The following is a 57,150-nucleotide window of genomic DNA, read 5'->3' on the forward strand; positions in this document are numbered from 1 at the left end:
CATCGACATTGCTTTTCGACGCCCACCTGTACGGCCTCATCATGTTCACCCTCGGCGCACCGTGTGTCCTCTATGCCATGTACTGCTTCTACGAGGCTGTCCTCCACTGGGCGCCCTACGGCCCTGGTTGGTGGGGCTCTACCTTCCCCGTGGGCACCCTGTGCTTGGGTGCTTGGGACGAAGGCTGGCACACACTTTCCTTGGCGCTCCTCGTGCTCTTGCTCCTCCACTGGGGTGTCTGCGCGGTGCGCTTCGGGGCGTGGCGGCTGAAACGAGTGTGATTGCGGGGATCTCAAACACGAGTACGTTGGACAGTGTTCCCAACAGCAAAGGAGTTTTCCCCATGCGAGCAGTTCGCTATTACGGCCAAAAGGACATCCGCGTCGAAGAAATCGAGGCACCAACCGCAGGTCCGGGCGAAGTACTCATTGATATCGCCTGGTGCGGTATTTGTGGTACTGACCTCCACGAATACCTTGAAGGCCCGATCTTCATTCCAGCCAAAGGCCACCCGCACCCTGTCACGGGGGAGGAAATGCCCATCACCTTAGGCCACGAATTCTCCGGCGTCGTGTCTGCACTTGGTGAGGGCGTGGATGACCTTGAGGTTGGTCAGCACGTTGTTGTTGAGCCATACGTTCTGCCTGAAGATGTGGACCCGAAGCAGCCCGGTCCGTACAACCTCCACCCGGATGTGAACTTCATTGGGCTCGCCGGCCACGGTGGTGGCCTGGCTGAGCAAATTTCTGTGCAACGCCGCTGGGTTCACCCAATCTCCAACGACGTCCCCCTCGACGAAGCTGCACTGATCGAACCACTGTCCGTCACCCACCACGCATTCGTCGCATCTGAAGCGAAGGAAGGCGACGTTGCCCTGATCGGTGGCGCCGGCCCCATTGGTGTTCTCACCGCTGCTGTGGCGAAGGCATATGGGCTCACCGTTGTCGTCTCTGAGCTTTCGGAACTACGCCGCCAGAAGGCACTTGACGCTGGCGTTGCCGATTACGCAATCGACCCAAGCGCAACCGACCTGAAGGAAGAAATCCTGAAAATCACCGATGGTAAGGGCGCTGACGTCGCATTCGAATGCACCTCCGTCAACGTTGTGCTCGACCAGCTCATCGACTGCCTGAAGCTCAAAGGCACCCTGGTGGTTGAGTCCATCTGGTCCAAGAAGGCCGAGCTGGACATCCACGCATTGGTGATGAAGGAGCTCACCATCCGCGGCATCATCGGCTACGCCCACGACCACCCAAAGACCATTGAACTGGTCGAGTCCGGCAAGGTTGATCTCAAGCCATTCATCACCGGAAAAATCGGCTTCGACGGCGTTGTCGATGAGGGCTTCGATACCCTCATCAACCGGAACGAAACCGCCGTGAAGATTCTGGTGTCCCCGGAGCTCTAGGAACCAAGAGTCCCGCTAGCAAGTAAGTGGCAAACTGCTCCCCAATCGCTGAGTTAATGAAAGCCAGCGAATGGGGAGAGACTCATCCCGGGCAAGTCTCTATAGTTCTTACAAAAACGGGCTTTCGTATGAACAAGGAGACTTAAGATGACTACAGGCGCGCAAAAGGAACCACCACGGGACTGTTACGGGTGGCGAACCACAGCCGTCGGCAAGCGGTAACGCCCTGCTCTGGCCCGTGCAACCGCACCGCTACCGCCTCATCGCGGCACGTGCCTGCCCCTGGGCACATCGTGCTGTCATCGTTCGACGCCTAATGGGACTGGAGCATGTGATCTCCCTCGGTCTGGTCGGCCCCACCCACGACAAACGCTCCTAGACATTCGACCTGGACCCGAATGGCGTCGACCCCGTCCTGCAGATCCCCCGCCTGCAAGATGCGTACTTCAAGCGCTTTCCGGACTACCCACGCGGCATCACCGTGCCAGCCTTGGTGGAAGAAGCAACCGGCAAGGTGGTCACCAATGATTTCAATTCCATCGTCCGTGACCTCCAAACCGAGTGGACCGACTACCACCGCGCTGGCGCACCCAACCTGTTGCCATCGGAAGATCAGCTGGAGGAGATGGAGAAGATCAACGACTTCCTCTTCCGCAAGTTCAACAACGGCGTGTATCGCGCCGGCTTCTCCACCTCCCAGGACACCTACGAAGAAGCCTATGCCGACGTGTTTGAGGTCCTCGATTGGCTCGAAGACCGCCTAGCCAGCCGCCGCTTCATCATGGGTGAACACATCACGGAGACCGACATCCGCGCCTACACCACCCTCATCCGCTTCGACGCCGTCTACCACGGCCACTTCAAAACCAACCGGAACAAGATCAGCGAAATGCCGAATGTGTACGGCTACCTACGCGAGCTCTTCCAAACTCCCGGTTTCGGTGACACCACTGACTTTGTGGAGATCAAGCAGCACTATTACATCGTGCACCGCGAGATCAACCCCACACAGATCGTCCCCGTCGGCCCCGACCTTTCCGGCGTCGCCCAACCCCACCGCCGCGACCACCTACCGGGTGCCCCCGTCGCCGCGGGCACCACCCTGCCCGGCCCACTGCCCGAGTCCGAGCGACTGAAGAACCCCACGGACTTCCAGCAGGAACTCTTCGGACTGGGCTAAGTCCTCTTAATCATCCCCTGGGATTACAGGTCGATGCAGCGGCGGCTTAGCCCCTAACGCGGTTGAACGCTCGGGTTAAGGGGTTAAGGCTCAAAACGAAGACGGCCGCCGCCATCGAAACGGTCGCTACCCGCCAGCCAACCAGTGTTGGCGCGCTGACCTTCACCGTGGAGTCCGGGATCATGTTCATCCGGCTTCCCTCCGGACGTCGCCTGGCTTATGTGAAACCCAAGCTGGGTGAGAACAGGTTCGGTGGTACTAGCATCACCCACGAGGGCATCAGGACGGGGCGCAAGTGGGGCCTGTTGAAAACCTGCGGTAGGAAACTCACCGAGAACATCGTCCAAGCCATCGCCCGCGACATCCTCATTGAAACTACGGCGGCCTCTGTAGACGAGATCTGCGTGCTCATGGCCACCGTGCCCGACTGGGCCGAGGGGCTGCCCCTGGAACCGATGGGTTCGAGTGCTCTTACTACATGAAGATGTGACAGCTGTCCTGTCCGCTACCGGGACTCTTGGATCCCGTGTTAGACTAGTGCCAGCTCATCAACCAGGTGTTGAAGGAGTATCTGGAGCCGTTCAATCAATGGGCGGCTCTTGCTTTTCGGCGACAACCAATCCGTTTCCGCTTGTTCGTTTCGTTTTGGAATACTCATGCCCGCAGTATGGCACAGGCCCACTTCGTACGTAATGTTGCACTTGTTCCGATGTGGAACACGTGTTACAGTTACGAGCATGACGACGCTACGAACTTCGATGACCGCCAATGAAGCTGTTGGTGCGAAAATCGACCAACTCATGTTTAGGTCGCGGACCAGCCGTAAAGATTTGGCAGATGCTCTCGGCATTACCGGAGCAGCTGTTAGTAAGAAAATCTATGGGCAAAATAGGTGGGCTCTCGAGGAGCTGTTTGATGCTGCCGACTTCTTCGGTGTTGAGGTCACGGACCTTCTCCCCCGTCGTGTTTCTCCCCTAGAAACAGGAAAAGCCCCCTCCGAAGAGGGGGCTGATCCGAAGTTGGTAGCGGGGGCAGGATTCGAACCTACGACCTCTGGGTTATGAGCCCAGCGAGCTACCGAGCTGCTCCACCCCGCGACGGGTGAGATATTCATTTCACCTGCTGCCGTAATCGGCAACGTGGACTACTATACGTCCACCGCCGCGGTGCGCCAAATCCGCTGGCTAAGGCGGAGAAGCCTTTGGCTTTAGCGGGTCAGGTCTTGGTACTCCTTTACCGCGCGGTCCAGCTGGTCAAGTGCGCGGCCGTATTCCTCGAAGGAACCGTCGCGTGCAGTCTCAAGCTGACGCAGTGCGTTGTTGAGGTTGTTCATTGCCTCGTCGACGTTCTCTGCCCCACCGGTAGGCTGCTCAGCCGGCTGCTCCCCGCTCTCATTCTCTGGAGCGGAAGGCTTATCGGCCTGAGCGTTCTCGTCCACAACCTCGATCTCCTGCACGGCAGCCGAGTTGATGCCAACCTGGCTCAAGGCCTGGGAGATGGTCGGCGCGTAGCCAACCTGGCCACGGTAGAACACCAGCACGCGCAGCAACTTCGGGAACGCAGACTCTTGGTCCTTACGCTGCGAGTAGATCGGCTCCACGTAAAGGATCTCGCCACCACCCACCGGCAAGGTAAGCAGGTTACCGTTCTTCAGGTCGTTGGAGCCCTCCCATAAGGTGCGGTCACGCGCCACCTGGTCAGAAGACATCAGCGCATCCTGAGCCTGCTTCGGGCCTTGCGTTTGCGTGTTCGTTGGCAAGACTCGCACCGTGATACGCCCGTAGTTCTCCGGGTCAGAAGACACCGACATGTGCGCGGACAGGAACTCACGGTTCAGACCGCGGTACGGCGTGATCAGCTGGAAGGACGGTTCGCCCGTCTCCGGATCAGATGCCACGATGTAGTACGGCGGCTGGTCCAGCTGGTCGCGGCCTTCCGGCGCGGTCGGGTCATTAGGTACGGACCAGAACGCATCGTTGTTAAAGAACACGCCCGGGTCATCCACGTGGTAGCGCGCCAAGAGCAGACGCTGCACCTTGAACAGATCCTCCGGGTAACGCAGGTGACCGCGCAGCGTGTCAGAAATTTCACTTGCCGACTTCACCGTATCCGGGAATACGCCCATCCATGCCTTCAGCACCGGGTCAGACTCGTCGAATGCATAGAGGTCCACGGTGCCGTCGTAGGCATCCACAGTTGCCTTGACGGAATTGCGGATGTAGCCCAAGTCATTATTAATCACACGCTGCGTGGTGCCGTCTGGGTTCAGCGCATCCACCGTCGCACCAGTCAGCGAGGTACGGGAAGAATACGGCAGTCGGCTGAGCGTGGTGTAGCCGTCCACGATCCACTTCACGCGGCCATCAATAACTGCCGGGTAGGTCTTGGAATCCGTGGTCAACCACGGCGCAACCTTCTCCACACGCTGGCGCGGGTCACGGTCATACAGAATCTTGGACTGGCCGCCAACGCGGTCAGACAACAGCAGGTTCAGCTCCTGGTACTTCACCGCATATGCGACGCGGTTGATCCAGTTACCAACGCCCACGCCGCCCTCACCGGTGTAGGTGTAAGTGGTGGTGTCCGTGTCATACTCCACTGGGCCCTGGCCGTTGTCACCCACAATGGCGTAATCCAAGCCGTCCTGGGCAGAAGCGATCACCGGGCCGTAGTAAATACGTGGCTCATCTACGCGGATACCCAGCTCCTCAGCCTCGTCGTTTTCACGAGCCTTCTCATTGGTCTGCAAATCAGACACCGTGAAGATGGGCAGGCCGCCACGGGTGGAACCTGCGTCCTGCGCAGCCTCATCAACCGTGTTCGCCTGCGCGGCAATAAAGCCGTTGCCGTGGGTGTAAACGGTGTGGCGGTTAATCCAGTCACGCTGGTTCTCCGACAGCGAGTTCGGGTTCAACTCACGCGCGGCAACAACAAAGTCGCGCATCTCGCCGTCCATCTCATAACGGTCCATCGCCAGCTGCTCCGGGAAGCCGTAGAAGTTGCGCAGCTGCTGGTTCTGAGTAAACGTCGGCGAAATGATGTCTGGGTCAAGCAGACGGATGTTAGAAATCGTTGCCGCATCACTTGCCACCTCAGCGTTCGAGGTGGTGGACTGGCCCCAGTTCTCCTCGTACGTCACCGTCTCATCGGTGAGACCGTATGCGAAACGAGTGGCCTCAATGTTGCGACCGATGTACTCATACTCCTTGGCCTGGCGGTTCGGCTTCACGCTGAACTGCTCAAGTAATGCAGGCCATACGTTGCCCACAACCAAGGAGCTGACCAGCATCAGCACGGTGCCCAGCACCGGAATGCGCAGATCCTTGTACACAACGGAAGCGAAAAACGCCAGGGCAACCAGCACCGCAATAATGGTCAAGATGATCTTCGCCGGCAGCATCGCGTTGACAGAGGTGTAGGACGCACCCGTGAAAATATCGTTGCGTGCGTACAGCAGCTGGTAGCGCTCAAGCCAGTAGCTTGCGGCCTTCAGCAACATCCACAATCCGGCGGTCACCGCCAGCTGGATGCGCGCAGCCTTGGACACACCACCGTTTGCGCCGGTGAGGTTGCTGGCAATGCGGATACCGCCCAATAAGTAGTGGGCCACAGCAGCGATCAAGAACGCCACAACAAGCAGCATGGACAAAATGTCCACCAGTGCGGTCACTGCCGGCAGCTGGAATGCGTAGAAGCCAAGATCACGCCCAAACTGCGCGTCATTAACCCCGAAGCTCTCACTGTTCAGTGCCAAAAGCAGTGTGCGCCACAGACCCTGGCCAGCAAGACCCGCAAACAGTGCGACAACCAGCGGCACCCACAGCAGGATGGAGCGGATCCCCTGCTCCAGCTGTGCGCGGTACTTCGCGTTCGGCGCAAATGGGTCACTGTCCAGACCAGGCCGGCCCTTCCACGCAATACGCGCAGCGAAGAAAGCTATCGCCCCGCCAATGGCAGCGAAGAGGACAAAGAGGATCACCCTGGCCAGGACCATCTTGTTGAACACGGAGCGGAAGTCCAGTTCACCGAACCATAAAAAATCGGTGTAGAGGCCCACCAGCATTGGTAGGACAATGAGGATGACGCCAAGAATGCTAACCGCGGTCCATAACCCCCGGTTCGGCTTACTGGCACTTGGTCTTGGCGGGTTGACGCGGGTAGCCAATCCTTCTCCTTTTATCGCGGCTGCAAACTTCTAAGTAGGCTTCTAGCCTAAATAGTCCAACGCACAAACCGGTAGAAGGGTTCCCAAGGCATGCAACAGCAGGCACTGAACAAGGCAATGATGGAGGCCGTTGAGTTCGTCCACGCGGAAGGATGGGACGCGCCCCCAACGCTGTTCGGCCTGGTACCTAGTGAACTTTTGGTTGATCAGCTGGAAGAACTCGACCGTGCTGATAACTCGCCGTTGACGCTTGTTGTGCAAACCCTGCCGGATCACATCCAGCCAGGTTCTGAGGAACTCGCCGACTACGTTGCGCGCGTTGCCTGGCCTCATGAGGTTGAAGGGGTGATCTTGGCCCAGGAGATCATCTTCCGCGATTCTTCCTCCGAGGATCCCTCGCCTCGCCCGGCACGTCTGTTTTCGGGGGCTCTGCGTGATAACGATATTGTGCAAACGCTCCTCCAGCTTCGCCCCACCGAGGAGGAGTTGGAGGCAGGCGGATTATTCGCGCAAGACAAGATTGAATTGCGTGGTGGGCCGGACGTAGCACCGACCGTGATTGCCGCGTTGCAGTATAGCCTGACGCATGACCCAGATGAGCTGGTATAAAATGACCTCTAAAATGAATTCTGTGCTGAAACGACACCTGACCATTCCCGCTACCGCAGCTGTTCTGGCATTGACGCTGAGCGCCTGCGGCAACGACACTGAAGAGCCGGAGCCTGCTCCTACCACGAGTGCTACGACGTCCACGGCCACTACCTCAGAAACCACTCCAGAATCCACGTCAGAAACCGCATCTGCGAGCACAACTGTTTCGACGTCGGCTAAGGAGAAGACGTCCACAAGCAGCAGCACTGCAACCAGTCCCACCTCCACCTCAAAGGAGAAAAAGGAAGGCGACACCACCCTGGATGAGGTTGCGGAGCACTTTGCAACCTTGGCGCCGGCGTCGTTTTTCGCCCAGCTGGATGAGTGCACCGAAGGCGGCTTCGACGGTGCGTATAACTGCAGCGGCCGTGAAATTGGCCAGTTCCAGTTCTTTGACTCTGAGTCGAAGGCCGCTTCCACCACCCAGCTGCTGACGCAGTTGCGCTCTTCACGTGTGGTGGAGGACGAAAATGACCGCATTGTTGGCTGGTCGGTACTGGCTAACTCCGCGATTATCACCGTGGTGGACAACAACACCGGCCAGGTGATGCAGCAGCTGATCTCCACCGACGATGTGGATCCCCGCACCCTCATCTACGAACTTGGCCTTGCCGAGCAGACCGGGGAAGTCTCCACGCCTGGCACGACTTCTGCAACCAAGTCGGAAGAGGCTGAAGCGGCTGAAGGCTAGTCAGCCTTACAGGTAAGCACGTCGTGGCCCGCGGCAAAATCATCAAGCGCCTTCACCGCGTCGTCAAGCGTCGCTACCTTGGCCACCACCATTTCGCCGGAATCAACGCGGTTCACCTCAGCACAGTTACCCGCTGGAGCTAGGAACACCTCCACGCCCGCGTCGCGCGCGCCGGCAAGCTTGTGGGAAATACCGCCGATCGGGCCCACTTGGCCTTCCTCATTGATCGTGCCGGTACCCGCAACGGTGCGCCCGTGCGTCAACTCGCCCGGAGAAAGCTTGTCAATCACCGCAAGCGCAAAGATCATGCCGGCGCTGGGGCCACCAACGTCGTTGAGGTTGTAGGTCACTGCCACGCCGTCGCCCGGTTCAGAGGTCATCAAAATCCCCAGCATGGCCACGTCTTTCTCATGCGGGTTTTCACCCAACGTGACATCTACGGTGTGCTCTTCGGCGCCAGCTCCTTCACCGCGCATCACGGTTACCGCAACATCGTCGCCAGGCTTGAGCGCACGCACCAGCTCCTGGACCTCGCCCGGCTTGGTTACGGCCTGGCCGTTGATGGCAGTAATGGTGTCTTCGGCCTCCAACTTGCCGTGGGCTGCGGCACCGTCGACCACCTCATGGATAACCACGCGAGTGGGCCTGCCCAAGTAATTCATCGCCGCAACCGTGGCGGAGGCCTCAGAGGCCACAAACGCCCGAGTGTTGTACTCCTTGACTTCCTCCGGGCTTAAATCACGCGGCATGACCTGCTCTACGGGCACAATCGTGTCATCCGTAGTAATCCACCGGTTCAGGATTTGCAGCAGCGTCATGTTCGTACGCACAGACACCGTGGTCATGTTTAAGGTGCCGGAGGTTGGGTCGGTCTCGGCACCGTCGATACGCACGACAGGCTCCCCTGCAACCTCCCCGAGCGTGTCAAACATCGGGCCCGGGCCCTGGGCGGCAAACGGCACGGTCAAAGAAATGTCGGTGCCGGGGATGTGGTCAACCGTTAATAAACCCATCAGCACCGCAACCGGCACCGCACCCCATGCGATGGCGGCGCGGCGAGTATTGCGCGGATCCGGCGATTCGGGCTTACGCGCAGGCGGCTGCTGAGAAGGCTCCGGCGAGGGATGTACAACAGTTGTCACGGCCGATAAGCATAGACCAAAGCCGAAGCTAGAAAATTTTTCTGCATATGACCTGCGTCGTAACAACGTGTGGCACATGCCGGTAGTGTGGGCGGGTATGAGTAACGGATTTGGTTTCTCCTTCCCCAACGACAACAACGGTGATGACCACAATGGTGATAACCGCAACGGGGACAACGACCGCGGCGCAGGCGGCGGCAACTCCGACCCGTTCGCATCATTCGGCTTTAGTTTCCAACCCGGCGCAGGCTTCGGCGGTGCCGGCGGCGCTGGCGGTTTAGGCGACATTTTGAACCAGTTCGGCCAGATGCTCTCCGGCATGGGCAGCTCCATGAACGCCCAGAACGACGCCGATGCAGTGAACTTTGAGCTGGCAGGCCGCATGGCGCGCCAGCGCCTGGGCAACGCCAAGGACGCGTCTGCGGGTGATGCGAAGGCGGTAGAGGAATCCGTCAAGCTTGCAGATCTCTGGCTGGATGGGGCCACCACCCTTCCCGCCTCCGGCGCACAGGCGCAGGCGTGGAACGCGCAAACCTGGATTGCAGAGACCATGCCGATGTGGAAGCGCCTGGTCAACCCGGTGGCCGACCACATGAACCGCGCCCAACTGGCAACCATGCCGGACGAGGTCCGCGAAATGATGGGGCCGATGTCTGCCATGATGCGCCAGATGAACTCCATGCAGATGGGCATGAAGCTGGGCCACGCACTCGGTGACTTGGCGCAGCAGGCGCTCACCGGCACCGACTTCGGCCTGCCGGTTGCTCCCAGCAACGTCGCGGCAATCTTGCCGGGCAACGTGAGCGAGATTGCCAAGGGTCTTGAGGTACCTGGCCAGGAGGTCATTGTCTACATCGCCGCACGTGAGGCAGCGCGCCAGCGCCTGTTCAAGCACGTGCCGTGGCTGGTAGAGCGCATCGTGTCCGCCGTTGAGGAGTACGCCGCAGGCCTGGAGATTGACACTTCCCACCTTGAAGAGGTCGCACGTGGGCTGAACTTGGAGTCTGGTGACCCGCAGTCCATCCAGGAAGCACTGCAGAACCTTGAGGGCGAAGACCTGGCGCCGCGTGTGGGCTCGCGCAACGCCGCGGCCACCTCGCGCCTAGAGACCCTGCTGGCCCTGGTTGAGGGCTGGGTGGACGTTGTGGTCAACGAGGCCCTGGAGGGTCGTATCCCATCCGCTCCGCAGCTTGCAGAGGCCTGGGCGCGCCGCCGCGCAACCGGCGGTTCTGCGGAGCAGGCGTTTGCCAACGTTGTGGGTATTGAGCTGGCTGCCCCGAAGGTCCGTGAGGCTGCTGAGCTGTGGCGCCGTGCGGAAAATGCGGTTGGTGTTCAGCGCCGTGACGCTGTGTGGGACCACCCGGACTTCCTGCCCACCGCCGAGCACCTGGACAACCCGGCTGCGTTCATCGACATGCTTCTGGACGATCAACCGGACACCGACTTCGACGCCGAGTTTGCCAAGATGGAAGAAGAACTGCGCAAACAGGGATCCGAGGATCCGGAAAAGGGCGAGGAGGACTAGACGAAGCGCTGCAGCGCTTCCAAGTAGCCTTTCGCCCGCTCGGCGTGCGGCGCACGATCTGCCCACGCCCAGAACTCTTCCGTGTGCCCGCTGATGAAGGTGTGCGTGAGTTCGTGGATGATGACGGCGTCGATGACGTACGTTGGGGCGCTTATAAGCCTGCTGCTCAACCGGATATCCCCCGTGGACACGGTGCAGGAGCCCCAGCGCGTGGTCTGATTATCCACCCACCTAATGGAGCCGATCCGCGCGCGACCATCCAGGACCTGTTGGTTGAGTTCTTCCGCCCGGCGCGCCAACTGCTCATCCGAGCGCGGGTTGCGGGCGGATTTTCGCTGGAGTTTTGCCAGCATCTCTGCAACAACCTCGGACTCTTGCGCCTTGCTCATGCGTGCCGGGATGCGGATGACCGCCACCCCGTTTTCCATCCGGGCTTGCACCGTGCGGGTGCGTTTGGCGGAGCGAATCACGGTGTACGGGATGTCTGCCATGACTTCGCATTGTAGGATGGTGCGAAATACACATCGGGGGGTGTCTTTCATGGTGTCAACGAGCCAGCGTGTTGGCAGGTTTTCAAATGTGCGGCTTGCGCCGGGGGTTAGTGTGTTTCTACGTGCGCAAAACCTCATCCAGTTCGGGCTGGACGCCACGCGCACGGGTGTGATTGAAACACCCTTTGCCAAGGAGCTTTCCTTGCTTATCGACGCTGCGGTCACCCCCACCCCACTGCACCACCTGACGCGTGCGTTTACGGCCTATGTGGGCGCGAATGCTGCGGAGAGCATGGTGGCGGATCTGGTGTCCTTTCGTATTTTGGTACCGGCAGATCCGGTGCCGGTGATCCTGCTGGGCAACTCGCCGCTGGCGAAGCAGCTATCGCGGGTGCTGCGCGGGTGTGGTGTTGAGGTGCGCTCGCCGATGCGCAACACCACCGAGCAGCGGTTTGTGGGGCGGGCGGATCCGTGGGTGCCGGTGGTTGCCGTGGACAAGCTGGCAGAAGCTGAGGCGGTAGCGCGGATGACCAAGCGCCGCGTGGGTGCCACCGTGCCGGTGAACCTGGTGGACTCGCAGGTGTTTGTCGGCCCCTTGTTTGACGGCGAGGGCTCGGCCTGTCTTGCGTGTACCGCCCGGCACTTTTCGGATGTGGACGACGGGTGGGCCATTGCATTACGGCACTTCCCCACCGGACCACACTCCCCCGACCATGTTGTCTTAAGCGCTGGCGCTGCGGCCGCTGCGGCCTATATCCGCCGCGTGGCAGGTGTTGCGCAGCCCCCTGGTGTTTCCATGGCTGCGCCGGTGGCTGGTGAGCTGCACGTGGTTGACCCTTTTGCCACAACGTTTTTGAAGCGCAAAACGGTGCTGCCGCACCCGCGGTGTGAAGTGTGCGGTTAGGGTTTGACCCAATTCTGTTCCGCGAAGGCAAGCGCTGCCTCGATGTTCTTTTTGCGCAGGCCGTTTTCCAGTTCTGGCTTTGGAATGCCGGTGTCCACGCGGTAGCCCACCACGCCCCAGCCGTTGTTGAGGTTCAGCTCAACAATGGCCCGGTACCCAACTCCCGCAAGCTTGCGACCGCGGATTTGCAGCCAGTTCGAATCCGGCAAACGGAACTCCTCAGTCACGGCCTCTGTCAGCGTGCCGTCCGGCTGCAGGATGAGCACCGGGGCTGTGTAGTAGTGATCATCCGAGCCCTCGCTGAAGCGCACGACGCGCTTGTGCATCAACTCCCCAATGAGCGCTGGCCGGTACTCAACCCACCCGTTTTCCCACGCGGTACGCAGCCGCGTTGTTCGCCCCAAGTTTCCTCGCAGGACCAAAATCCCGACAACGATGAACACCACCGCAGCTGCGCCGTTGATCAGGCTGGCAATGGGAATCCCGTCGATGGTGCCCTCCGCACCGGGGAACAAAATGGTGATAAACAGCGTGTGCACCACAGCGAAAAACAACGCCATCACACCCATGGCGGTGAGGATGCCACCCACCAGCATCATGCTGAAACTCGATCGGCCAATGGGTGGCCCGGAGCTGTTGATGGCCTCGCGCATGCCGCTGCGATCCATATGCGTATTGCGCTGCTGATCGTTTTCCTTCATGGACTTCGGCGCTAGGGCCTCTGCGCTTTCAGACGAAAACTTCAACGGCGTTCGCGGCAGTGGCACTGGCAGCGACGGCGGCATTGGCGGTGGGGCGTGCGTCATGGCCGCCAGCATAAAAGGTTCTAGCTGTACTCGCTTAAGATCTCCAACACCTGAGGCCCGTACGCCTCCACCTTGACAGGGCCCACACCTGGCACATCCAGCAGGCTGGACACGTCCTGCGGCATGGCTTCTGCGATGGCAATCAACGTGGCGTCTGAAAACACCATGTAGGCCGGGTGGCCGGCTTCACGCGAGACGTCTAAACGCCAGCTCTTTAGCGTGGCGAAGAGGTCTTCGTTGTAGGAAGGTTCGCAGTCCACGTGGCGCCCCAACGCCTTATCCGCCGGGGTGTCCAAGAAGTTGTTGCACACCCGGCAACGACGGTTGCGCTTCAGCCGCTGCGGGGAGCGCTCCACCTCAAGCTCAGGCACAAGACCGTCCAAGAAGCGTGAGCGGGTGCGTGACTTCCTTCCGCCCTCCTGACGCGAGAGGGACCACGACATGTGCAGGTGCTCACGCGCACGCGTAATGCCCACGTAGAACAGCCGGCGTTCCTCTTCAATCTGCTCATCGCCCGCCTTAATCGCGTGAGAGATAGGCAACGTGTTTTCCACCAAGCCGACGAGGAAGACCGCGTCCCACTCCAGGCCCTTCGCGGCGTGCAGGCTGGCAAGGGTCACACCATCCACCGCCGGTGGCTGCTTCGCCTCGGCGCGCTGGCGCAAAGAGCGCAGCACACCCGCTAGGTCATCGGCCTCCTTAGAGTTCACAATCTCTTCAATCAGGTCCACCAGCGCACGCAGTGCTTGCCAACGCTCACGCGCCTGCGCACCCTCCGGCTCCTTCGGGGTCAGACCAAGCGGGGCGAACGCTGCACGCGCCACCTGCACCGGGTCATCAGGCAGGTCGCTGCGGTTTGCGGCGCGCGCCAACTGGTGGATGGCCTCGCGCACCTCACCGCGGTTGAAGAAGCCCTCACCGCCACGGACCTGGTACAAAATGCCCGCGTCTGCCAGTGCCGCTTCAAAGGCCGCGGACTGAGAGTTGATGCGATACAGCACGGCGATTTCGCGCGCCGGCACGCCGCTATCCAGCAGGCGGCGGATTGCCGCGGCTACCTCGCGGGCCTCCGTCGGCTCATCATCAAACGCCGAATACGTCGGCTCAGGACCAGGCTCGCGCATACCAATCAGCTCAAGACGAGTACCCGCTGCGCGTCCTGTGGCCTTGCCAATCACCGTGTTCGCCAGATCCGTGATCTGCGGGGTGGAACGGTAGTCACGCTGGAGTTTGACCACCGTGGCGTGCTCATAGGTGCGCGAAAAATTCAACAGAAAATCTGGGGTCGCGCCGGTAAAAGAGTAGATGGTCTGGTTGGCATCGCCCACCACCGTCAGATCATCGCGCTGGCCCAGCCAACCCTCCAGCACACGCTGCTGCAACGGGGTCACGTCCTGGTACTCATCCACCACAAAAGACTGGTACTGGGCGCGGAACTGCTCCGCCACCGCAGGCGCGTTCTCTAGCGCTGCGGCGACGTGCAACAGCAGGTCATCGAAATCCAACAGCATGCCCTCAGGGCTGGTCTTCTGCTCCTCATAGTGGCGATACACATCCGCCACCTTCTGCGCCTCCGTCGGCGCCGTGCGGCCCAACGTGCCAATGCGCTGGACATAATCCTCATGCCCAATCACATTCGCCTTGGCCCACTCGATCTCCCCCATCAGGTCGCGCACCATGTCCTTGCCGGTCTCCAACCCCACAGCTCGCGCCGCGCGCGCCACCAGCGGGTACTTGTTATCCAGCACCTTCCACGGAAGATCACCCGCGATCTGCGGCCAGAAATACGCCAGCTGCCGCAGTGCCGCGGAGTGAAAGGTTCGCGCCTGCACCCCGCCAATACCCATTTGGCGCAGGCGGTCACGCATCTCACCTGCCGCGCGTTGTGTAAACGTCACCGCCAGTACACGCTGCGGGCTGACCATGCCCTGGTCAATCAGGTTGGCAATACGGTAGGTAATCGTTCGTGTCTTACCCGTGCCCGCACCCGCCAAGATGCACACCGGACCACGCGGGGCGGTTGCCGCAACCCGCTGGTCTGCATCCAACAAGCTCAAATCAATAGCCACTAGAAATCACTTCCCCCAACGTCCCGAAACACAACATCGTTAAACACCACATCGTCAAAACCTTTGTCCACCCAACGTGTGATCAACTTGAGCGAAATGCTGCCCTGCGGCGGCAACGGCAGGTCCATAACCTCCTGCCTACTCGCCCACACCATGCGGCGTAGCTCCCCATCTGTCTCACCTGGCGTTGCTGTCTCATCAACCCGACTGACAAACCCCAACATCAGCGCCCCGGACAGCGGCCACGGCTGGGAGCCCACATACGCCAGGCTGCTTACCGTGTAGCCGGTCTCTTCACGCACCTCGCGCGCCCAGGCTGCCTCAATCGTCTCACCCGGATCCACGTAACCGGCAACGCTGGTGAAGTAACCAGGGCGGCGGACGTTTTCCACCATCAGGATCTTTTGATCATCCGCACTGGTGACAATGCCGATCACACTCGGGTCAATCCGCGGAAACACCACGTTTCCCTGTTCACTTTCCGCCTGCGTGCCATCCGCATCCCAGGTCAACGGCGTGCCATCTGTGGGGTGCACGCGCATGCGCTCCTGGGCGTTGAGCAAGGCGATTGCGCGAGCAATCAGCGGGTCTTCGGCGTGCGTGCGCGCATCACCGCTTACCTCGATATGGTGCCCAAGCTCGTTAAGCTCGCTTACCGCAATGCCATGGACGCGCATAGCAACCACGTCCTTGGAAAGCCGGATCGTGGGACCTGTGGGTAGGGCGCTGGGGAGGGTCAACGCGGCGTCGACAAGCAGAAAAGCCCTGCTGTCATCCACCAACAAGTACTTAGTCATCAGCCTGCTCAACAGGCTTGGTCATACGCACGTACAAAATGCGATCGCCCGGCTCCACCGCCTCCGCCTCAGGCGCATCAATGCGGTACAGCTCACCCGAGCGCACCACGCCAAGCACAATGTCAGCCAAGTGACGCGGGTTCGCCCCTACCTCATCATCCGCTGTCGGACGCTCAGCCACCGCAAAACCCTCATCCGGGCTCAGCAGATCCTCCATCATCTCCACCACCGGCGGAGTCACCGTAGCCAAACCAAGCAAACGACCCGTGGTTTCCGCAGAAACCACCACGGAATCCGCACCCGACTGCATCAACAAATGCTGGTTCTCACTCTCACGGGCACTAGCCACGATCATCGCGCTCGGCGCAAGCTCACGCACCGACAACGTCACCAACACCGCCGTGTCATCCGAACTCGGCGCGACCACCACGGAACGCGCACGGCTCACACCAGCGATCCGCAGCACACCCGACTTCGTCGCATCCCCATGCACCGTAACCAGGCCGCGGTTTTCCGCCTGCGACAAACTCACCGCATCCGTATCCACCACCACAATGCTGGACGGAGCGGCACCACCTGCCAGCAGCGCATCAATCGCCGAACGCCCCTTCGTGCCGTAGCCAATGACAATGGTGTGATTGCGCACGGATTGCCTCCACTGTTGAATCTGAAGCGTCTTGCGGGAATCTTCCGTCAGCACCGACAGGGTGGTACCAACCAGAAGCATAAGAAACGCCACCCTCGCCGGGGTGATCAAGAAAATGTTAACCAGACGCGCCCCCTGCGTCACCGGCGTGATGTCACCATAACCAGTGGTAGACAGCGACACCGCCGAGTAATACAGCGCGTCAATGTACGTTAATTCCTCGGAATAACCATCCTTGTCGATGTAGACCAGCGTTGCCACCACCACCATGAGCAGCATCGCGTACGCAAAACGACGCGCGATAAGGGACCACGGTGTGATCGGGGTAGAGCGCGGAATGGTGATGATCTCAGTGAGTGTATGCACCGGCATATCACTGACATCAATGCCCGAACGGAAGCGATCGCTCCACGCGCTCATATACGGCCGCCTCACTTGCGCCTCCCTTCCACTGTGCTCATTACGGTGCTCATTCCGGTGCTCATCCTGGTGCTTGCGTTGCTGGTTGTTTCACCGCAAGACACTGTAGTCCACTCCACAAGTCCGCTCCTAGGCTTCCTCAGGAGCAATCAGTGCTGCCAACTCGTCTGCACCCGGAAGATCGCGCGGGGCAAAGTCCTCGCCGGTGCGCACATAGAAGAACATCGCTCGCACCGGTTTGTCGTCCCCAGCTATACGACGCCACGCTTCCCTATACACCGCCAACTGCAGCTTCGCCGCCTCCATATCCGCGTGCGTGGGCTTCATACCAGTCTTCCAGTCCACGACGGTCCACCCCTCATCGTCTTCAAAGATGGCATCGATTCGCCCGCGCACCACCACGTTGCCAAGCGCAAGCTCAAACGCACGCTCCACAAACGCCGGGGTGCGGCCAGCCCAGTGGCTCTGCTCAAAGGAGCTCTTGAGTTGCTCAAGCACCGCGGCATCGACGTCTTCTTGCTCGCTTCCCGGCAGCTCATTTTCATCCAGCAGCGGGCGCGCACCGAAGAACTCTTCCAGCCACTCGTGGAATGCCGTGCCGCGCTTGGCGTACGTGTTCGGCTTAAACGGCACCGGCCTGCGCGCACGCCGGGCGAACTGGGCGGCGTCAGCGCGAAGCGCCACCACGTCAGATGCGGTGAGTTCACCGGGCAGCACCACCGGGACCTCGGCGCGCTGCAGCGCTTCGTGTTCTTCAATCAGGGCGCTAACGTCGCGCTCCCACTGTTCATACCGGGGATCTGCGTCGCTGGCTTCCGGCATTGCTTCGCGTGCGCTTGCCACCGCTTCGCCTGCCGCGATGATCTCCGGCGAAGGCACGAAGTCTGGCCACAGGCCCACGCGTTGCTCGCTGTTGGCGTCCTGTACAGCACGGGTGTCATCGCTTTCATCGGATCCGTCCCACCAGGTGACCACGCATTGCTCATCTACCTGCTCACGCATCTGAGCAAAGTGCTCATACGGCGCGATGTCCCGAGTGGTACCCGGCGCGGTGCGTGACGCAGTGACGTACAGATTGCGGGCCGATCGGGTCACGGCGACATAAAACAGTCGCGCTGATTCTTCTGCTTCACGCCCACGGACAAACTTCACCCACTGTTTCGCGGCCTTCTCAAACTGCGAGCGAGTATCCACCTCTGCAAACTCCGGGGTGATTTCAGTATCTGCAAACGTATCGTCCTGCAGCAGTTTGATCTGCCCTAAAAACGTGCCGGCTTTTGCCCCGTAGGTGCCTGCATCCGCGTGGAGCACTGCCACAGTGTCCCATTCCAGGCCTTTCGCCTTGTGCGCGGTGAGCAGCTGCACACGGTCGGTTTGCACGCTCACGTTGCCGGGCTCAAGACCATCTTCTAGCGAACGCGCCAGGTCAAAGTAGTCCAGCAGGCCGTCCGGACTGGATCCTGGGTACTTGGCCACCTCATCTAGCAAGCGATCCAAGTGAGCGGCACGGGTGACGCTGTCGCGGGCAAGAACCTCGGTGCGGATGTTAAAGACACTCATGATGTCTGCAAACAAGTCCGCCAAACGCTTGCCCAAGCTGTGTGTGCGCAGCCAGCGCAGTTTCGCGCTGAGGTCTTTCAGGCGTGCAAGGCCCTTGTCCGAGTAGCGTTCCGGCTCGCCCAGATCCGCCACCGCATCTGCCAACCCCGCGCAGCGCTCAGAACGGGCGTTGACTTCGGCAGCACGATCCACGAGGTCTTCCAGTTCGCGCTGCAGGCGCTCCTGCGCGCTCATCTCGCCAGCGGGTACTTCGGCACGCTCAGCGTTATCGGGATCTTGCCCACGTTCCCGGGCGCGAAGATTCTCGGCGCGTGCAGCAAGCGCCTGAAGATCCGCCAGGCCAAGGCCTACGGCGCGCCCGCCGAGTACCCGCAGCGCGGCCGCCGAGTCCCCTGGGCGTACCAGCATGGTGGCTATAGCCACGGTGTCTGCTACCTCCGGCACCGCCAGCAGGCCTGCCACACCCACGATTTCATAGGGCACGCCACGGGCTTCCAGTGCCTCTGCAATGGCCGCGGTGTGGCGGTTTTTACGCACCAACACGGCAGTCTTGAACGCTTCGCCTGTTTCTTGCGATGTCTCCCACAGCCGCTGCAGCTCATCAGCAACAAACGTGATCTCTTCATCCTGGGTGTTGAAGTAGCCCAGCTGCACCCGGCCGGCATCAGCACCCTCGCGCGGCTGCAACGGCTCAACGGCGCGATCTTGGCCTGTGCCCAAAATCTCGTCGGATACACCGTTGGCTAACTCCAACACCTCAGGTGGATTACGCCACGAGGTGGTCAGCTGCTTCTTCGGCGCCGGTGAACCGTCCGCCTGTGGGAAGTCTGACACAAACGCCGCTAAGTTCGCCGCGGTTGCGCCGCGCCAAGTGTAGATAGCCTGCATAGGATCACCCACCGCGGTCACGGTCAGCCCCGGATCCTGGTTTTTACCAAACAGGCTGGTCAGAAGAACACGTTGGGCGTGTGACGTGTCCTGATATTCATCCAGCATGACCACCTTGAAACGGCGACGCTGACTCTCCCCCACCTGTGCGTGATCACGCGCCATGGCTGCTGCCACAGACATCTGCTCATTAAACGTGACCACCCCGCGACGGCGTAGTTCCGCCTGCAGCTCAGCAGCCAGCGGCAGGTATGCCGCACGCTCCTGCTGGATGGCACGCCACTTGGTCATATCCGCCGAGTATTCACCTTTGGTGCGCTTGCTGCCGGTGAGCTCTTCAGTTTCTTTCAAGAAAATCGACGCGTTTTCCGCAACGTCTTTGGGGTCCGCCAGCTCATTGCCCATGGAGGTGACTAGCCCCAACAGGTTTTCCACAACGGAATTAATCTTGCGGTTCGAGCCGTCTTCAGCCAGCAGTCGGCCGGAGTAGTTCGCCACCACGTCTGTGGCCACGGCGTGCAGCTCTGCGTCTGTAATCAGGCGTGCATCCGGCTCCACCGGCACCAAAAGGCCATACTCCCGGATCAGGTCACCGGCGTATGCGTCATACGTGGACACCGTCGGCGCGATTACCTCAAGTGCTTCACCCAACTCACCGGTAGGGTCTAGTCGCGCAACCAGCGCGCTATCTGCAGCCAGGGTGGCCAGCCGGTCACGGATACGCTTGTCCAGCTCGCGTGCCGCCTTACGGGTAAACGTCAGGCCCAGTACTTGGTCGGGGCGCACAAACCCGTTGGCTACCAGCCACACCACGCGCGCAGCCATGGTCTCCGTCTTACCGGCACCCGCACCGGCGACTACGAGCAGGGGACCTAGGTCCGCGCCAATCACATCCGCCTGCTGAGGCGTTGGTGGAAACTTCTGCTTCAGCGCTGCTGACAGTGTCTTTGGCGGCATCACAGTTTTTTGGGGCATCGCATTAGACATCTGCAATCACCATTCCTTCCGGCTGCACCGGGCACAGTGAGCGCACCTGGCAGTACTCACACCCCGATCCAGTTGTAGCTGTCAGTGTTGGGCCCGCCATCGCCTCCGGCAGCGGGCGAATAAGCTGCGCAAACTCCCCTAGCTCCTCGGGCGATTTCGCTGACTGTTCACGGGTACCAACGGCTTTTGTTGTAGACCCTGGGTAGACCAGCACAGCACTGCCAATCTGCATACCATCACCGCGGGCATCCCGGATCTCTTCGCCGCGCAGCTCACCGTTACTCAGCGCCAGCTGGTACGCCAGCAGTTGTTTGTTGTCATCCGTTTCCTTTTGTGTGGGCATGTTCGAACCACTCTTCAGGTCCACAATGCGAACCAGCCCGCCTTCGTCTGCCTCAAGCCGGTCTACTCGTCCGCGAATTCGCAGCCCGGTTTCCATATCCACGGTCACATCCACTCCAGCCTCCACAGCCAGCAGCTCATGACGCGCTTGCGCAGCCACCACCCACGTATCAATACGATCCAAAAGCCGAGCAAAATCCGCCAGGTCACGTTCGTTTTTCCACGAAGGCCCGTCCTGCATTTCTTCCCTCGCCGCCATCACCGCCGCACGCGCTTTGGCTGCTTCCATACCGCGGCCCAGCGCCTCAAAATACGCGTGCGCAAGGGAGCCGTGAATCATGTTCATCGTCTCGTCCAGCCCCACCATGCGCTCAAGTACCTCGCGCATTGGGCATTCCAGGAGTTTCTCAATCCGCGAAGGCGACAGCGCCGTTCGTTGCTGCAGGGCTTCGCTTGTAGACGCCCCGCGCAACCCCCACCACTGCCCCTCACCGGCCCCACTGACACCAGCGTTATCAAGGCGCGCTAGCTGCCGCGCTGCCTGCGTACGAGCAACCGCGTCACACTCCGGGTCAGTCAACACACGCCGAAGCTGCGCAATGACTTCGTCTTTGGCCAGCACCTTAACCGTATCTGCGTCAGCCTCAACGGCTTGCACGTTGAAGCTGGTGCAGAACTCTTCAATAAAGCGCGAGGGGGTAACTACCTCATCGCTGTCCTGGTCATCCACTGCGGTAACCAAGAGGTGTTTCGTGGCACGCGTGGTGGCCACGTGGAACAGACGCCGCTCTTCCACCAAGCGCTCCGAGGCGTGCGAGACCGGCACCGCCGGATCCACCCCAGCATCAAGCAAATCAATCAAATCCTCTTGGCGGAACATGGTTCCGGTCTCCCCCAGCGAGGGCCAGGAATGCTCGTGCACGCCCGCCACAATCACCCGGCCAAACTCCCGGCCTGCCGCCCCGTGGGCGGTAATCACATGCACTGCGTCGGGTTTTGCGGTACGCCGATCACGCACACCGGTAGGCAGTTCCTGCTGCGCGATGTATTCAATGAAGGACCCAACACCTGCGGTTGGGCGCCGTTCCGTAAAGTCACCCGCAGCGTCAAACAACGCCATCGCCGCATCCAGGTCACGGTCTGCCTGCGAACCGGTTGCGCCACCGCGCAACGCCGCCGCCATCAGGCGATCCGACAAGCCCGTTGCCGCCCAGACTGCCCACAGCACTTCCTCCACGCTGCCGTTGGCCGCAAGTGCCTCACGGCCGGCCTCCAACACGGAGCGCATACGCGCCAAGATCGCTACCTCACGATCCGTAAGCACGCCCTCAAAGTCCGGCAGTTCCTCATCCGTAGCCAGCAGGCAGTGCAGCACCACCTCCGCATTTTCCTCTGGGGCAAAACGCCGTAAACCCCGCAGCAGTCTGCGCAGCGTCACCGGATCCGCACCACCGACCGGACCCAGCAAAAGATCGCGCCACTGCGTAGCTTGAAGCTCGCTTCCCAACGCCTCCAACCCAAGCAGGAGGGATACAACAATGCGTTGCTCCGCTAACACCACATCCGTGGGATCCAGCATCACCGGCACGCCTGCCGCCAGCATGCTTCGGCGAATCGGCTCAATCATCGGCGTGGAGCGCACCACCACAGCCATCGAAGAAAACGGCTCACCGTGTTCAAAGTGGGCACGCCGAATCGTATCCACCAGCGTTGCGTGGTGCGTTTGTTCCTCCGGCGCAATCACCACCTGGCGCTGCGGCGAACGACGCGTCGCACCCAAGTCAATCACCTGGTGATCTAATCCGCCCATGTTGGCAAAAAAGCGTGGGGACGCACCGCGGAACCTAAAGACTGCCTGCTCCACATCACCACCAACCACACCAAGCGTGGCGCGCTGCAACAGGTGCGAAACCAACTGCGCGGAAGCCGGGGCGAGATGCTGCGCATCATCCACAATCACCGCATCCCACGTCTCTGTAATCTCGCCCGCATTCATGCCTGCCAGTACCTCAGCCACCAGCTCAGAAGCCGAGTAGCGCAACGCACCCGTCAGACGCATCACCTGCTGGTATTCACGCAAGAAATCACCTGCAGCAGACCAGATCGCAATGTTGTGTTCCTCACCCAAACGACGCAGATCATCTGGGCCCAAACCACGCTCGACGGCGCGCAACAAAAAGTCACGCAGCTGCCGAGCAAAGCCCACCATAGGCAGCGCGGGGCGCAGCTCCTGCGGCCACGTGCCCGTGCCGTCTTCGGAGTTACCAATCAAAAGCTGGCGGATCATCGCATCCTGCTCAGCGCCAGAAATCAGCCGGATCTCCTTATCCGTCTGCTGGCGAAGCAGCGCAAACGCCAACGAGTGCACCGAACGTACCAAAGGCTCATCCACCACAAAGCCTGTGGCGGCAAGACGCTCCGACAGCTCCGCACGAAGACGTGCACCGGACTCCTTTGAAGAGGAGATCACCAACACCCGCCCGCGGGCCACGGCCTGAACAGCAGTGTCTACAAGAAAACTAGAAACACCTGCACCTGCGTCTCCCGTGACCTTCCACAAGCCAGCGCTGGGCAGATCAACAGGCCACGTACGTGGCGTGGTGTCAGTCGGGCGCGATACAAGGTAAGCGCGAGGTGTAACCGGTGAGCTCATAGCCACCATCGTTACACACTAGGGGCACACGATTTGCCCAACCCTTCGAAAATCAGGACCTATGTTCGATAGTGGCGTTGTGAGCTTGCGAAACTCCCACGCCTTTGCAAGCAACTGACGCAGGTTTGGAATGTGCGCCCAACGGTCAATCACACGCGCATCCACCGCATTCGCAATCAGTCCATCAACCATCACAATCGCAGCCGTGTACCCACGCGGGCGCAGCTCAGCCGACGGCGTCAACGCTGCAACCGCCGGTGGCGCGTAACCGTCAAACAAGCAGCGGCGCAGCAAATCCAAGTCCGCCACAACGTACTCGCCGCCATAGTCCTGCTCATCACCCGCCCAAACCGCGCGGTCAATCTCACGCCAAGAACCCTCCACGGGTTCGGCGGTGGGTGCGGGGGTGGTGGACAACGCAGCGTCGATAAGCAGGGAAGCCCCAACAACCTCATCAACGCGCGCGGCGGGCTGGCCCTCAACAAACTCTGAAGCCACGAAGCCGCCAACAACAAAGCGGCCATCAGTTGCCCGCACAGAGCGCGAAAACCGCACACCCAAGCTCGATTCCGCCCGTTCACGGAGCTTGGCGGACCACACAGCGGCATCCTGCGCCGGGGCAACCACAACCCGGCCAAAACGCACGCCACCATCCCACACCTCAGATGTAGCTTCGCCCACCTCACCATCAAGCTGGAAGGCGCGCAACACGTGCTCGGGAATACGCATCAGGCCCTCCCTCACAGCACCGCCGGGCGCGGATACGGCCATGGGTTATACCGACACGTATCGTCATTGTCTTCGTAGACCTCACCCGGGTCAAAGCTACGGAGCTGCGCATTGTTCAGGCTCAGCGTCTGCTGCATCATGACCGGCGCCAACGCACCATCCGCCGGGCACTGCTCATGGTGCGCAAAGCCCAGCGCATGGCCAACCTCATGGTTAATCACGTACTGGCGGTACGAACCAAGATCACCCTGGAACGGAGCTGCGCCACGCACCCAGCGCGACTCATTAATCACCACGGTGTCCTCGCCCGTAATGCGGGTTCGGCAGCTGGTTTCCAAACCAAGCTCACCACCACACAACTCACGCGTGGTGTTCACAGAAGCTAAGCGGATACGCAGCGTCGGGTTATCCTCCGGCGCAACGTGCTCAAGCCTAAAACGCGGGTCATTGGTCCAGCTCCGCGGGTCAAGCAAGGTGGCATCTACCATCGCAGACACCGCATCCGGTCCTCCATAGAGCGAAGTGTCAATGCCCTCTTCAACCTCAACCACGTAGCGCACTGTCAACTCCTCACCAATGCCGCCAGCGGCACCCGGCTGGCCAATGACAAAGAAGTTGCCAGTACCCGACTCCGTATATGGCCCACCCGGCGGCAAGTGATTGACATCCAGCACGGCCTCCGGCCTCTCCGCCGGCTCGCGGTGCGGCCAGTCGCCGTGTTTTTCGGCGCCGTGCTCCCCCTGCTCTCCACCGTCTTGCGCTGCACCGTCTTGCGCTGCAACCTCATCAGTACCTGCAGCGGTTACCACACCAGCATCTGGGTTCTGCACCATGTTGATCAGCACAAACACCGTGATCACAGACAGCACAGGGATGGCGTACGCGCGCCAGCCGTACTCGCGGGCAAAACGCACCCACCAGCCCTCAGTTACCTTGTAGGCATCTACCTTGTAGGCATCCGGAAGCTCATGGCGCGCATGACGCCGGCCACCTTTTTTCGGCTCAGGCTCCCATTCGTCGAGTTCATCAAAAATGAAGTCGTCAAAATCGTCCCAGGCGTCATCATTATTCGTGTCGCCCTCGTGGGTTCCTCGCTGGTGCCGTGTGGTCATATGCAGTTAATTTAGCGCATGAACCCCACGGAATGAGTTGCCGCCGAGCCCCGCTCGACGTACGCAATGCGATCCGTACGAATCAGGTAGCTACGCCCCTTCTCATCCTCCACCGTGATAGTCGGCGTGCCAGCCTCAATAGCGCTCTGAATCTTCGCAACAACCTCCTCGCTACCTTCCGGCAGGCGGATGGTCAGTTCACGAGAAATGTCTGCAAGACCAATCTTGATATCCATATCGGCCATTGTAACGGCCAGCTACACACCGCCTGTCTGCTGCCACGATCGCGGGCTAGACTGAAGCGCGTGGCTACAGACGCGTCTTACCAAAACAGTCCTGTCAAACAACCACCCACCTTTACGGATCTAGGGGTGGCCGCCGAAATTATTGACGCACTGGCAGAGCTGGGCATCACCTCCTCTTTCTCCATCCAGGAGCTGGCAATCCCCATTGCCCTCGACGGCCGTGACATCATCGGCCAGGCCCGCACCGGCATGGGCAAGACGTACGGATTTGGCATCCCGCTGCTGGACCGGGTCTTTGACGACGCTGACGTGGCCGAACTCGACGGCACCCCCCGTGCCCTAGTTGTAGTGCCTACCCGCGAGCTTGCCGTGCAGGTAGGCGAAGACCTGGAGCGCGTCGCGAAATACACGCCGGTGCGTCTAGCCACGATCTACGGTGGGCGTCCCTATGAGGAACAGATTGAGGCGCTGCAACGCGGCGTTGACGTGATCGTGGGTACCCCGGGCCGCCTGATTGACCTGCATCAGCGTGGAGATCTGCGCTTGGACAAGGTGGCGATTCTGGTGCTGGATGAAGCGGACGAGATGCTGGACATGGGCTTTTTGCCTGACATTGAAAAGCTCTGGGCTGCGGTACCCGCCAACCTGCAGACCATGCTGTTTTCAGCCACCATGCCAGGCCCGATTCTGGCGTTAGCGCGTTCCAAAATGAACAATCCGCTGCACATTCGCGCTGAGGCGGAAGACGCTTCTGCAACCCACGCCAGCACCAACCAAGTGGTGTTTTTCTCCCACCGAATGGACAAGCCCGAAGTTGTCGCCCGCATCCTGCAGGCCAATGGCCGCGGCCGTACCATCATCTTTGCCCGCACCAAGCGCAGTGCGGCCGAGGTAGCCGAAGATCTGGCAAAGCGCGGCTTTTCGGCAGGGGCCGTCCACGGGGACCTGGGACAATCTGCTCGCCAACGTTCCTTGGACGCGTTTCGTGCAGGCGATGTGGACATCCTGGTGGCAACTGACGTGGCGGCCCGCGGCATTGACGTTGATGACGTCACCCACGTGATCAACTATCAAACCCCGGATGACCCAATGACCTACGTCCACCGCATTGGTCGCACCGGTCGCGCGGGTAACTCTGGCACCGCGGTGACCTTGGTTGGTTTTGATGAGGCACACAAGTGGGAGCTGATCAACACCGAGCTAGACCTTGATAACCCCACCCCGCCGGAGTGGTTTTCCACCTCACCAGAGCTTGCGCAGGCGCTGGATATTCCGGACTCAGCTTCGGGCACGGTGGGGGCTCCGCGTAAAGTGCACGGGGCACGCCCAGCGCGACTGGATCGCAGCGCTCACATTCGATCCCGTTCCGGGGCCCGTTCCCGAACCAATTCTGGTTCCCGTTCCCGCTCCCGAGGAGGCCGACGCCGGTGACAAAGCCACTACGCCGCACACGCGGCGATGTAATCGCTACTGCGGTTTTTTCCGCGATTGCTGTGGTGCTGCTTGCCATCGCGTATTTCACAGCCCCGATCCGTGCGGCTGACTTGCAGTCAGCGCCGGAGGAACTGGAAAACGAGGGCCGTTTAGCCACCGCTCCTGCCAAGCTTGAGGAGCTGTTCCGGTTGCCGGATCACTCCCCTGAACTGCAGCCGGTTGTGGTTAATGGGTTGATCATTACGTATTACAACGGCACGGTGACCGCAACAACGCCTTCAGGCGATACGGCGTGGACGTACCACCGTCCGAATCACCTGTGCGCGCTTGGTCAGGCGTGGGGCAAGGTCGTTGCCGCCTACAAGGACAATGCTGGCTGCGGCGACGTGGTGGCAATTGAGGCTTTGACTGGCAAGTACGCCGGCACACGCTCCGCTATCGCGCCAACGGATATGACTTCCGTTGTGTCGAATGACCGCGTTGGTTACGTCAGCTCCACGCGTGCGGAGCTGTGGCGTTCAGACATGGTGCGCACAGTGGAGTACGGCGCAGTTGAGGCCCCCCAGGAGCCGGATATGCAGCCGAATCAGTGCCAGATCACCTCGGCGTTGACCCGGACGGAGCTGTTTGCGGTGACAGAGATTTGTACCGACGGCGCGTTTTTGCGGTTGCAGAACGCTACTCCGGAGGATTCCCGCAAGCCGGAGATCTACTCCAGCCAGGAGATTGGGGAGGATGCCTACTTGGTTGCTATTTCGCAGGACGCAGCGGCGGTGTATGACCCGGATACCCATGAGATCCGCTCCTACGACAAGGAGGGCAACCAACTCAGTGCGTCAACGGTGCCAGCGCTTGAGGCCCCCCTGACTATCGACGGCAGCACGCACATCCTGCCCGTCGCCGACCTGCCGCACCACATGACCTATTTTGAAGACGATTACCTGGTGCTGATGGAGCCGGCGAAGTTGACCGCCACCGGCGTGTTCCAGGGCGCGTTGGGCACCGGTTTCGCTGCTGGTGACCGCCTGCTGTACGCCTCCTCTGGCGGGGTTGCCGTGGTGGATTGGGACAGCAACAAGGTCGAAGACATCATCCCCGTTGACCGCGGTGATTACGCCGGCCCAGTCTTCATTGACTCTGCTGGAGCAACGGTGGTGGAAAAGCGCGGCGATGAGATCGTGGTGCTGGCCGCGAGCTAGTTTGCTTATCGACGCTCCGTTTTCTCCACATACCGCTCCTCCAGCATCTGCCGTGTCGTTGGATGCCACAGGCTTGCCAATACAAACACCGCTGTAACCAGGGTGGCCACGGCCATGCCCGGCACGCCTCCGCGGAACATGTAGATGGCCACACCCACCAGGATGCATTCCACGAGCATCAGCGCGCCCATGGCGCGCGGGGTGCCGCGCAGCGTAGAGATAGCTATCCACACGATGTAGCCAAACACGATGGTCAGAAACAGCGCGGTGCCGAGGTTGACGTAGTTGGCGGCGGCGGTCTCTGACTCTAGGACGCTCTGGTGGTCATCGAACTGATCAATCAGCAGCGTGATGATGTAGCCAAACACGGCAACGCATTGCACAAGTGCTACTACCGCGCCGTAACGCAAAAAAGGGGCAACAGGTCTATTCACAGCCATGCAGTGTATCCCTCTTGGTATCCCTCTTGCGTACCCCGCTTGTAGCTCAACACCGGTCGATTTGACCCGCAGTACCATTGTGTGCCGCCAACAGGAACTCCGTTTCCCCACTTCACAGCATTGACAGCAATGAGATGACTCACAAAATTGGGGTTAGGACCTAAGCATAAATGACGCCATAAATATGACTTCTGTCACATTTTTACAGTTACCTCTAGCGAGAAGTTAGCAATCATGTCATTATTCTCAAGTAGCAAAGACAACGGGCTGATTACACAGCCCTTAACCCTCAGCCACCACAGGGTTAACGCCAGGTTAAGCCGGTAGACGGGTCTCGGATCCTCCGAGTAACACCGCCCGGAGCCCTGGAATCAAACTTCGTTTGCAACATCCCAAGTAATTGGGGTTGAAGTGGTGCGCACTAAATGAAGTACAACGACGACACGAATTGGAGTTTTCATCATGGATTGGCGCCACGAAGCAATCTGCCGCGACGAGGATCCGGAGCTGTTCTTCCCGGTTGGTAACTCTGGCCCGGCTCTGTCCCAGATCGCCGAAGCAAAGATGGTTTGCAACCGCTGCCCGGTCACCTCTCAGTGCCTGAAGTGGGCCCTTGAGACTGGCCAGGACGCTGGCGTGTGGGGCGGCCTGAGCGAGGAGGAGCGCCGTGCGCTCAAGCGTCGCAACAAGGCTCGTGCCCGCAAGCGCGCAGCTGTAGCTGTTTAAGGCTGTGTCAATTTCTTTCCCCTCCATACAAGGCGATACAGTTACACCTGAATTTCCCGTATTGACACATAAGGAGGCCCCACATGAGCAAGCGTGGTCGTAAGCGCAAGGACCGTCGCAAGAAGGGCGCAAACCACGGCAAGCGCCCCAACTCTTAAGTTGACGCCTGCGTAACGCACAACACCGCCCCGCTCCCCTGGTTTCAAAAGGGATGCGGGGCGGTGTTCGTTTCTGGCCGGATTACCCGACACCTACATGCAGCTACCTACATGCAGCTATTCGCCGTTTTTTATCGATGGTAGCCGGGTGTAACCAGCTACAAACGCGCCTGGGAGTAGGCGGGGCCGGAGCCACCGCAAACGCGTACTAGTAGCGCACCTCGGTCACGCTCACCGTGGTAATAGACGTAATAATGCGCTGGCGCAGCGGTTCGGGCGCTTGGGCGTGCCCGCAGCATTCACGAAGCCGGCCGCGCACTGCCTGCTCGGATTCGAGGCGACTGAAGCACTCAGGGCAGGACTCAATGGTCGCACGGATTTCGTCGGCACGAGCGCGAGGTGTCGAAGGATCAAAAAGCTCACACAGAAGCGATGTCAGACGTGCGTCGCTGCAATCACCGCAGGTGCTGTTGCTGTCGGTAGCCATTTACTTGTCCTCCAGTCCGATGCCTTGCTCGTGTGCTACATCCTTCAACATCTCACGCAGCTGTTTTCTTCCACGGTGGAGACGGCTCATCACAGTTCCCAGTGGGATTTCCATCACTTCGGCGATTTCCTTATACGCCAAGCCTTCAATGTCGGCGTAGTAGACCACCATCCGGTAATCCTCATTCAACGAGTTCAAGGCGTCCGAGATCCGGGAGTTCGGCATCATTTTCAGCGCCTCCACCTCGGCAGATTCCAGGCCTGTGGAGTCGTGGGAGGAAGAGGTGTAGAGCTGCGAATCCGTGACGTCTTCGGCGGAGGTCTCCAGCGGGCGGCGCTTCATTTTGCGGTAGTTGTTGATGTACGTGTTCGCCATGATGCGGTACAGCCACGCCTTGAGGTTGGTGCCCGGTTTGAAGCTGTCGAAGGCGTTGTAGGCCTTCAAGTAGGTTTCCTGCACCAGGTCTTCGGCGTCTTGGGGGTTGCGCGTCATGCGTAGCGCGCCGCCGTAAAGCTGGTCCAACAGCGGCATCGCTTCTTCAGTGAAGCGGGCATTGAGATCAGTCGCAAGCTCGGTTTCGGGCATAGTGGCTATTGTAGGGCCCTTGGCAAACTGTGTTTCCACCCAGGCGCGCACATGGCGTTACGCTTAGGCCATGGCTGAGAAAACCCGGGCGCTGACCGCATTGAAAAACACCCCGCATGAGGTGCTCACCTACTCCCCTAGCCAGGATCATTTCGGTGAGCACTCGGTGCATGAGCTGAACTTGGATCCGAAGGCGACGTTAAAAACGCTCGTGATCCACCACGATCGGGACATGGCTATTTGCTGCGTGCCGGTCGCCGGGCACTTGTCGCTTAAATCCGCTGCGAAGGCGCTGGGGTGGAAACGCGCGGAAATGGCAGATCCGGCGAAGGCGCAGCGCGCCACCGGGTACGTGGTTGGGGGTATCTCACCACTTGGCACGCTGCAGAAACTGCCCACCCTTATAGACGCCTCTGTGGCCGATCTGCCTACCATCACCGTCTCCGCCGGCCAGCGGGGTTTGTCAGTGCAGCTCAGCCCGCAGGACTTAGCCAAGCTGACAGGCGCTCAGTTCGCGGATATCAGCTCCGCGTAGTCGTTTCGCACGTTGCCCACTTCCTTGGCCGCCTCGCTCCACTCCAGGCGATCCGCCACCCGCGAGGGGTGCACAAGCGCCAGGGCCTCTTCGGGGCTGCCTTCAACCCAGGTGCGGATTTCGTCTTCACGCAGAAACAGCGGCAGCCGGTGGTGCAGCCACGCCATGTTTTCGGTTGCATCCGTGGTCACCATGGTCACGGAGAGTTTGTCTAGACCGGTGTCCCACAGCGCCGCCGCGTACAGCATACCTTCGCTCGGGCGCACGTAGAACGGCTGTTTGCCGCCGTCGCGTTGGAGCCATTCGTAGTAGCCGTTTAAAAGCATCAGCCCTCGGCGGGATTTGAAAGCGGAGCGAAAGGATGGTTTTTCGGTGATGGTTTCGCCGCGTGCGTTAAATAGCGGCGGGCCGGTTTCGTCTTTCTTCCAGGTGGGCAGAAGGCCCCAGCGGGCGGGGTTGAGGTGGGCAGTCTCCCCTGCAATACGCACAAGCGGCACAGGCTGGGTGGGTGCAATGTTGTAGCGCGGTGGCGGGGTGCCATCGGGTGCTTCGACGGCAGTGATGCCGTCTAAACCCGCCACTTCATCGATGAGGTCTTGGCCTGAGGTGAAAAGCACAAAGCGTCCGCACATGCCTCCATTATGATGATCCGCATGACTAACCTGTGGCCTGCTCCGTTTGCGGCGTCTCCGATTATTCACACCGTTGCTATCCCGGGGTCGAAATCCATGACCAACCGGGCGTACATCCTTGCAAGTCTTGCCGAGGGTGAATCCACCATCACGGGTGCGTTGCGCTCGCGTGATACGGATTTGATGGAGGGTGCGCTTGGCGCCATGGGCGTCAAGTTCACGCATGAGGGCGACAGCATCCGCGTGACCCCGGGTGAGCTCAGCGGCTCGGAGGTTGATTGTGGCCTGGCAGGCACGGTCATGCGGTTCGTGCCGCCGGTTGCGGCTTTTGCGCAGGGGCCCGTGCTTTTCGACGGCGACGCCTACGCCCGCAACCGCCCCATGACCACCATCCTGGACGCACTCCGCAAGCTAGGCGTGACCGTCGCGGGCGATACCTTGCCGTTTACCGTCCACGGCCGCGGGCATGCAGAGGGCGGCGAGGTGGCCATTGACGCTTCCGGTTCCTCCCAGTTTGTCTCTGGCCTGCTGCTAGCGGCGGCGCGTTTTGATCGCGGCGTGACCGTGGTCAACACCGCTGGCATCTTGCCGTCCATGCCGCACATTGAGATGACGCTCGCCATGTTGAGAGACGCAGGCGTGCACGTGGAGGCCACCGGCCAGCGTTGGCGCGTAGATCCGCAGCCGATTAAGGCAACGCACTTTGCCATTGAGCCTGATTTGTCGAACGCCACGCCGTTTCTGGCGGCTGCGGCGGTCACTGGTGGCCGGGTACGCGTGCCGCACTGGCCGCTGAACACTACCCAGCCCGGTGATGTAATCCGCATGATCTTGGAACGCATGGGCTGCCACGTGGAGCTGTACGCGGACGGCAAGGACTACACCCTTGAAGTCCAAGGACCTAGGCCCGGCACCTTGCGCGGCCTGCGGTTGGACATGAGCGATATTGGTGAGCTCACCCCCACCGTTGCCGCGTTGGCCGCGCTTGCTACCACGGAGACTGAGCTGACGGGCATTGCGCACCTGCGCGGCCACGAGACGGACCGCCTGGCGGCGCTGACGCGTGAGATTAACAACCTCGGTGGTGATTGCGAGGAGCTGCCAGACGGCCTTCGCATCCGCCCCGCCGCCCTGCACGGCGGGACTTGGACTAGCTATGACGACCACCGGATGGCCACCGCCGGCGCCATCTTAGGGCTTGTTGTTGAAGGCGTTGAGGTGGAAAACATTGGCACTACCGCGAAAACACTGCCTGGCTTTGAGGTGATGTGGGACGAGATGGTGCGCTCCTAATGGCACGTCGCTTCCACGATTACGACGAATCTGACGTTCGCGTACGCCGCGGCCGTGGTTCACGCCCGCGCACCAAGGACCGCCCTACGCACGATGATGCCGAGTTTGGCATGGTGGTGACCAAGGACCGCGGCCGGTGGGGCGTGCAGCTAGATAGCGGCCCGCTGGTGGCCTGCATGCGCGCCCGCGAGCTGAAACGCACCTCCATTGAGGTGGGCGATCGCGTGGGCGTGGTGGGCGACACTTCGGGCCAGAAGGACACGCTTGCACGCATGGTCAAGCGTGAGGAGCGCACGTCGGTGCTGCGGCGCACGGCGGATGACACTGATCCGTATGAGCGCATCATCGTGGCCAACGCGGAGCTGATGCTGATCGTGGTTGCGGCTGCCGATCCTCCGCCACGCACCGGCTTTGTGGAGCGCGCCTTGGTGGCCGCATTTGATGGCGGCGTGACTCCGATTGTGTGCATGACCAAGTCCGATATCGCAGATCCAAGCGAGTTCATCCGGGAGATCGAAGACCTCAACGTTTCCGTCTACCAGGTGGGCGTTGAAGAGCCGATTGATGCGCTTTTGGGGCGCATCACCGGCAAAGTTTCTGCGCTCATTGGGCATTCTGGGGTGGGTAAATCCACGCTGGTCAACCGCATTGTTCCTCATGCGGCCCGTGCAACTGGTGAAGTTTCCGGCGTTGGCAAAGGCCGGCACACCTCCACCCAGTCTGTGGCATTCGCGCTAGGCAACGGCGGTTGGATCATTGACACCCCCGGTATCCGTTCTTTCGGCTTGGCCCACATCGCGCCAGAGGCCATCATTGACGTCTTTCCAGAACTTGCAGACGTCGCCGAAGCCTGCCCGCGCGGCTGCACCCACCTAGGTCCCCCGACGGACCCGGAGTGCGCGTGGGACACCGTTGAAGCTGACTCCCCCATTGGCCGCCGTGTGCAGGCGGTTCGCCGCCTGCTTGCCGCGCTTTACTCCAACAAGGAGTGGGAGTTAAAGCAGCTCGATGAGAACCGGTAGCTCGCTCGGATCATAAAACGCCATGTAGTTGTCTTGGGCGTCGCCCACAGTAAGCTCGGCGTCCTCATCCCCAAGATCAGCGGCGTCAATGCACGCGATGGCCTTCTTCGTGGCTTCCTCGGCGTCCTGCACGTCCACATGGATCGCGGCGATGTCCTCCAACTCCACCGGCGCGGACAGCTTGACCACAGATTCGCCCATGTCAGGGTGTCCGGTTGCCTCTACGTCCGCAGAGATCACCACACGGCGGTGCGGGAAACGTTCCTCGTCCCCAATGGCAAGCAGGCGTATCGACGCCAACGCCGCGTCATCAAACGCCACCGCCTCAATCTCCTCCATATCTCCCGAGGTGAAGAACTCCTGCAGCTCCTTCGTGGCAGCGAACGCCCACCCACTACGCGCGTGGATCAGGCCGTCTTTGCTCAGGGAGGCCAACATGCCAAACGTGGCCGGAATGTAGACGCGCACCTTAGAACTCGCCCTCAACGCCGAACAGGGTCTGTACCTCAACAGCCGTGCGCTCAAACGCAGTGTGCAGCAGACCGATCATGCCGTACTCAACCGCGGCGCGGACGATCAGAATGTCATTGTCCACCATCACCGCATCATTAATCACCACATCAAGCGCGTCCACAGCCGCTTGGAACGCTGCACGCTCCGGTTTTTCCACCCCAATCTCACCGGAGAGAATCACAGCATCAACATCACCGCGGAATTCCCACTCACGGATCTTCTCAGCCATCTCGCTGCCAGCTTCCTCATTGGACAAAATCGCAGTAGGCACGCCCTTTGCGCGCACAGCGGCGATCAGTTCACGCCAACGACGCTGCTCCTCTGCATCCCCATCAAGCACCCCCGCGTAATCCAAGATCAACGCCTGCATCCCAACTCACTTTCTTACGTTTGCTTTTCTCGCCCCACGGTTCCATGCCGCGTGCACACTTTAATGAGCACGACACTCTAGATAAAAGCGCGTGCGACTGGGCACAATAGTACCTACCTGACACACGTAACGTTTCACTGCAAAAAGAACCACAAAAGGAGCAGCCTGCATCATGTACTTCCCGGCGCCTGGGTACCAGCACATGAAAGTACTAATCCCTCGTGCAACGCTGCCTGAGGTCCCGCGCACCCCAGTGTCACCACTGGTCCGCCAAGCCCTCGACGCCGCTTTTGGTCACCGCGACCCTGCCACCCTCACCGGCGCCTTATTTGACTTGGGTGTTCGCAGCCATATCCGCGCCCGCCGCCGCACCAGCCCAAGCGTGAACAGATTCCAAATCATCTCCTGCCACGCGCGTGACAACGGCGAATTCTTCGGCAGCGTCTCCGCTGGCGAGCGCAGATATGCGTATGCCGCCCGTATTCAAGACGGGCGGCTTGTGTCTTTCAAAGTGCTCTAAGCACCTCTAAACACCTAGGCCGTAAGCGGCCTCTAAGCCTCGACCACTTCTTCCGGCTGCTCAAACTGCTTGCGCATCATAAACAGCTGGCGGACGGTCTCCTCCTGGACGGCCTCGTTCATAGCGTTGAACATGTCGCCACCCTCCTTCTGGTACTCCACCAGCGGGTCGCGCTGCGCCATCGCACGCAGGCCAATGCCTTCCTTGAGGTAGTCCATCTCATAGAGGTGCTCGCGCCACTTCGTGTCAATGACCGGCAAAATCACCATGCGCTCAATGTTGCGCATCTGGGACTCACCACCAATGGCAGAGACGTTCTCCTCCAGCTTGTCGTACTGAGCGAGCGCATCATCTACAAGCGCCTGGCGCAGCTGCTGGGAAGTGATTTCGCCGGCGCGGCCGTACTCGGTGCCGTCGATAAGCTGCTGTGCCGAAACCGTCGGACCGTACAGGGACTCCAGAGCATGCCACAGCTCATCCAGATCCCAGTCCTCCACGTAGCCCTCATGGGTAGCGCCGTCAACATACGCGCCGACCGTCTCTTCGATCATGCGGCGAATCTGGCCCGCGATGTCCTTCGAGTCTAGGATCTCCTGGCGCTCGCGATACACAACCTTGCGCTGCTCATTGAGTACCTCGTCATACTTCAAGACGTTCTTACGCATCTCAAAGTTCTGGTTCTCCACACGAGACTGCGCACTCTTAATGGCGTTAGAGACCATCTTCGCCTCAATCGGCACATCATCCGGCACATTCAGACGGTTCATCATGTTCTCCATGGTGTTGCCCATGAAGCGAACCATCAGCTCATCACGCATAGACAAGTAGAAACGCGTCTCACCCGGATCACCCTGACGGCCAGAACGACCACGCAGCTGGTTATCGATACGACGCGACTCATGGCGCTCCGTACCAATCACGTAGAGGCCGCCAGCCTCACGCACCTCATCACCTAACTGCTTGGAACGCTCCTTCGCAGCCGGCAGCTGCTCGTTCCATGCCTCCTGGTAACGCTCCTCATCCTCAAACGGATCAAGGCCCTGCGCCTGCAGCTTCGCATCCAGCAAAATCTCCGGGTTGCCGCCAAGCACGATATCCGTACCACGACCAGCCATGTTGGTAGACACAGTCACCTTGCCCGGAAGACCAGCCTCCGCAATAATGCGGCCCTCTTCCTCATGGTGCTTCGCGTTCAACACGTTGTGCTTGATGCCCTTACGCGTCAGCAACTGCGACAGGTACTCAGAACGCTCCACGGACGTGGTACCAACCAGGACCGGCTGGCCCTTCTCCACATGCTCCGCAATATCCTCAGCCACGGCGGCGAACTTCGCCTCCTGTGTCTTGTAGATCAGGTCATCACGGTCCACACGCTGGTTCGGCTTGTTCGGCGGAATTGGCACCACATCAATCTTGTAAATCTGGTGCAGCTCCGCAGCCTCAGTCTCTGCAGTACCCGTCATGCCGGCAAGCTTGTTGTACAAACGGAAGTAGTTCTGCAGCGTGACCGTGGCCAACGTCTGGTTCTCATTTTTGATCTCGACGTTTTCCTTCGCCTCGATCGCCTGGTGCATGCCCTCGTTATAACGACGCCCCGCAAGGACACGGCCCGTAAAGGAGTCCACGATCATGACCTCACCCTGACGGATGATGTAATCCTTGTCGCGCTCAAACAGCTCCTTCGCCTTCAGAGCGTTATTCAGGTAACTCACCAGCTGCGAGTGCTCCGGAGCATACAGGTTGTCAATGCCCAGCTGGTCCTCGACGAACTCAACGCCCTCTTCAGACACGCCAACCGTACGTTTACGCTGGTCTACCTCATAGTGAATGCCCTCACGCATACGCGGCGCAAGCTGCGCAAAGACGGTGTAGAACTGGCTGGAACCATCCGCGGAGCCGGAAATGATCAGCGGGGTACGCGCCTCATCAATAAGAATCGAGTCAACCTCATCCACAATCGCGTAATTGTGGCCACGCTGCACCATGTCAGACACCGAACGTGTCATGTTGTCACGCAGGTAATCAAAGCCAAGCTCATTGTTGGTGCCGTACGTAATGTCCGCCTCGTACGCAGCCTTACGCTCCGGCGGGCGCAGCTCAGACAAAATCACGCCAACGCTCAAGCCCAAGAAGTGGTGCACACGGCCCATCATCTCTGCGTCACGCTTAGCCAGGTAGTCATTGACCGTGACAATGTGTACGCCCTTGCCCTCGAGACCATTGAGGTACGCCGGAAGCACCGACGTCAGCGTTTTACCCTCACCAGTTTTCATCTCTGCAACAGAGCCGAAGTGCAGGGCAGCGCCGCCCATGATCTGCACCTTGTAGTGCTTCTGGCCCAGCACGCGCCACGACGCCTCACGCGCCGTAGCAAAAGCATCGAGCAGGATGTCGTCCAACGACGCCCCGTCAGCCAGCTGCTGCTTAAACTCGTCAGTCTTGGCCTTCAGCTCCTCATCCGTGAGGGCCGAATACTGCTCTTCCAGCTCCATAACCTGGTCAGCAATCTTTGAAAGACGCTTAACGGTGCGCCCTTCACCGGCGCGGAGCAGTTTTGAAAGTCCACCAAACACGTTACGACGAATCCTTTTGTAGGTTTCTGGGGGTATACCAACGCACCATTGTACCCATACTGACGTTGGGATCACTATGTGGCTGGCAGGCGGGCAGCTCGGAGCTGGGTTGCGGTTGCTCTGGGAGCTGGGTTGGGTGCTGGTAGAGCTTTTTGGAATTGCGGCAGCATGTTGCCAAACCGGGGATAGTTGCAGTGGTTGCCAGGTCATTGCCAGGTTTAGGGTGCGGCGGGTGCGGCGGAGCGCGCTGGGCTGTGGACGTGGCATGGTCGGCACGTTACTGCGACCCGCTGGGCGCGTCCCACTAGCAGACAAAGATTTTGGCCCTACGTTTCCCCAGGTCAGTTGTGTTTACTCATCACTATTTTTGCTTTGTCTGCTAGTGGATCCAACCGGAATTGTCTGCTAGTGGGCCCGACCGGAAGAGTCTTGCAGGGCGTGACACTGCCCCAATGCGGGCCCGTCGCTAGACAACTTTGAAAACCAACCCCCAAACCCCCAGGCCACATGTGGAGATATTTGGCGGATGTTGTGATGTCGTCTAGCAGAGCGCAAGAACAGCAAAAGCCCGCACCCCGTGCAGTACAGGGTGCGGGCCAACATTAGCTAGAGCACTAGCTAGAGCTAGCCGAAGCCCTACTTACTCAGCAGCCTCAACCTCGCCCTCCGGCGCAAGCGCGATCAGACCGTAGTCAAATGCGTGACGGCGGTAAACCACGGACGGACGCTGCGTCTCCTCATCGATGAAGAGGTAGAAATCATGGCCAACCAGCTCCATCTCGCTGAGTGCGTTATCCACGCTCATCGGGGTGTTCGGGTGCAGCTTGCTGCGAACGACCTGACCCGGCTCGAGGTCATCGAACTGGCCCTCGTACGGGTCAACGTCGTACTTACCCGGTGCTGCCTCACGAGCCTCAGCTGCCTCAGTTGCTAGCTCAGCTGCAACCCGGCCGGTGGACTTCGGCGCGCGGTGGCCGGAACGGGAAATCTCGCGGCGTACCTTCACCTTGCGCAGGGAGCGCTCCAGCTTGTCCACTGCCGCCTCCAACGCAGCGTAGAAGCTGTCTTCCTTGGCCTCAGCGCGCGCGAGGTGGCCCTTGCCGGTTGCGGTGATCTGAATGCGCTCTGCGTGAGCCTCACGACGCGGGTTGCGCTCGTGCTTGAGCTCCACGTTAAAGAAGGTCAGCGTTGGGTCAAGCTTCTCAATCTTTGCCAGCTTGGAGTTCACACGTTCCTGAAAATGCTCGGGAACCTCGACGTTTCGGCCGGTGATGGTCACCTGGGCGGCGGGGCTCAAACCGGCATTGTTGTCGTGTTCAGCAGCAGTCATGTCTGCTTTCCTCCTCAAAAGGTTGTAGGAACGGGGTCACTTCCCATCATACAAGTGGCATTTGTCTCCCAGCCGTTGCTATGCCTCACAGATAGTCAGGCAGGCAGCAACATTGACACCATGGGCCAGTAGCTTTTCGACGCTCGCCTGCAACGTCGCCCCTGTAGTCACCACATCATCAACCACAATGCATGGTGTAGCGGGGCCAAGAAACGGGGGTAGTGCAGCGAGCCGAACCGCTTTAGCAAGGTTCGCGCGGCGCGCTGTGGCGTCAAGCTCGGACTGGTCCGTCGTATGAGAATCAAGGTGCAAAACGGGCACAACGTTGCGCGAGGTTGTCGCGCAGCACGCCTTGACCGGATCCCCGCCTCGGGCACGCGCCGATGCAGGGCGTGTGGGTGCGGGGATAAGTGCGCAGCCGTACGGGATGTCGCCGCGCGCCTCTAGGTAATCCAGTGCGGATTCCACAACGGCTCCGACGTATTTGCGCACTGCTAGGTTGTTGCGCTCCTTCATGGCGATGACCACGCGACGGTGCGCCCCGTCATACGCCCCCAGGGTAAACACCGGCACGTGCGGTGAGGTTGGTGGAAACACACGCTGAGGTGGCGCGGCCAGATCACGCTTACACGTCGGACACAAAAGGTGGCCCGGCGCGCCACAGCCGGCGCAGTGTCGTGGCAACACAAGCTCTGCAAGCTCTGCAAACACAGTAAACAGTGCCATTTAGCGCGCCACGATAGGAAGGGCGCGCACACCTTGCAGGCCCGGAACTTCGCGCCATAACGGGTTGTCCTCTCCTGCGTTGGGCAGTTGCAGGATGGCGTTGGCGTCGGTGACATAGAGCATGTTTGGAGTGGCCGCCACGGCAACCACGGGAGCGGAGATGTTGCCCACACTGAGCGTGGTGGCAGAGGATCCGTCCTGCTCCACGCGCAGCACCGGCGAAATGGAGCTTGAGGTGCCGACGATCAGGGAGCCGTCTGGCTGCCAATCCGCAGCGACGACTGACCCGCCAAGTTCGGTGGCGTACTCCATGACGTTGACAATGGCACGCTCGCCTGGTGAGCGCCTGTCCACAATGCCGGTAAACAGCCTGCCGTCTATCACCAGCACTACCCGTGCGCCGGAGCGCGACAATCGCAGCACGGAGATGTTGCCGGTAACGCCCTCTGGCAGCTGGACGGCAATCTGCTCAGTGGTGAACTCACTGGTTGCCGCGGAGCGCACTGTGCGTTGGATGTGCTTGCCGTCTGCCACCGTCCACACCGCGTTAGCTTTCGTTTCAAACGCCGGGCGGGTAAACGTCTCTGCCTCCATCAGCTCGGTGTCGTTGCCGTCGAAGGAACCAATGCGCAGCTTCGCTGGCTGACCAGAGGCAGCAAATACGGCGGCCCACTTCCCTGCGGCGTTGATGTCAGCGCTTTGTACCGTGCCTTCGCGGGAAAGGGGGGAATCGATAAGGGAGGTCGACGCAGCGTCGACAAGCGAAATGCTCCCACCGGTCAGTGAGTACAGCCGCGACTCACCCGCGGCCTGCACCACTGGGCTGAGTTCACTGAAATCATCCGTGACCAGATCCGTAGCCCCGCTGATCAACGGGGCGCCGTCGGCGGTGATGCGGAAAGGCCCATTGATGCCTGCCGACGCCAACGTCCACACCACACCCGCCGCAAACCGCGCCCGGTCCTCATCATTAACCCCACCGAAACCGGAGAATGCGTACGCGCCATCTTCCATGCCAAGGTAGGACGCATCCGTCGGCGAGATCGTGGACACCGCGGGCTCTACGCGTGCCGACGGCCCCTGCATTAACAACGAAATCAACGTACTGGCCAAAGTCTCGCGCCGCGAGAACACCCATCGGCGGTCAGTGACCAACTCACCACTGTGTTCATCAAAAAAGTACAGGTTAAACGGCTGGTACTGGTTGCGCAGCTCGGTGCGCTCCAACACCACACCCGCAGGCAGTGAGGCGACACGCCACTCACCACTGACCTGATGCAGCTCAATCGTCGCCTCATAGGAGCCGCGCTCCGGGCGATACTTGCCGCCGACACCAAGCACACCGACCACGTTGCCGTGAACCGAAAAACTCCGACGATTCGGCGTGCTGCCGGGCAGGGTGGTCACGCCGATGCGATCCACCACCAACGTTTCCTCCGTGGGGTCCCACGCCGCGGACGCCTGCGACGTCATAAACGCACGCGCCGCCTCATAATCCGATGTAGGAATAGCCGACGCCGCGTAGAAGTCACGCAGCAGCAAGTCAGGCTCGCGGCCTTCTTCCGGAGCGATCACTGGCGATGCAGGCACTTGCGGGTTGAAGGAACGCAGCACGTGCGGGCTTGACGTTGATGGCAAACTGGCGCAGCTTGTCAGCCCCAGCGCCAAAGCTGTGGTTGTCAGTAGCGCTGGCAGCGACGTGTGCAGCTCTTTACTCATGGTCCTCCACCTCCTCAGGTGCCGGCAGTGCAGCGATTTCACCAGGTGGGGCAAGCTCCACCGGCGCGTGTGTAAAGCCTTCATCCGGATGCCGCGGCAGCACCAGACGGAACTGGGAGCCAACGCCGGAAACGCCTGCGGCGTCGAGGATGCCGTGGTGCAACTGTGCGTCCTCACGCGCAATGGCAAGGCCCAACCCCGTGCCGCCAGAGTGGCGCTTGCGGGACTTATCAGCACGCCAGAAGCGGTTAAACACCAACTCCTCCTGGCCGGGTTTTAGCCCCACGCCATGGTCAGTCACCGTCACCGCCACGGCCTCATCATTCTGCGCAAGCGCCACATGCACCGGGTTGCCCTCAGAATGATCAATCGCGTTAGCAATCAGGTTGCGCACAATGCGCTCAATCCGGCGCGGGTCCCCTTCAATCTGCACCGGCGCATCCGGCACATCAAAGGTCACCTCCACATCCAGCTCTTCCGCCAAATGCTGTGTTTGCGCCCACGCAGACTCAATAGGTGTGCGCACATCCATCATCGTGCTGGCCAAGTCGGCCACCCCCGCGTCATGGCGTGAAATCTCCAACAAGTCCGTCAACAACGCTTCAAAACGATCCAGTTCACGGATCATCAATTCACTGGCTCGACGCTGTGAGGGCTCCAACGCATCCTGGTCAGAAGCAATCATGTCCGCAGCCATACGCACCGTGGTCAACGGTGTGCGCAGCTCATGCGACACGTCAGAAGTGAACTGACGCTGCAAGTCACCGTACTCCTCCAGCTGATTAATCTGCTGGGAAAGCTTGTCCGCCATGTTGTTGAAGGACAATGCCAAAACCGCCATCTCGTCCTCCCCCTCAATCGGCATACGTTCACGCAGATGACCCGCCGCAAACCGCTCCGCCGTCCGTGACGCCGAACGCACCGGCGCAACAATCTGCTGCGAAGCCAACCACGCAATACCCACCAACAACACAATGACAATCAGCGCCGCAGTTGCAAGCAGACCACGCATCAGCGCAAGCGTGGACGCTTCATTATCAATGTTGGTGACCAGATACAGCTGCAAGTTAGGCACATCCGCGTCCGTTGGCGTGCCAATGATCAGTGCGTTGTACTGGCTCGAATCCGGCCGCTCAACCACCGCGAACTGGTACGCCACATTGCCTTGCTTGACGTACTCCACCAACTGGTCCGGCACCCGGTAGTGCTCTGGCGAAGACGTCACCACCCCCAGCGAAGACTCCACAAGCAACACCGGCTCATACACGTTGGCTACGTCAGTGCTTTGCTGCGTACGCTGCGTCAAACTGGCGCGCACCGAGTTCAGCCGCGACTGCAACGACGCATTCGAACCAGTTGTTTCCAGCTGCTCCTCCACCACCACGCGAGCACGGTCAATCTCCACATCTGCAGCGTCAATCTTTGACTGCGCAATGCGCTGGGTCATCACCGTAGCCAAGGTGAACCCCAAAACCAGCATCACCACGGTGGACACTAAAAGCACGGTGCCCACAAAGCGCACTTGAAGGGAAGTGCGCCAAGAATCGGCGACGTTCTCCCCTATCCGGCGCAACGGCCCTGGTAACGGCCCTGGTGCTTTAGGCACCCTCGGTCTTACCCGTCTTGTAGCCCACGCCACGCACCGTCAAAATGATCTCCGGATTCTCCGGATCATGCTCAATCTTGGAACGTAGACGCTGCACGTGCACATTTACCAAACGCGTATCAGTCGCATTGTGGTAGCCCCACACGTTTTCCAATAGCTCTTCACGCGTATGCACCTGGTTGGGACGACGTGCCATCTCCAGCAGCAGGTCAAACTCCAGCGGCGTGAGGTTAATCTCCTCACCCCCACGGGTGACCATGTGCTGCGGCACATCAATAGTCAGATCCCCAATGCTCAAGGTCTCACTCGGCTCATCATCCGTCCTACGCAAACGCGCCCGGATGCGGGCAACCAGCTCTTTAGGCTTAAAGGGCTTCGTAATGTAGTCATCCGCCCCGGACTCCAAGCCCAACACCACATCAACCGTGTCCGTCTTCGCAGTCAGCATCACAATTGGCACCGCGGATTCCTTGCGGATCTCACGGCAAATATCAATGCCATTTACCCCCGGCAACATCAAATCCAGCAGAATCAGGTCTGGGTTAGTGGAGCGGAACGTGGGTACCGCTGCAGCACCATCGGTTACCGATTCAGTGGCAAAGCCTTCCGCTTCCAACACGATGGTGAGCATCTCATTGATCGCGGGATCATCATCTACAACCAGGATCTTTGGCGGCATGGTGGCTCCTTAACTGCTTGGGCGACAGGCCTCAATAATACTGTTCGCATCACTGGTAACCAGCCAAGGGCTTGCCCACTCACGCTTGGCCATCTCGGTATACGCCGTATAGGTGGCAGCCTGCAGCAGCCGATCACGCTCATAACGATCACGCGTGCGGGAGTCATCTTCCGCCTCTCGCTTCTGTGCACGCTGGCCAGCAAGCTCCGGGTCCGTAGGCACGAGCACCTGTAAGTTCGGGCGCGGCAAGCCAAGGCGCTCAAACTCCAGCGCCTCAACCCAGCCGAGCGCGGTCTCGTCCCCGGTACGCGCCCAGGTATACGCCGCGTTAGATGCTGCGTACCTATCCAGAAGCAACACCTTGCCCGGGTTGCCGGCGTACTCCTGCAACACATCCATCGCACCATGCCTGTCTAGGGCAAACATGGCGGCCATGGCATACGCAGAGTCCGTCATATCCCCCATCTTGCCGTGCAGGGCCGCCTGCGCCAGCTGGGCTGCTGCGGAATCTTCATAGCGCGGAAACGCCAGCGTTGCAGCGTCAATTTCTTTCAGCACCGCGCTGACCAAGGTGTTCTTACCAGCACCGTCAATGCCTTCAACTGCGATGATCATTGGGTATCAGTAAACGTTTCCCTCTTATGAAAGTGCCTCGACGAACTGGTCTACATCCGCCTCAGTGTCACCGTCTTCGGCAGCTGTCTCAAGCAACGCCGCGGCAGTTTCAGCGATCTGCTCGCTGATCTCTCCTGGGTTGGATCGGATAAACGGGTAAGCCTCCGCAATATCGCCAGCAGAAAACGGCGCACCCGACCAAATAGCAGCAATGGTTGCAGCTGCGCGACCATTGGCAATCTCTTCTTCTGAAGCTCCAGCACCATTCGCCAGCAAAACGGCGTCCGAGACAGCCTCAAGAATTTCTTCCGGCTCGAGTTCTACAAGTTCATCGAGAAATTCCGCGTTCGTCTCATCGGAAAAAATCTCGCGATCCCACGTGCTCATCTGCATGTCCTTTCTGTATGCCGCCTGTATGCCGTCTCTACGCCACAGCGCTGCGTTCTTGCTACGTTCTTGCTGCGTTCTTCTCGCCACGGTAGTGCATATTGTCCACTGATTATGTTATAAACAGGTCACACAGTCGCCGTTATCAATTCGTAACCCCAGGGAGTCCCCATGAACCGGAACCAACGCAGCGTGGGTGTGTTCATAGCCGCTGGGCTAGCCGCAGCCCTCATAGTTGGTCTTGCGGTTTGGAGCGCCTCTACCCCGGGACGCCCAGTAACGGCAGGCTACACCGGCAACAAGACTGCTTCACCGCAGAACGCTGGGGCACTTTTGAGCGGCGGCACGACGTCTTCGGTGGCCACACCACCGCGTATCGCCCCTTCCCAGCGTCCGAAGAACCGTGGGAACGCTCAAGCGGAACAGGACACCAACTGGGGCGGAACCGAAGGCCACTTCGTCCAAGCGGCCCCACCTCCACGTGGCTACCGGATGGAAGATGACCCGCTAGCTCCCCCGCACGCCGTGTTTGGCACGAGTGCATCCGGTGTTCCCACCGCGCACTACCGCCCGACCAACGTGCGCGTGGCACCACCAGCGGAGCAAGACGATTTCCCTTCGGAGACGTACATGGCGGCGCCACCAGCACCAGTTGATCCTGCACCGCCGGCTAAGCCGGCGCCGCAACCCGAACCTGCCGAGCCAGCGCCTCAGCCGAAGCCGGACGCTACTGAGCCTTCAGCACCCAATGGCGCTGTGCCACCGGGTGCCGACGAGCCCACCACCCCTGCGGAGCCGAACGAGCCAACGGAGCCCACAGAGCCCACCGAGCCGAGCGAGCCAACTGAGCCGACAGACCCCACAGAGCCGAGCGAGCCAACGGTTCCAACGGACACCCCGGACTCCACCGAAGCTCCTGCTGAGTCGACTACACCCACAACTCCGGAAGCGAGCAAAGCCCCGGAGATCATCACGCCTCACACCGGTATAGAGACGACTACCAGCGAGACCAGTACCGCGGCAACCAGCGCTGCAGCGGACAGCGAAAACTAAGCGAGCAACTTAGGCGCGGACGAAGAACACTTCTGCGCCGTCATCGTCCTGCGCAACAACAGACACTGGCGCCTCTGACGCAGGAATCCACGCCCCCTGCCCCGGGCCCACAACGCAGTCCCCGTTGGTGATGTGGCCGGAGGTGATGAGGAGGATCGCTGGGCCGTCGATAAGCAAGCTAAGCTCCTCGCCCTTTGCCAACGTGTGTTTGCTCACCTCGAACTCGTTGACCGGCAGTTCGTACTCAACTACCCCGTCGGACTCACGCACAGGCACGCGCAGGTGTCCCGTAGGAGTGAAATCCAACACACGCACTAGCTCAGGCACATCAACGTGCTTAGAGGTCAACCCGCCGCGCAGCACGTTGTCAGAGTTGGCCATCACCTCCACACCTAGACCAGAGAGGTAGGCGTGCGGCTGTCCAGCGGCTAGGTACAGTGCCTCACCGGGAGCAAGCGTGGTCAAGTTCAGCATCAGTGCCACCAGCGGACCCTCATCGCTTGGGTAACGCTTCGCAAGCGCCAGGAACGTTTCGGCGGCGTCCCTGATCCACTCGGGCGCATCCCCGATGTTTTCGGCGGCGGCAACGACATCCGCCAACAGGCTCTTGCGCAGCGGCCCCGGCAGGGAAATCAACGTAGTAAACACAGCGCGAACGCTCTCTGTGGGCTCCGCATCTACAAGCATGGCGCTGTAGCGAGCCAACCCGCCGTCAGGCCCGCCCAAGGCGTCAAACAGCTCACGGGTCTGCGGCACCGGGCGAAAGCCCGCCAGGGCGCGAAACGGCGTCAACGCAACAATGATCTCCGGCTTGGAATTAGCATCCTTGTAGTTTCGGCGCGGGTCATCCAACGCAAGCCCAAGCGCGTTCTCACGTGCAAAGCCCACCGCCGCCTGATCCCCTGACGGATGCGCCTGGATAGACAACGGCTCGCCTGCGGCCAACAGTTTGACCAAAAACGGCAGCTGGCCGCCAAACGCCTTATCCACACGCGTGCCCAGCGCGGCTGCAGGGTCCGCACTAATCACCTTGTCCAACGGCTCACCGTTGATGAAAGACGGCGCCGCAGGATGTGCACCAAACCACAACTCCGCCTCCGGGGTAGGCGCGGGTGAGGTGGTGCCCCGCAACTGGGCCAGCAGGGTCCGAGAGCCCCACGGGTAGGTGCGTAGCGCAGCCTCAAGGTTGTGCATCGAATACGGCTCCTTCAGATAAAAGACCGACCGACAACGCTACCAGTTAGCCACGAATGACAGCTAGGATCTCGGTCACCAGCGCCTCAACCTCAGCTTCCGTGGGCGCCTCCACATTCAGCCGTAGCAGCGGCTCCGTGTTGGAAGCACGCACGTTAAACCACGCCCCAGAATCCAGTCTCACGCTCACCCCGTCGAGGTGGTCCAGCTCCACGGTGCGCTGAGCAAACGCTTCTACGACACGCTGGATGGTGGCCTGTTGGTCCGCTACCTCAGAGTTGATCTCACCGGAGGCGCAGTAGCGCTCAAACTGGGTCATCAGCGCTGACAGCGGCTTGTCACTTTCCGCAAGCGCCGCCAGCACGTGCAGTGCGGCAACAAGGCCAGAATCCGCATTGAAGAACTCACGGAAGTAGTAGTGCGCGGAGTGCTCGCCGCCGAACAGTGCTCCGCGAGCGGCCATCTCCGCCTTGATGTAGGAGTGCCCCACACGGGTGCGCACCGCGGTGCCGCCGGCTTCTTCGATCATCTCCGGCACGGCACGCGACGTGATCAGGTTGTGAATGATTGTCGCCCCCGGGTGTTTCGCCAACGTCCGAGTGGCAATCAGCGCCGTAATTGCAGACGGTGAGACCGGCTCGCCGCGCTCATCCACCACGAAGCACCGATCCGCATCCCCGTCAAAGGCAAGACCGATATCAGCGCCCTGTTCCACAGTGAACTTCTGTAGGTCTACCAGGTTTTTCGGGTCCAACGGGTTGGCCTCATGGTTGGGGAAGGTCCCGTCCAGCTCGAAGTAGAGTGGGCGAATATCCATGTCCCCCAGCACAGCTGGCACCGTCAGCCCAGCCATACCGTTGGCCGCATCTACCGCCACAGTCAGGTTCCCATTGACCGGCACCAGCTCCCGAAGGAACTTGGCATAGGCGTCCAGGACATCCTGCTTATCGACGCCCCCGTGCACCCCTTCATACGCCCCCACCCCATCAATCAGCATCTGGGTGATCTGGGCCAGACCCGAGTCAAAAGACACCGGGGTTGCGCCTGTACGGCACAGTTTGATGCCGTTGTAGCGAGCCGGGTTGTGGGAGGCGGTAAACATCGCACCTGCACAGCCGAGCGTGCCTGCGGCAAAGTACAGCTCATCCGTAGACGTCAAACCAAGCAAGGTCACGTCCAAGCCTTGGGCGTTGACACCTTCTGCAAACGCCTCAGCGAGCTCTGGTGAAGACGGACGCATGTCATGGCCCACCGCGACACGGGTCTCCCCTTCACCGCGCAGGATGTGTGCAAATGCGGCACCGATGTCGCGCACGAGATCTGCGTCGATGGTCTCGCCGACCACGCCGCGGATGTCGTAGGCCTTGATTACTTGCGCGAGTTGCTCGCTGGAATACACCATGCGAGAAGTCTAAACCCTAGGGTTTTGAGAGGTTTTTAGGGATCAGGCACCACACGCAGGTGAGAACGACGCGCTTCACGCTCAGCCGCTGCCTGTTCCTCGATCCGCTTCGTGCGGTGGACCGGGTGGTTGGAAGTCTCCGGGTCATTGAAGTCACGCGACGCCGGGTACTCAATCGGATCCTGGGAAGTGTCCACCAATCCGGTGGTCACGCGACCGGCCTCACGCACGGCCTCGGCCAGGGCGGTGAGATCCGACTCATCCATGTTCTCGAGCTCTTCGTCCGTAATGTCGATCTGCTCGACGCGCACCATTTCCCAGCCGACGGGAGCGGTGATGTGGGCGGAGTGGCGCTCACACAGGTCCCATGCGTGCGGATCCGGCACCGGCGCGAGTGGCCCGATGACTGCAGTGGATTCCGCGTAGGCGTAGACGAGAGTGGCCACGGCTGGGCGGCCGCAGCCCGGACGGCAGCATCGACGGAAAGTACTCACGGGGGCCAAGTCTAAACCCCTACTTGAGTAATTGGTAGCATGCGCGCGGCGCGCCACCCGCCTTTCACCGCAAACGCCCATACGATAAGTGTCCATGACCACCCACAACAGCCCGTCCCACCTGCGCCCAGGCCGCGACCGGCACGGGCGTGGTGTGCGTGGGCCGGTGTTCCCGGTGCGCGTGCCGCGCTACCGCAGCCGTTCGCAGGCGTTTGATCAGCTGGTGCTAGAAATGTACGCGCCACTACACAATGCCTACTTTGACCAGCTCAGCGGCGTGGATCTTGCGGTAGACACCATCCCGCGCATGCGCTTGCGTGCCGATATGACGGTGTTGCCGGATGAGATTGTGGCGGACGGGCCTGTTCCTTTGGGGCGCGTCCTTGAAGCTGGCGTGGACCGCGACGGAAACCCGACGCGCGCACGTTTTGTCATCTTCCGCCGCCCCATTGAGCAGCGCACACGTGGCGCCGAGGAACGCTCAGAGTTAATTACGTGGGTACTTACCGCGCTGGTGGCGTACTACCTCAACCTGGATCCACAGGACGTGAACCCAGATTTCCCCTGGTAAATATCCGGGAAGCGGCTAGCCGATCTGCTTTTTCAGACGGCGGCGCTCACGGTCAGACAGGCCACCCCAAATACCAAAGCGCTCATCGTGCTCTAGCGCATATTCCAAGCACTCGTCGCGCACTGCACAGGCCTTACAAATGCGCTTCGCCTCGCGGGTCGATCCACCTTTTTCAGGAAAGAACGCTTCCGGATCGGTCTGCGCGCAGAGCGCTTGGTCCTGCCACTCCTGCTCGACGGTGCCAAACAACTCATCCAGAGTCATGCCTCCGACATCTGCCATATCGTCCACGCCCTCCCTTCTTTTCCGTCTGTCGCGGGGAAGTGGATTACACGAATGCGATTCAACACCGCTCCACTAAATAGCCGCAACCTCGCTTCGCACATTCTAAGGGTTTCTTAGGGTTCCCCCAGTCAAGTCGCCACACCAGTCACACCAGTCACATTGGCTACAAGCCCCCGGGGACGGGGGTAATGCTAGGGGGTACTACATGTAGTAGGTATACCTCCTCCTGGCAACAAGCTGGCCAATTCGGCGTGTCACTTACGCATCTGGAGAAAAACGCACTCCCGAATCCGGGATCTCCACACCCGGCCACACTCGCATGCCGCCTTTGAGCTCACAGCGTGCGCCGACGCGGGCGCCCTCGCCGATCACGCAGCCGTCGATACGCGTGTTCGCCCCAATCGTCGCACCGGAGGCAATGATGGAGTCTTGCACCGTAGCGCCTGGCTCGATGGTGACGCCGTCGAAGATGACGCAGCCGTCGATACGCGAGCCAGCCCCAATGACCGAACCGCGACCAACCGCAGAGCCGCCAACTACAATGACCCCTCCGCTAACCCCCGCTGACGGGTCCACCAGCGACTCCCCCGTGCGTGCCTCCAAAAGCGGCGACGGCGCAATGCCACGCACCAAATCAGACGACCCCTGCACAAAATCACTCGGCCGACCCATATCTCTCCAATAGGACGAGTCCACATGCCCCAGCACGCTGGCACCTACGGCAAGCAGATTCGGGAACACCTCACGCTCCACGCTGACTACACGGCCTTCCGGGATCTGTTCAATCACCTCACGCTTAAACACGTAACACCCAGCGTTGATCTGATCAGTCGGTGGATCCTCTGTCTTCTCCAAAAAGGCAAGAACACGACCGCGCTCATCTGTTGGCACGGAACCAAACGCGCGAGGATCCAGCACGCGAACCAAATGCAACGTCACATCAGCATCGCCCTCAACATGCGTGTGCAAGATTCCCCCCAGATCCGCACCAGAGAGCACATCGCCGTTAAACACCATCACCGTGTCAGAGCGCAACTTGGGCAACACATTACGAATCGCCCCGCCAGTACCCAGCGCCTCTTTTTCAACCACGTACTCAATTTCCAAGCCGAAATCCGAGCCGTTGCCAAAGTACTGCTCAAATACTTCAGCGCGATACGAGGTCCCCAACACCACATGCCGCATGCCAGCGGCAGCGATGCGCGCCAACAAATGCTGCAGGAACGGATAGCCAGCGGTCTGCAGCATCGGTTTCGGCGTGGATACCGTCAACGGCCGCAGCCGCGTGCCCTGCCCGCCAACCAAAATGACGGCATCTGCGTCAACTGCATTACGCATTACGGCTTCCTCCCACATGTTTCACAGCGCCACGCACCTTCAACCCCACCCACAACACGCCACGCAGCGGTGCCTGCCACCACTGAGCATGACGGTCACGCTGGAACCTGTAGGCCGACTCATGGTGAGCCGGCACGGTGACCCGGTTGTATTTGCCCGCCACATGCCCCTGGTCATGCACGATGACTGAGGACGGGCAGTACAAGTTGTCCCACCCGGCGCGGCTGAGCCGATCACCAAAATCAATGTCTTCGAAATACATGAAGTAGCGCTCATCAAAACCGCCAATGGCGTCAAACGCCTCCCACCGCACAAGCAAGCATGCGCCGGAAAGCCAGCCAGCGGTGCGCCGCGTGTCCATATCCGCACCTTTTTTATAGGAGGCGGTGAAAGGGTTGTTCGGCCAAACCTCTCCAAGCAACGCGTGCCCAATGCCGTTGACCAGCCCTGGCACCTGACGAGCACTCGGGTACGCAGACCCGTCCGCTTCCTCAATACGCGGACCTACCGCACCGGCCCGCGGCGTGGACTGTGCACACTCCATGAGCTGGTCCACACTGCCCGGACAAAACTGCACATCCGGGTTCACCACCAGGAAGTAGTCCGGGTTGATCTCCCCCGCTTCTTTTCGCGCGCGCAGGTGCTCGACCGCCGCGTTGATTGCTGCGCCGTAGCCAATGTTGCCTCCGGTGGGGAAAAACTCCACGTTGTCGTGCTCCCGCGCCGCCTGTTCAGGCGCGCCGTCGTGTGAGCCGTTATCCGCGCACACCAACCAGGTGGGCACGTCCGTGGACTGCGGCAGCGAGGCAATTAGCTCCTGCAGGTGACGGCCTGGTGAATAGGTCACCGCAATGACAGCCAGGGGGCGCCGCGCGCCGGTGCCATGAGCTACGCCGTTTGCCGTTTTCTTCTCAATGTTCACAATGGCAGTCAGCTTACCCAGCGCTTCGTGCCCGATTGGGCAGGCGCGCGCACTATACTTGCCCGCTGTGACAGACAACCCCGACACCCCACAGGGCCCGACACAGGACTCGACTCAGGGTCCAAGCCAGCGGCCGTCCCGAAGGCCAGCTGAAAGGCCGGTTGAAAGGCCAGCTGACGGGTCACGGCGTGCGCGCAACATCGCGCCTGCGCCATCGCGCGCGCGGGATGTGCGCCAGTCTGGCCACCCTGTGTTGAAGGGGTTTTTGGCCCTCATGTCTGCAGCCACCATCTTGGTCTCCGGCGTTGGTTACGCCACCGTCGGCCGTTTGGACAGCCAGCTCAGCGCCTCTGAGCTCGACATTCCTACGCAAAATAGCGGCGACGGGAAGTCGTCGAAGAAAAAGAAGGGCCTGCAGGACGGCGCGCTGGATATTTTGCTTGTGGGCTCTGACTCACGCACGGACGCACAGGGCAATCCCTTGAGTGAAGCCGAGCTTGCGCGTCTCCACGCGGGCATCTCGGACGGCGAGATTAATACGGACACCATCATGGTGCTGCGAATCCCAGCGGATGGTTCCCGCGCAACCGCAGTATCTATCCCGCGCGATACCTATGTACATACGGATGACTACGGCAATCTGAAGATCAACGGCGTTTATGGCGCTCACGCGCTGGAGCGCCGCACAGAACTCACAGAGGCCGGCTACTCCCCTGGCCCCCAGCTAGAGCAGCGCGTGGCCCAAGCGGGACAGGTGGGCCTGATCCAGGCAGTGGCGGACTTAACCGGCGTGGAGGTGGACCACTACGCGCAGGTTGGCCTGCTGGGCTTTGCCTTGATGACGGATGCGGTTGGCGGCGTTGAGGTCTGCCTGAACCAGGCGGTCAATGAGCCGCTGTCTGGTGCGAATTTCCCGGCGGGCCGCCAGACACTCAACGGCGCTGAAGCCTTGTCGTTTGTGCGCCAGCGCCACGACCTGCCCCGCGGCGACTTGGACCGTATTGTGCGCCAACAGGCCTACATGGCGTCCCTGGTGCAAAAGACCCTCTCTGCGGGCACGCTGACCAACCCGGCGCGTTTGCGTGATCTGGCTACGGCCGCGGAGCGCTCCGTGACGTTGGACCAGGGTTGGGATGTGATGGCGTTTGCGCAGCAGATGTCTGGTTTGGCTGGTGGTGACGTCAGCTTCACCACCATCCCGGTGACCTCGGTCAACGGTGTTGGTGATTACGGCGAGTCCATTGTCACCGTGGACGTTGGGCAGGTCCGCCGGTTCATGGAGGAAGTTATTGAGCCGCCCGCGCCCGAGCCTGAAGGGCCAGAATCCCCAGGTGACTCGGTCGCACCTGCTGAGCAGTTCGCGCAGTACGAGGCGTATGTGCTCAACGCCGGGTCCCGTCCGGGCCAGGCGGCTGCGATGGGTGATCACTTGCGTAAGCAGGGCATCACGGTTGCCAACGTGTCCAACGCCATGGACGGGGTCTACTCCTCTTCCCAGATCGTGGCTGCAGACCCTCAAGATCCTGCCGCTGTGGAGCTTGCCAACATGCTTGGCGGCCTGCCGGTGACGGCCAATGCGGGCCTTGAGCCGGGCAGCCTGATTGTGGTGGTGGCTGAAGACTACGCGGGCCCTGCCATGGTGGAGCCCGGCGAGGTGGATGAGACGGAGTATTACGCGCCAGTGGGTACTCCGGGTGAGGATTTCGGCGCCGCGGAGGTTGGCCCTGCAATCAACGCTGGCGGCACCGGCCCGCGTTGTGTGAATTAATTGTCTACTGTGGGCGGGCATGAGCATGCTCAGCCCATTGATGCAGGATCCCGCTTCGCCCCGTCTGACGGTATATGACGAAGCACTGGGCACCCGCATGGAATTTTCGGGCCAGACCTTGGAGAACTGGGCGAACAAGGTTGCCAACATGTTGATTGAAGAGTTTGATGTGGAGCCCGGCTCCCAGGTGCACATCGATCTGCCCGCCAGCTGGCAGTCTGCAGCCATTGCGCTTGGCACCTACAACGCGCAGAGCTTCCCGCTTTTCGACGCTCCGTTGTCTCCCCCAACCGTCACCTTCACCACTACCGAGCGAGCCTCCTTATGGACGGAGGTTCCCGACGTTGTGGTTGTCTCCAACGATCCTTTTGGCCGCGGCGTTGTGGAATCCGGGGGTGAGTTGCCGTTTGGCACCGTAGATTTTGGCCCGACGGTGCGTTTTTATGGTGACCAGTATTACGGCGAGAGCGCGCAGTTGTCTGATTTCTCCCTGCCGGAATTCGGGCCACACCGTTACTTGGCTAACCCGTGGACCACGCGCGAAGAGTTTGAGTACAACGTGCTCGCCCCGCTTGCCGCGGGCGGCTCGGTGGTGGTGACAACAGGTCTGATCCCAGCGGAGCGCTTGGAGCACATCACGCAGGTGGAAAAAGTAACGCACTTCTTAACAGCAGGTTAACTCTCCTGCATTACCCCCATTTTTGGGGGAATGCGAAAAAACAGCGACTTTTTCGCCTTGGAGTTACTTACATTATTTACACCTCCAAGTTGAAAGGGTCCTTGCATGAAGCTTTCCGCTACCCGCAAGTCGGGCGCAGCAATCTGCGCCCTCGCACTGTCCACCACCGCTCTGGTTGCGTGCTCCAGCGATGAGGCGGCAACCACGGACACCACTACTGCAACGGCAACTGACGCTGCAGCAAGCACCGACGCTGCTTCTGCAGCAGAGCGTGGCCCAATCACTTTTGCCATGGGCAAGAACGACACTGACAAGATCATCCCGATCATTGAGAAGTGGAACGCCGAGCACCCGGATGAGCAGGTCACCCTGTCCGAGCTCGCTGGTGAGGCTGACGCTCAGCGCGAGACCCTCGTACAGTCCCTGCAGGCTGGCAACGCTGACTATGACGTGATGGCGCTTGACGTTGTCTGGACCGCAGACTTCGCCGCTAACCAGTGGCTGGAGCCGCTGGAGGGTGACTACGCGGTTGACACCTCCAAGCTGCTGCAGCCGACGGTGGATTCCGCAACCTACAACGGCAAGCTCTACGCCCTGCCGCAGAACACCAACGGCCAACTGCTCTTCCGCAACGTTGACCTCATTGAGTCCAAGCCGGACACCTTTGCAGACATCAAGTCCGCATGTGAGGCTGTTGAGACGGACTGCCTGACCACGCAGCTGAAGCAGTACGAGGGCCTGACGGTGAACACTCTGGGCTTCATCAATGGCTGGGGCGGCGCTGTGATCGATAAGAACGGCGAGCCGACCGTTGAATCCGCAGAGGCAAAGGCAGGCCTGCGGGCGCTTGTTGATGCTTACGCTGACGGCACCATTGCTAAGGGTTCCACCGCTGCAACCGAGGAGGAGACCAACCTGGCCTTCACCGAGGGTAAGACGGCGTTTGCTATCAACTGGCCGTACATGTACACCAACGCAGAGGAGAAGGGCCTGAACTTTGAGGTCCAGCCGCTGGTTGGCGAGAACGGTGTGGGCGTGTCCACCCTGGGTGGCTACAACAACGGCATCAACGTCAACTCCAAGTACAAGGCTACGGCTCGTGACTTCATTGAGTTCGTGATCAGCGAGGAGAACCAGCTGTCCTTCGCTGAGGCCTCCTTCCCGCCGGTTCTGGCATCCATCTACGACGATGCTGCCCTGATTGAGAAGTACCCGTACCTGCCGGCGCTGAAGGAGTCTTTGGAAAACGCTCAGCCGCGTCCGGTTTCCCCGTTCTACCCGGCTATCTCCAAGGCGATCCAGGACAACGCTTACGCTGCCCTGACCGCTGGCAAGAGCGTGGATGACGCAACCGCTGACATGGCTGCAGCTATCAAGCAGGCGCAGTAAGAGCTTTCTTACGCCTTGCGGCCAACCAACGCCCGTAACCGTTTACACTGCGGTTCGGGCGTTGCCCGTTTTTAAGCCCCCCCTACACATCTTCAGCTTTTTGATCTGAGGCGTTCATGAGCACTTCACTCCGGCCCCCATCACTCCGCAAGGGTGAGCGCGCCGATGCCCCCGCCGCGAACAAGCCCAATGACACCGGTAAAGCATTCGGGCTTGTCACTCCGGCGCTTTGCGTGTTGGCCGTAGTCATTGGCTACCCCATCGTCCGAGCGATCTGGCTATCTTTCCAGTCCAACCGCCACCTGGACCCAAAGACGGGGGTGTTTGTCGACGGTGGCTTTGCCGGTCTAGACAACTACCTGTACTGGATTACCAACCGCTGCATGAGCCCGTCCGGTGTGGTCGGTGCGTGTCCTCCCGGCGTGTTAGCCACGGACTTCTGGCCGGCGGTAAAGATCACGTTGTTTTTCACCGTGGTCACCGTCGCCCTTGAAGCCATTTTGGGTATGGGGATGGCGATGATCATGAACCGCCCGTCCAAGATGCGCGGCCTGATCCGTGCGGCGGTGCTTATCCCCTGGGCGATTCCCACCGCGGTGACCGCTAAGTTGTGGCAGTTCATGTTCGCCCCCAACGGCATCGTGAACTCCCTACTAGGTAAAGACATCGCTTGGACCACTGACCCGTGGGCGGCACGCTTTGCCGTGATTATCGCGGACGTGTGGAAAACCACGCCGTTTATGGCGCTGCTCATCCTCGCCGGCTTGCAGATGATTGACCGGGACATCTACGAGGCGGCCCGCGTTGACGGCGCGAATGCCTGGCAGTCATTCACCCGCATCACCCTGCCGCTGGTGCGCCCGGCACTGATGGTTGCGATACTCTTCCGCACTCTCGACGCGCTTCGTATGTATGACCTGCCGGTGATCATGATTTCTGCGTCCTCCAACGCCCCCACAGCCACGATTTCCCAGCTGGTGGTGGAGGACATGCGCCAGGGCAACTTCAACTCAGCCTCCGCGCTATCTACGTTGATCTTCTTGCTCATCTTCGCCGTAGCGTTCATCATGATCCGCTTCTTGGGTGCGGATGTTG

53 protein-coding genes, 1 tRNA gene and 2 pseudogenes (1 of these 56 only partly in view) are annotated in these 57,150 nt (G+C 60.3%); 23 read left to right on the forward strand and 33 right to left on the reverse strand.

The window, feature by feature from the left end; all coding sequences use genetic code 11:
• The 5 genes and pseudogenes from HMPREF3101_RS07505 to HMPREF3101_RS12570 form a co-directional block, all read left to right on the forward strand.
• A pseudogene (locus HMPREF3101_RS07505) lies at positions 1-281 on the forward strand (hypothetical protein); the annotation flags it as partial.
• A gap of 62 nt (positions 282-343) precedes the next feature.
• Positions 344-1,408 carry a 2,3-butanediol dehydrogenase gene (locus HMPREF3101_RS07510; protein ID WP_070464051.1) on the forward strand — a complete coding sequence of 355 codons (1,065 nt, stop codon included), beginning with the start codon at positions 344-346 and terminating at the stop codon, positions 1,406-1,408.
• Between the two features lie 190 nt (positions 1,409-1,598).
• Positions 1,599-2,588 (forward strand): annotated as a pseudogene (locus tag HMPREF3101_RS07515) (glutathione S-transferase C-terminal domain-containing protein); the annotation flags it as partial.
• Between the two features lie 62 nt (positions 2,589-2,650).
• Positions 2,651-3,070 (forward strand): hypothetical protein, encoded by a 420-nt coding sequence (locus HMPREF3101_RS12435; RefSeq protein WP_070464053.1) that lies wholly within the window; start codon positions 2,651-2,653, stop codon positions 3,068-3,070.
• 276 nt (positions 3,071-3,346) lie between these two features.
• Positions 3,347-3,652, forward strand: a complete 306-nt coding sequence (locus HMPREF3101_RS12570) for a helix-turn-helix domain-containing protein (RefSeq protein WP_371327073.1) — start codon at positions 3,347-3,349, stop codon at positions 3,650-3,652.
• Here HMPREF3101_RS12570 and HMPREF3101_RS07525 read toward each other — a convergent pair.
• Positions 3,609-3,685, reverse strand: a tRNA-Met gene (locus HMPREF3101_RS07525). The genes HMPREF3101_RS12570 and HMPREF3101_RS07525 overlap by 44 nt on opposite strands.
• Positions 3,686-3,795: 110 nt before the next feature.
• Complete coding sequence (locus tag HMPREF3101_RS07530) at positions 3,796-6,753, reverse strand: UPF0182 family protein (RefSeq protein ID WP_070464055.1); 2,958 nt, start codon at positions 6,751-6,753, stop codon at positions 3,796-3,798.
• Between the two features lie 90 nt (positions 6,754-6,843).
• Here HMPREF3101_RS07530 and HMPREF3101_RS07535 point away from each other — a divergent pair, with 90 nt between their 5' ends.
• The gene (locus HMPREF3101_RS07535; RefSeq protein WP_070464057.1) at positions 6,844-7,362 is read left to right on the forward strand and encodes a PPA1309 family protein; all 519 of its coding nucleotides are present in this window, start codon (positions 6,844-6,846) and stop codon (positions 7,360-7,362) included.
• A gap of 13 nt (positions 7,363-7,375) precedes the next feature.
• Positions 7,376-8,095, forward strand: a complete 720-nt coding sequence (locus tag HMPREF3101_RS07540; RefSeq protein ID WP_083280157.1) for a hypothetical protein — start codon at positions 7,376-7,378, stop codon at positions 8,093-8,095.
• On the opposite strand, the gene HMPREF3101_RS07545 is transcribed toward HMPREF3101_RS07540, so the two are convergent.
• On the reverse strand, positions 8,092-9,108 hold the full coding sequence (locus tag HMPREF3101_RS07545) for a YlbL family protein (protein WP_210386187.1): 1,017 nt from the start codon (positions 9,106-9,108) through the stop codon (positions 8,092-8,094). The genes HMPREF3101_RS07540 and HMPREF3101_RS07545 overlap by 4 nt on opposite strands.
• A 226-nt stretch (positions 9,109-9,334) precedes the next feature.
• Here HMPREF3101_RS07545 and HMPREF3101_RS07550 point away from each other — a divergent pair, with 226 nt between their 5' ends.
• Entirely contained in the window at positions 9,335-10,762 is a 1,428-nt protein-coding gene (locus HMPREF3101_RS07550) for a zinc-dependent metalloprotease (protein WP_070464125.1), read from the forward strand.
• Here HMPREF3101_RS07550 and HMPREF3101_RS07555 read toward each other — a convergent pair.
• Positions 10,759-11,253, reverse strand: coding sequence for a M48 metallopeptidase family protein (locus HMPREF3101_RS07555; protein WP_070464063.1), 495 nt, complete (start codon positions 11,251-11,253; stop codon positions 10,759-10,761). The two genes, HMPREF3101_RS07550 and HMPREF3101_RS07555, sit on opposite strands and share 4 nt — an antisense overlap.
• Before the next feature lie 49 nt (positions 11,254-11,302).
• Between HMPREF3101_RS07555 and HMPREF3101_RS07560 the strand changes: the two genes are divergently transcribed.
• Positions 11,303-12,157 (forward strand): TOMM precursor leader peptide-binding protein, encoded by an 855-nt coding sequence (locus HMPREF3101_RS07560; RefSeq protein WP_083280148.1) that lies wholly within the window; start codon positions 11,303-11,305, stop codon positions 12,155-12,157.
• Here HMPREF3101_RS07560 and HMPREF3101_RS07565 read toward each other — a convergent pair.
• The 9 genes from HMPREF3101_RS07565 to HMPREF3101_RS07605 form a co-directional block, all read right to left on the reverse strand.
• A complete protein-coding gene (locus HMPREF3101_RS07565) occupies positions 12,154-12,963 on the reverse strand; it encodes a hypothetical protein (protein ID WP_246816694.1) in 810 nt (269 codons plus the stop codon). The genes HMPREF3101_RS07560 and HMPREF3101_RS07565 overlap by 4 nt on opposite strands.
• A 20-nt stretch (positions 12,964-12,983) precedes the next feature.
• Positions 12,984-15,032 (reverse strand): ATP-dependent DNA helicase UvrD2, encoded by a 2,049-nt coding sequence (locus HMPREF3101_RS07570; RefSeq protein ID WP_070464067.1) that lies wholly within the window; start codon positions 15,030-15,032, stop codon positions 12,984-12,986.
• The gene (locus tag HMPREF3101_RS07575) at positions 15,032-15,829 is read right to left on the reverse strand and encodes an NUDIX domain-containing protein (RefSeq protein ID WP_070464069.1); all 798 of its coding nucleotides are present in this window, start codon (positions 15,827-15,829) and stop codon (positions 15,032-15,034) included. Before HMPREF3101_RS07575 ends, HMPREF3101_RS07570 begins: the two co-directional genes overlap by 1 nt.
• Entirely contained in the window at positions 15,822-16,895 is a 1,074-nt protein-coding gene (locus HMPREF3101_RS07580; RefSeq protein WP_070464071.1) for a potassium channel family protein, read from the reverse strand. Before HMPREF3101_RS07580 ends, HMPREF3101_RS07575 begins: the two co-directional genes overlap by 8 nt.
• A 129-nt stretch (positions 16,896-17,024) precedes the next feature.
• Positions 17,025-20,330, reverse strand: a complete 3,306-nt coding sequence (locus HMPREF3101_RS07585) for an ATP-dependent helicase (RefSeq protein ID WP_246816695.1) — start codon at positions 20,328-20,330, stop codon at positions 17,025-17,027.
• On the reverse strand, positions 20,323-23,325 hold the full coding sequence (locus tag HMPREF3101_RS07590) for an ATP-dependent DNA helicase (protein WP_070464131.1): 3,003 nt from the start codon (positions 23,323-23,325) through the stop codon (positions 20,323-20,325). The genes HMPREF3101_RS07585 and HMPREF3101_RS07590 overlap by 8 nt, the downstream gene beginning before the upstream one ends.
• An 18-nt stretch (positions 23,326-23,343) precedes the next feature.
• On the reverse strand, positions 23,344-24,054 hold the full coding sequence (locus HMPREF3101_RS07595; RefSeq protein WP_070464133.1) for a hypothetical protein: 711 nt from the start codon (positions 24,052-24,054) through the stop codon (positions 23,344-23,346).
• A gap of 11 nt (positions 24,055-24,065) precedes the next feature.
• Positions 24,066-25,166, reverse strand: coding sequence for a DUF3152 domain-containing protein (locus tag HMPREF3101_RS07600; protein WP_083280150.1), 1,101 nt, complete (start codon positions 25,164-25,166; stop codon positions 24,066-24,068).
• 11 nt (positions 25,167-25,177) lie between these two features.
• Positions 25,178-25,402, reverse strand: a complete 225-nt coding sequence (locus HMPREF3101_RS07605) for a DUF3107 domain-containing protein (protein ID WP_070464136.1) — start codon at positions 25,400-25,402, stop codon at positions 25,178-25,180.
• A 69-nt stretch (positions 25,403-25,471) separates the two neighbouring features.
• Between HMPREF3101_RS07605 and HMPREF3101_RS07610 the strand changes: the two genes are divergently transcribed.
• Positions 25,472-26,842: a DEAD/DEAH box helicase gene (locus tag HMPREF3101_RS07610; protein ID WP_070464073.1), complete on the forward strand. Its 1,371-nt coding sequence runs from the start codon at positions 25,472-25,474 to the stop codon at positions 26,840-26,842.
• Positions 26,839-28,044, forward strand: a complete 1,206-nt coding sequence (locus HMPREF3101_RS07615) for an Rv3212 family protein (RefSeq protein WP_070464075.1) — start codon at positions 26,839-26,841, stop codon at positions 28,042-28,044. The genes HMPREF3101_RS07610 and HMPREF3101_RS07615 overlap by 4 nt, the downstream gene beginning before the upstream one ends.
• A gap of 5 nt (positions 28,045-28,049) precedes the next feature.
• On the opposite strand, the gene HMPREF3101_RS07620 is transcribed toward HMPREF3101_RS07615, so the two are convergent.
• Entirely contained in the window at positions 28,050-28,484 is a 435-nt protein-coding gene (locus HMPREF3101_RS07620; RefSeq protein ID WP_070464076.1) for a hypothetical protein, read from the reverse strand.
• Positions 28,485-28,946: 462 nt separating this feature from the next.
• Here HMPREF3101_RS07620 and HMPREF3101_RS07625 point away from each other — a divergent pair, with 462 nt between their 5' ends.
• Positions 28,947-29,210: a WhiB family transcriptional regulator gene (locus tag HMPREF3101_RS07625; RefSeq protein WP_070464078.1), complete on the forward strand. Its 264-nt coding sequence runs from the start codon at positions 28,947-28,949 to the stop codon at positions 29,208-29,210.
• A gap of 83 nt (positions 29,211-29,293) precedes the next feature.
• The gene (locus tag HMPREF3101_RS12575; RefSeq protein WP_096877815.1) at positions 29,294-29,368 is read left to right on the forward strand and encodes a 50S ribosomal protein bL37; all 75 of its coding nucleotides are present in this window, start codon (positions 29,294-29,296) and stop codon (positions 29,366-29,368) included.
• Between the two features lie 208 nt (positions 29,369-29,576).
• Here HMPREF3101_RS12575 and HMPREF3101_RS07630 read toward each other — a convergent pair whose 3' ends face one another.
• Both HMPREF3101_RS07630 and HMPREF3101_RS07635 read right to left on the reverse strand, forming a co-directional pair.
• Positions 29,577-29,855 carry a hypothetical protein gene (locus tag HMPREF3101_RS07630; protein WP_070464080.1) on the reverse strand — a complete coding sequence of 93 codons (279 nt, stop codon included), beginning with the start codon at positions 29,853-29,855 and terminating at the stop codon, positions 29,577-29,579.
• A complete protein-coding gene (locus HMPREF3101_RS07635) occupies positions 29,856-30,440 on the reverse strand; it encodes a sigma-70 family RNA polymerase sigma factor (RefSeq protein ID WP_070464082.1) in 585 nt (194 codons plus the stop codon). It lies immediately after the preceding gene.
• 70 nt (positions 30,441-30,510) lie between these two features.
• On the opposite strand from HMPREF3101_RS07635, the gene ybaK reads away from it, so the two are divergent.
• Positions 30,511-30,975, forward strand: a complete 465-nt coding sequence (gene ybaK, locus HMPREF3101_RS07640) for a Cys-tRNA(Pro) deacylase (RefSeq protein ID WP_070464084.1) — start codon at positions 30,511-30,513, stop codon at positions 30,973-30,975.
• Here ybaK and HMPREF3101_RS07645 read toward each other — a convergent pair.
• A complete protein-coding gene (locus HMPREF3101_RS07645; RefSeq protein ID WP_070464086.1) occupies positions 30,948-31,607 on the reverse strand; it encodes an SOS response-associated peptidase in 660 nt (219 codons plus the stop codon). The two genes, ybaK and HMPREF3101_RS07645, sit on opposite strands and share 28 nt — an antisense overlap.
• Positions 31,608-31,619: 12 nt before the next feature.
• Between HMPREF3101_RS07645 and aroA the strand changes: the two genes are divergently transcribed.
• Both aroA and rsgA read left to right on the forward strand, forming a co-directional pair.
• On the forward strand, positions 31,620-32,900 hold the full coding sequence (gene aroA, locus HMPREF3101_RS07650; protein ID WP_070464138.1) for a 3-phosphoshikimate 1-carboxyvinyltransferase: 1,281 nt from the start codon (positions 31,620-31,622) through the stop codon (positions 32,898-32,900).
• Positions 32,900-33,922, forward strand: coding sequence for a ribosome small subunit-dependent GTPase A (gene rsgA, locus HMPREF3101_RS07655; protein ID WP_070464087.1), 1,023 nt, complete (start codon positions 32,900-32,902; stop codon positions 33,920-33,922). The genes aroA and rsgA overlap by 1 nt, the downstream gene beginning before the upstream one ends.
• Here the strand turns inward: rsgA and HMPREF3101_RS07660 are convergent.
• Both HMPREF3101_RS07660 and HMPREF3101_RS07665 read right to left on the reverse strand, forming a co-directional pair.
• On the reverse strand, positions 33,896-34,390 hold the full coding sequence (locus HMPREF3101_RS07660; RefSeq protein WP_070464089.1) for a DUF6912 family protein: 495 nt from the start codon (positions 34,388-34,390) through the stop codon (positions 33,896-33,898). The genes rsgA and HMPREF3101_RS07660 overlap by 27 nt on opposite strands.
• A gap of 1 nt (position 34,391) precedes the next feature.
• The gene (locus tag HMPREF3101_RS07665; protein WP_052205225.1) at positions 34,392-34,805 is read right to left on the reverse strand and encodes an HAD family hydrolase; all 414 of its coding nucleotides are present in this window, start codon (positions 34,803-34,805) and stop codon (positions 34,392-34,394) included.
• 202 nt (positions 34,806-35,007) lie between these two features.
• Here HMPREF3101_RS07665 and HMPREF3101_RS07670 point away from each other — a divergent pair, with 202 nt between their 5' ends.
• A complete protein-coding gene (locus HMPREF3101_RS07670; RefSeq protein ID WP_246816696.1) occupies positions 35,008-35,325 on the forward strand; it encodes a hypothetical protein in 318 nt (105 codons plus the stop codon).
• A gap of 32 nt (positions 35,326-35,357) precedes the next feature.
• Here the strand turns inward: HMPREF3101_RS07670 and secA are convergent, their stop codons facing one another.
• The 8 genes from secA to HMPREF3101_RS07710 all read right to left on the reverse strand — a co-directional run bounded on the left by secA (position 35,358) and on the right by HMPREF3101_RS07710 (position 44,960).
• A complete protein-coding gene (gene secA, locus HMPREF3101_RS07675; RefSeq protein ID WP_070464093.1) occupies positions 35,358-37,898 on the reverse strand; it encodes a preprotein translocase subunit SecA in 2,541 nt (846 codons plus the stop codon).
• A gap of 640 nt (positions 37,899-38,538) precedes the next feature.
• Complete coding sequence (hpf, locus tag HMPREF3101_RS07680; protein WP_070464095.1) at positions 38,539-39,228, reverse strand: ribosome hibernation-promoting factor, HPF/YfiA family; 690 nt, start codon at positions 39,226-39,228, stop codon at positions 38,539-38,541.
• Between the two features lie 78 nt (positions 39,229-39,306).
• Positions 39,307-39,954, reverse strand: coding sequence for a ComF family protein (locus HMPREF3101_RS07685; RefSeq protein WP_070464097.1), 648 nt, complete (start codon positions 39,952-39,954; stop codon positions 39,307-39,309).
• Positions 39,955-41,673: an LpqB family beta-propeller domain-containing protein gene (locus HMPREF3101_RS07690; RefSeq protein ID WP_070464099.1), complete on the reverse strand. Its 1,719-nt coding sequence runs from the start codon at positions 41,671-41,673 to the stop codon at positions 39,955-39,957. It abuts the gene before it with no gap.
• On the reverse strand, positions 41,666-43,237 hold the full coding sequence (gene mtrB, locus HMPREF3101_RS07695; RefSeq protein WP_246816700.1) for an MtrAB system histidine kinase MtrB: 1,572 nt from the start codon (positions 43,235-43,237) through the stop codon (positions 41,666-41,668). Before mtrB ends, HMPREF3101_RS07690 begins: the two co-directional genes overlap by 8 nt.
• Before the next feature lie 34 nt (positions 43,238-43,271).
• On the reverse strand, positions 43,272-43,958 hold the full coding sequence (mtrA, locus tag HMPREF3101_RS07700; protein ID WP_070464101.1) for an MtrAB system response regulator MtrA: 687 nt from the start codon (positions 43,956-43,958) through the stop codon (positions 43,272-43,274).
• Positions 43,959-43,967: 9 nt separating this feature from the next.
• A complete protein-coding gene (locus HMPREF3101_RS07705) occupies positions 43,968-44,573 on the reverse strand; it encodes a dTMP kinase (RefSeq protein ID WP_070464102.1) in 606 nt (201 codons plus the stop codon).
• Positions 44,574-44,597: 24 nt separating this feature from the next.
• Positions 44,598-44,960, reverse strand: a complete 363-nt coding sequence (locus HMPREF3101_RS07710; protein WP_070464104.1) for a DUF4259 domain-containing protein — start codon at positions 44,958-44,960, stop codon at positions 44,598-44,600.
• A 171-nt stretch (positions 44,961-45,131) separates the two neighbouring features.
• Between HMPREF3101_RS07710 and HMPREF3101_RS12300 the strand changes: the two genes are divergently transcribed.
• Positions 45,132-46,013 carry a hypothetical protein gene (locus tag HMPREF3101_RS12300; RefSeq protein ID WP_070464106.1) on the forward strand — a complete coding sequence of 294 codons (882 nt, stop codon included), beginning with the start codon at positions 45,132-45,134 and terminating at the stop codon, positions 46,011-46,013.
• A 9-nt stretch (positions 46,014-46,022) separates the two neighbouring features.
• Here HMPREF3101_RS12300 and manA read toward each other — a convergent pair whose 3' ends face one another.
• The 3 genes from manA to HMPREF3101_RS07730 are packed head-to-tail and all read right to left on the reverse strand — an operon-like array spanning position 46,023 to position 49,103.
• Positions 46,023-47,207, reverse strand: a complete 1,185-nt coding sequence (gene manA, locus HMPREF3101_RS07720) for a mannose-6-phosphate isomerase, class I (RefSeq protein WP_070464108.1) — start codon at positions 47,205-47,207, stop codon at positions 46,023-46,025.
• Positions 47,208-47,253: 46 nt separating this feature from the next.
• Entirely contained in the window at positions 47,254-48,606 is a 1,353-nt protein-coding gene (locus tag HMPREF3101_RS07725) for a phosphomannomutase/phosphoglucomutase (RefSeq protein ID WP_070464141.1), read from the reverse strand.
• Between the two features lie 38 nt (positions 48,607-48,644).
• A complete protein-coding gene (locus HMPREF3101_RS07730; protein WP_246816697.1) occupies positions 48,645-49,103 on the reverse strand; it encodes a DUF3499 domain-containing protein in 459 nt (152 codons plus the stop codon).
• 94 nt (positions 49,104-49,197) lie between these two features.
• Between HMPREF3101_RS07730 and HMPREF3101_RS07735 the strand changes: the two genes are divergently transcribed.
• Positions 49,198-49,674 (forward strand): metallopeptidase family protein, encoded by a 477-nt coding sequence (locus HMPREF3101_RS07735; protein ID WP_070464111.1) that lies wholly within the window; start codon positions 49,198-49,200, stop codon positions 49,672-49,674.
• A 15-nt stretch (positions 49,675-49,689) separates the two neighbouring features.
• Here HMPREF3101_RS07735 and HMPREF3101_RS07740 read toward each other — a convergent pair whose 3' ends face one another.
• The 3 genes from HMPREF3101_RS07740 to HMPREF3101_RS07750 form a co-directional block, all read right to left on the reverse strand.
• On the reverse strand, positions 49,690-49,956 hold the full coding sequence (locus HMPREF3101_RS07740) for a WhiB family transcriptional regulator (RefSeq protein ID WP_101734012.1): 267 nt from the start codon (positions 49,954-49,956) through the stop codon (positions 49,690-49,692).
• Positions 49,957-50,217: 261 nt separating this feature from the next.
• Positions 50,218-51,297 (reverse strand): mannose-1-phosphate guanylyltransferase, encoded by a 1,080-nt coding sequence (locus tag HMPREF3101_RS07745; protein WP_070464113.1) that lies wholly within the window; start codon positions 51,295-51,297, stop codon positions 50,218-50,220.
• Complete coding sequence (locus HMPREF3101_RS07750) at positions 51,290-52,213, reverse strand: glycosyltransferase family 2 protein (RefSeq protein WP_070464143.1); 924 nt, start codon at positions 52,211-52,213, stop codon at positions 51,290-51,292. The genes HMPREF3101_RS07745 and HMPREF3101_RS07750 overlap by 8 nt, the downstream gene beginning before the upstream one ends.
• A gap of 280 nt (positions 52,214-52,493) precedes the next feature.
• Between HMPREF3101_RS07750 and HMPREF3101_RS07755 the strand changes: the two genes are divergently transcribed.
• From HMPREF3101_RS07755 to HMPREF3101_RS07770, 4 genes are all read left to right on the forward strand, one after another.
• Positions 52,494-53,987 carry an LCP family protein gene (locus HMPREF3101_RS07755; protein WP_246816698.1) on the forward strand — a complete coding sequence of 498 codons (1,494 nt, stop codon included), beginning with the start codon at positions 52,494-52,496 and terminating at the stop codon, positions 53,985-53,987.
• Positions 53,988-54,006: 19 nt separating this feature from the next.
• Positions 54,007-54,666, forward strand: coding sequence for a TIGR03089 family protein (locus HMPREF3101_RS07760; protein WP_070464115.1), 660 nt, complete (start codon positions 54,007-54,009; stop codon positions 54,664-54,666).
• Positions 54,667-54,771: 105 nt separating this feature from the next.
• Positions 54,772-56,055, forward strand: coding sequence for an ABC transporter substrate-binding protein (locus HMPREF3101_RS07765; RefSeq protein WP_070464117.1), 1,284 nt, complete (start codon positions 54,772-54,774; stop codon positions 56,053-56,055).
• 116 nt (positions 56,056-56,171) lie between these two features.
• Positions 56,172-57,150, forward strand: the 5' portion of a protein-coding gene (locus tag HMPREF3101_RS07770) for a carbohydrate ABC transporter permease (RefSeq protein ID WP_083280155.1). 56 nt of this gene lie beyond the right edge of the window; only the first 979 of its 1,035 coding nucleotides appear in the window; its start codon is at positions 56,172-56,174; its stop codon lies off the right edge, out of view.

The sequence above is a fragment of the Corynebacterium sp. HMSC29G08 genome (genome assembly GCF_001806875.1).
Classification (GTDB): domain Bacteria; phylum Actinomycetota; class Actinomycetes; order Mycobacteriales; family Mycobacteriaceae; genus Corynebacterium.

Coding starts and splice junctions, on each gene's coding strand:
- HMPREF3101_RS07510 (WP_070464051.1), top strand. CDS start 344: ATGCGAGCAGTTCGCTATTACGGCCAAAAGGACATCCGCGTCGAAGAA.
- HMPREF3101_RS12570 (WP_371327073.1), top strand. CDS start 3,347: ATGACCGCCAATGAAGCTGTTGGTGCGAAAATCGACCAACTCATGTTT.
- HMPREF3101_RS07535 (WP_070464057.1), top strand. CDS start 6,844: ATGCAACAGCAGGCACTGAACAAGGCAATGATGGAGGCCGTTGAGTTC.
- HMPREF3101_RS07540 (WP_083280157.1), top strand. CDS start 7,376: ATGAATTCTGTGCTGAAACGACACCTGACCATTCCCGCTACCGCAGCT.
- HMPREF3101_RS07545 (WP_210386187.1), bottom strand. CDS start 9,108: ATGGGTTTATTAACGGTTGACCACATCCCCGGCACCGACATTTCTTTG.
- HMPREF3101_RS07550 (WP_070464125.1), top strand. CDS start 9,335: ATGAGTAACGGATTTGGTTTCTCCTTCCCCAACGACAACAACGGTGAT.
- HMPREF3101_RS07555 (WP_070464063.1), bottom strand. CDS start 11,253: ATGGCAGACATCCCGTACACCGTGATTCGCTCCGCCAAACGCACCCGC.
- HMPREF3101_RS07560 (WP_083280148.1), top strand. CDS start 11,303: ATGGTGTCAACGAGCCAGCGTGTTGGCAGGTTTTCAAATGTGCGGCTT.
- HMPREF3101_RS07565 (WP_246816694.1), bottom strand. CDS start 12,963: ATGACGCACGCCCCACCGCCAATGCCGCCGTCGCTGCCAGTGCCACTG.
- HMPREF3101_RS07575 (WP_070464069.1), bottom strand. CDS start 15,829: ATGACTAAGTACTTGTTGGTGGATGACAGCAGGGCTTTTCTGCTTGTC.
- HMPREF3101_RS07580 (WP_070464071.1), bottom strand. CDS start 16,895: ATGAGCGCGTGGAGCGATCGCTTCCGTTCGGGCATTGATGTCAGTGAT.
- HMPREF3101_RS07585 (WP_246816695.1), bottom strand. CDS start 20,330: ATGTCTAATGCGATGCCCCAAAAAACTGTGATGCCGCCAAAGACACTG.
- HMPREF3101_RS07590 (WP_070464131.1), bottom strand. CDS start 23,325: ATGAGCTCACCGGTTACACCTCGCGCTTACCTTGTATCGCGCCCGACT.
- HMPREF3101_RS07595 (WP_070464133.1), bottom strand. CDS start 24,054: ATGCGTATTCCCGAGCACGTGTTGCGCGCCTTCCAGCTTGATGGTGAG.
- HMPREF3101_RS07600 (WP_083280150.1), bottom strand. CDS start 25,166: ATGACCACACGGCACCAGCGAGGAACCCACGAGGGCGACACGAATAAT.
- HMPREF3101_RS07605 (WP_070464136.1), bottom strand. CDS start 25,402: ATGGATATCAAGATTGGTCTTGCAGACATTTCTCGTGAACTGACCATC.
- HMPREF3101_RS07620 (WP_070464076.1), bottom strand. CDS start 28,484: ATGGCTGTGAATAGACCTGTTGCCCCTTTTTTGCGTTACGGCGCGGTA.
- HMPREF3101_RS07625 (WP_070464078.1), top strand. CDS start 28,947: ATGGATTGGCGCCACGAAGCAATCTGCCGCGACGAGGATCCGGAGCTG.
- HMPREF3101_RS07630 (WP_070464080.1), bottom strand. CDS start 29,855: ATGGCTACCGACAGCAACAGCACCTGCGGTGATTGCAGCGACGCACGT.
- HMPREF3101_RS07635 (WP_070464082.1), bottom strand. CDS start 30,440: ATGCCCGAAACCGAGCTTGCGACTGATCTCAATGCCCGCTTCACTGAA.
- ybaK (WP_070464084.1), top strand. CDS start 30,511: ATGGCTGAGAAAACCCGGGCGCTGACCGCATTGAAAAACACCCCGCAT.
- HMPREF3101_RS07645 (WP_070464086.1), bottom strand. CDS start 31,607: ATGTGCGGACGCTTTGTGCTTTTCACCTCAGGCCAAGACCTCATCGAT.
- aroA (WP_070464138.1), top strand. CDS start 31,620: ATGATCCGCATGACTAACCTGTGGCCTGCTCCGTTTGCGGCGTCTCCG.
- rsgA (WP_070464087.1), top strand. CDS start 32,900: ATGGCACGTCGCTTCCACGATTACGACGAATCTGACGTTCGCGTACGC.
- HMPREF3101_RS07665 (WP_052205225.1), bottom strand. CDS start 34,805: ATGCAGGCGTTGATCTTGGATTACGCGGGGGTGCTTGATGGGGATGCA.
- HMPREF3101_RS07670 (WP_246816696.1), top strand. CDS start 35,008: ATGAAAGTACTAATCCCTCGTGCAACGCTGCCTGAGGTCCCGCGCACC.
- hpf (WP_070464095.1), bottom strand. CDS start 39,228: ATGACTGCTGCTGAACACGACAACAATGCCGGTTTGAGCCCCGCCGCC.
- HMPREF3101_RS07685 (WP_070464097.1), bottom strand. CDS start 39,954: ATGGCACTGTTTACTGTGTTTGCAGAGCTTGCAGAGCTTGTGTTGCCA.
- HMPREF3101_RS07690 (WP_070464099.1), bottom strand. CDS start 41,673: ATGAGTAAAGAGCTGCACACGTCGCTGCCAGCGCTACTGACAACCACA.
- mtrA (WP_070464101.1), bottom strand. CDS start 43,958: ATGCCGCCAAAGATCCTGGTTGTAGATGATGATCCCGCGATCAATGAG.
- HMPREF3101_RS07705 (WP_070464102.1), bottom strand. CDS start 44,573: ATGATCATCGCAGTTGAAGGCATTGACGGTGCTGGTAAGAACACCTTG.
- HMPREF3101_RS07710 (WP_070464104.1), bottom strand. CDS start 44,960: ATGAGCACGTGGGATCGCGAGATTTTTTCCGATGAGACGAACGCGGAA.
- HMPREF3101_RS12300 (WP_070464106.1), top strand. CDS start 45,132: ATGAACCGGAACCAACGCAGCGTGGGTGTGTTCATAGCCGCTGGGCTA.
- manA (WP_070464108.1), bottom strand. CDS start 47,207: ATGCACAACCTTGAGGCTGCGCTACGCACCTACCCGTGGGGCTCTCGG.
- HMPREF3101_RS07735 (WP_070464111.1), top strand. CDS start 49,198: ATGACCACCCACAACAGCCCGTCCCACCTGCGCCCAGGCCGCGACCGG.
- HMPREF3101_RS07740 (WP_101734012.1), bottom strand. CDS start 49,956: ATGGCAGATGTCGGAGGCATGACTCTGGATGAGTTGTTTGGCACCGTC.
- HMPREF3101_RS07745 (WP_070464113.1), bottom strand. CDS start 51,297: ATGCGTAATGCAGTTGACGCAGATGCCGTCATTTTGGTTGGCGGGCAG.
- HMPREF3101_RS07755 (WP_246816698.1), top strand. CDS start 52,494: ATGTCTGCAGCCACCATCTTGGTCTCCGGCGTTGGTTACGCCACCGTC.
- HMPREF3101_RS07760 (WP_070464115.1), top strand. CDS start 54,007: ATGAGCATGCTCAGCCCATTGATGCAGGATCCCGCTTCGCCCCGTCTG.
- HMPREF3101_RS07765 (WP_070464117.1), top strand. CDS start 54,772: ATGAAGCTTTCCGCTACCCGCAAGTCGGGCGCAGCAATCTGCGCCCTC.